At 68.8% G+C, this 56,512-nt stretch carries 55 protein-coding genes and 2 tRNA genes (2 of these 57 only partly in view); 37 read left to right on the plus strand and 20 right to left on the minus strand.

The annotated features are described in order from the left end of the window. The 3 genes in view from GV790_RS14520 to GV790_RS14530 are tightly spaced (at most 4 nt apart) and all read right to left on the minus strand, a layout consistent with a single transcriptional unit that may run on beyond the window. Positions 1-444 carry the 5' portion of a Type 1 glutamine amidotransferase-like domain-containing protein gene (locus GV790_RS14520; RefSeq protein ID WP_163813878.1) on the minus strand. 195 nt of this gene lie to the left of the window's left edge, so only the first 444 of its 639 coding nucleotides appear in the window; it begins with the start codon at positions 442-444; its stop codon lies off the left edge, out of view. Positions 445-448: 4 nt separating this feature from the next. Continuing rightward, complete coding sequence (locus GV790_RS14525) at positions 449-1,285, minus strand: maleylpyruvate isomerase family mycothiol-dependent enzyme (RefSeq protein WP_163813880.1); 837 nt, start codon at positions 1,283-1,285, stop codon at positions 449-451. Further along, entirely contained in the window at positions 1,282-1,785 is a 504-nt protein-coding gene (locus GV790_RS14530) for an HIT family protein (RefSeq protein WP_163813881.1), read from the minus strand. The genes GV790_RS14525 and GV790_RS14530 overlap by 4 nt, the downstream gene beginning before the upstream one ends. Positions 1,786-2,142: 357 nt before the next feature. Between GV790_RS14530 and GV790_RS14535 the strand changes: the two genes are divergently transcribed. The 5 genes from GV790_RS14535 (at position 2,143) to GV790_RS14555 (ending at position 6,913) form a co-directional block, all read left to right on the plus strand. Next, entirely contained in the window at positions 2,143-3,261 is a 1,119-nt protein-coding gene (locus GV790_RS14535) for a Re/Si-specific NAD(P)(+) transhydrogenase subunit alpha (protein WP_175585898.1), read from the plus strand. Beyond that, entirely contained in the window at positions 3,261-3,575 is a 315-nt protein-coding gene (locus GV790_RS14540) for an NAD(P) transhydrogenase subunit alpha (protein WP_014349354.1), read from the plus strand. Before GV790_RS14535 ends, GV790_RS14540 begins: the two co-directional genes overlap by 1 nt. 4 nt (positions 3,576-3,579) lie before the next feature. After that, positions 3,580-5,001, plus strand: a complete 1,422-nt coding sequence (locus tag GV790_RS14545) for an NAD(P)(+) transhydrogenase (Re/Si-specific) subunit beta (RefSeq protein WP_163813882.1) — start codon at positions 3,580-3,582, stop codon at positions 4,999-5,001. Between the two features lie 116 nt (positions 5,002-5,117). After that, a complete protein-coding gene (locus GV790_RS14550) occupies positions 5,118-6,263 on the plus strand; it encodes a DUF5925 domain-containing protein (protein ID WP_256673290.1) in 1,146 nt (381 codons plus the stop codon). 200 nt (positions 6,264-6,463) lie between these two features. Next, positions 6,464-6,913: a nitroreductase family deazaflavin-dependent oxidoreductase gene (locus tag GV790_RS14555; RefSeq protein ID WP_163813885.1), complete on the plus strand. Its 450-nt coding sequence runs from the start codon at positions 6,464-6,466 to the stop codon at positions 6,911-6,913. Positions 6,914-7,074: 161 nt separating this feature from the next. On the opposite strand, the gene GV790_RS14560 is transcribed toward GV790_RS14555, so the two are convergent. After that, positions 7,075-8,247, minus strand: coding sequence for an MFS transporter (locus GV790_RS14560; RefSeq protein ID WP_163813946.1), 1,173 nt, complete (start codon positions 8,245-8,247; stop codon positions 7,075-7,077). Positions 8,248-8,291: 44 nt separating this feature from the next. Further along, positions 8,292-8,903, minus strand: a complete 612-nt coding sequence (locus GV790_RS14565; RefSeq protein WP_163813887.1) for a hypothetical protein — start codon at positions 8,901-8,903, stop codon at positions 8,292-8,294. Between the two features lie 102 nt (positions 8,904-9,005). Here GV790_RS14565 and GV790_RS14570 point away from each other — a divergent pair, with 102 nt between their 5' ends. Together GV790_RS14570 and GV790_RS14575 are read left to right on the plus strand one after the other, a co-directional pair. Then, positions 9,006-9,962, plus strand: a complete 957-nt coding sequence (locus GV790_RS14570) for an AraC family transcriptional regulator (RefSeq protein ID WP_163813888.1) — start codon at positions 9,006-9,008, stop codon at positions 9,960-9,962. Beyond that, positions 9,959-10,384 (plus strand): acyl-CoA thioesterase, encoded by a 426-nt coding sequence (locus GV790_RS14575; protein WP_163813889.1) that lies wholly within the window; start codon positions 9,959-9,961, stop codon positions 10,382-10,384. The genes GV790_RS14570 and GV790_RS14575 overlap by 4 nt, the downstream gene beginning before the upstream one ends. A 24-nt stretch (positions 10,385-10,408) precedes the next feature. Here GV790_RS14575 and GV790_RS14580 read toward each other — a convergent pair whose 3' ends face one another. The 3 genes from GV790_RS14580 to GV790_RS14590 all read right to left on the minus strand — a co-directional run bounded on the left by GV790_RS14580 (position 10,409) and on the right by GV790_RS14590 (position 12,147). Beyond that, entirely contained in the window at positions 10,409-11,224 is an 816-nt protein-coding gene (locus GV790_RS14580; protein WP_163813890.1) for an SDR family oxidoreductase, read from the minus strand. Positions 11,225-11,305: 81 nt separating this feature from the next. Continuing rightward, positions 11,306-11,800, minus strand: a complete 495-nt coding sequence (locus GV790_RS14585; protein WP_163813892.1) for an Lrp/AsnC family transcriptional regulator — start codon at positions 11,798-11,800, stop codon at positions 11,306-11,308. Between the two features lie 128 nt (positions 11,801-11,928). Then, complete coding sequence (locus GV790_RS14590) at positions 11,929-12,147, minus strand: hypothetical protein (protein ID WP_163813894.1); 219 nt, start codon at positions 12,145-12,147, stop codon at positions 11,929-11,931. A gap of 518 nt (positions 12,148-12,665) precedes the next feature. Between GV790_RS14590 and pdhA the strand changes: the two genes are divergently transcribed. From pdhA to GV790_RS14605, 3 genes are all read left to right on the plus strand, one after another. Beyond that, positions 12,666-13,775, plus strand: coding sequence for a pyruvate dehydrogenase (acetyl-transferring) E1 component subunit alpha (gene pdhA / locus GV790_RS14595; protein ID WP_163813947.1), 1,110 nt, complete (start codon positions 12,666-12,668; stop codon positions 13,773-13,775). Beyond that, the gene (locus tag GV790_RS14600) at positions 13,772-14,746 is read left to right on the plus strand and encodes an alpha-ketoacid dehydrogenase subunit beta (protein ID WP_163813895.1); all 975 of its coding nucleotides are present in this window, start codon (positions 13,772-13,774) and stop codon (positions 14,744-14,746) included. The genes pdhA and GV790_RS14600 overlap by 4 nt, the downstream gene beginning before the upstream one ends. Before the next feature lie 102 nt (positions 14,747-14,848). Further along, entirely contained in the window at positions 14,849-16,249 is a 1,401-nt protein-coding gene (locus tag GV790_RS14605; RefSeq protein WP_163813896.1) for a dihydrolipoamide acetyltransferase family protein, read from the plus strand. Here the strand turns inward: GV790_RS14605 and GV790_RS14610 are convergent. Next, the gene (locus GV790_RS14610) at positions 16,227-17,510 is read right to left on the minus strand and encodes a benzoate/H(+) symporter BenE family transporter (RefSeq protein WP_178127911.1); all 1,284 of its coding nucleotides are present in this window, start codon (positions 17,508-17,510) and stop codon (positions 16,227-16,229) included. The genes GV790_RS14605 and GV790_RS14610 overlap by 23 nt on opposite strands. 179 nt (positions 17,511-17,689) lie before the next feature. Between GV790_RS14610 and GV790_RS14615 the strand changes: the two genes are divergently transcribed. After that, positions 17,690-18,505, plus strand: a complete 816-nt coding sequence (locus GV790_RS14615; RefSeq protein ID WP_163813898.1) for a sulfurtransferase — start codon at positions 17,690-17,692, stop codon at positions 18,503-18,505. Between the two features lie 170 nt (positions 18,506-18,675). Here the strand turns inward: GV790_RS14615 and GV790_RS14620 are convergent, their stop codons facing one another. Together GV790_RS14620 and GV790_RS14625 are read right to left on the minus strand one after the other, a co-directional pair. Continuing rightward, positions 18,676-19,347: an HNH endonuclease family protein gene (locus GV790_RS14620; RefSeq protein ID WP_163813949.1), complete on the minus strand. Its 672-nt coding sequence runs from the start codon at positions 19,345-19,347 to the stop codon at positions 18,676-18,678. A 261-nt stretch (positions 19,348-19,608) separates the two neighbouring features. Next, positions 19,609-19,971: a hypothetical protein gene (locus tag GV790_RS14625; protein WP_163813900.1), complete on the minus strand. Its 363-nt coding sequence runs from the start codon at positions 19,969-19,971 to the stop codon at positions 19,609-19,611. A gap of 236 nt (positions 19,972-20,207) precedes the next feature. Here GV790_RS14625 and GV790_RS14630 point away from each other — a divergent pair, with 236 nt between their 5' ends. After that, complete coding sequence (locus GV790_RS14630) at positions 20,208-23,021, plus strand: DEAD/DEAH box helicase (RefSeq protein ID WP_163813902.1); 2,814 nt, start codon at positions 20,208-20,210, stop codon at positions 23,019-23,021. Continuing rightward, positions 23,018-23,791, plus strand: coding sequence for an SWIM zinc finger family protein (locus GV790_RS14635; protein ID WP_163813903.1), 774 nt, complete (start codon positions 23,018-23,020; stop codon positions 23,789-23,791). The genes GV790_RS14630 and GV790_RS14635 overlap by 4 nt, the downstream gene beginning before the upstream one ends. A gap of 1 nt (position 23,792) precedes the next feature. On the opposite strand, the gene GV790_RS14640 is transcribed toward GV790_RS14635, so the two are convergent. After that, positions 23,793-24,869 carry an amidohydrolase family protein gene (locus tag GV790_RS14640; RefSeq protein ID WP_163813904.1) on the minus strand — a complete coding sequence of 359 codons (1,077 nt, stop codon included), beginning with the start codon at positions 24,867-24,869 and terminating at the stop codon, positions 23,793-23,795. 109 nt (positions 24,870-24,978) lie between these two features. Between GV790_RS14640 and GV790_RS14645 the strand changes: the two genes are divergently transcribed. Beyond that, the gene (locus GV790_RS14645; RefSeq protein ID WP_163813905.1) at positions 24,979-25,983 is read left to right on the plus strand and encodes a DUF2157 domain-containing protein; all 1,005 of its coding nucleotides are present in this window, start codon (positions 24,979-24,981) and stop codon (positions 25,981-25,983) included. Positions 25,984-25,996: 13 nt separating this feature from the next. On the opposite strand, the gene GV790_RS14650 is transcribed toward GV790_RS14645, so the two are convergent. Further along, complete coding sequence (locus tag GV790_RS14650) at positions 25,997-26,632, minus strand: TetR/AcrR family transcriptional regulator (RefSeq protein WP_309138998.1); 636 nt, start codon at positions 26,630-26,632, stop codon at positions 25,997-25,999. 106 nt (positions 26,633-26,738) lie between these two features. Here GV790_RS14650 and GV790_RS14655 point away from each other — a divergent pair, with 106 nt between their 5' ends. The 6 genes from GV790_RS14655 to GV790_RS14680 all read left to right on the plus strand — a co-directional run bounded on the left by GV790_RS14655 (position 26,739) and on the right by GV790_RS14680 (position 32,696). Continuing rightward, the gene (locus tag GV790_RS14655; protein ID WP_163813906.1) at positions 26,739-27,140 is read left to right on the plus strand and encodes a Dabb family protein; all 402 of its coding nucleotides are present in this window, start codon (positions 26,739-26,741) and stop codon (positions 27,138-27,140) included. A gap of 122 nt (positions 27,141-27,262) precedes the next feature. Then, on the plus strand, positions 27,263-28,765 hold the full coding sequence (locus GV790_RS14660; RefSeq protein ID WP_163813907.1) for a CoA-acylating methylmalonate-semialdehyde dehydrogenase: 1,503 nt from the start codon (positions 27,263-27,265) through the stop codon (positions 28,763-28,765). Between the two features lie 4 nt (positions 28,766-28,769). Continuing rightward, complete coding sequence (locus GV790_RS14665; protein WP_163813909.1) at positions 28,770-29,927, plus strand: acyl-CoA dehydrogenase family protein; 1,158 nt, start codon at positions 28,770-28,772, stop codon at positions 29,925-29,927. Then, the gene (locus GV790_RS14670) at positions 29,924-31,015 is read left to right on the plus strand and encodes an enoyl-CoA hydratase/isomerase family protein (protein WP_163813910.1); all 1,092 of its coding nucleotides are present in this window, start codon (positions 29,924-29,926) and stop codon (positions 31,013-31,015) included. The genes GV790_RS14665 and GV790_RS14670 overlap by 4 nt, the downstream gene beginning before the upstream one ends. Beyond that, the gene (gene mmsB, locus GV790_RS14675; RefSeq protein WP_163813912.1) at positions 31,012-31,923 is read left to right on the plus strand and encodes a 3-hydroxyisobutyrate dehydrogenase; all 912 of its coding nucleotides are present in this window, start codon (positions 31,012-31,014) and stop codon (positions 31,921-31,923) included. The genes GV790_RS14670 and mmsB overlap by 4 nt, the downstream gene beginning before the upstream one ends. Continuing rightward, positions 31,920-32,696: an enoyl-CoA hydratase gene (locus tag GV790_RS14680; protein ID WP_163813914.1), complete on the plus strand. Its 777-nt coding sequence runs from the start codon at positions 31,920-31,922 to the stop codon at positions 32,694-32,696. The genes mmsB and GV790_RS14680 overlap by 4 nt, the downstream gene beginning before the upstream one ends. Positions 32,697-32,711: 15 nt before the next feature. On the opposite strand, the gene GV790_RS14685 is transcribed toward GV790_RS14680, so the two are convergent. Further along, complete coding sequence (locus GV790_RS14685; protein WP_175585899.1) at positions 32,712-33,773, minus strand: Hsp70 family protein; 1,062 nt, start codon at positions 33,771-33,773, stop codon at positions 32,712-32,714. Positions 33,774-33,942: 169 nt separating this feature from the next. After that, on the minus strand, positions 33,943-34,491 hold the full coding sequence (locus tag GV790_RS14690) for a MarR family winged helix-turn-helix transcriptional regulator (RefSeq protein WP_175585900.1): 549 nt from the start codon (positions 34,489-34,491) through the stop codon (positions 33,943-33,945). 118 nt (positions 34,492-34,609) lie between these two features. Here GV790_RS14690 and GV790_RS14695 point away from each other — a divergent pair. Then, positions 34,610-34,684 (plus strand) — tRNA-Cys (locus tag GV790_RS14695). A 66-nt stretch (positions 34,685-34,750) separates the two neighbouring features. Here GV790_RS14695 and GV790_RS14700 read toward each other — a convergent pair. Together GV790_RS14700 and GV790_RS14705 are read right to left on the minus strand one after the other, a co-directional pair. Beyond that, positions 34,751-36,172 carry a metallophosphoesterase gene (locus GV790_RS14700; RefSeq protein ID WP_163813917.1) on the minus strand — a complete coding sequence of 474 codons (1,422 nt, stop codon included), beginning with the start codon at positions 36,170-36,172 and terminating at the stop codon, positions 34,751-34,753. Positions 36,173-36,182: 10 nt separating this feature from the next. Continuing rightward, on the minus strand, positions 36,183-36,836 hold the full coding sequence (locus tag GV790_RS14705) for an Rv0361 family membrane protein (RefSeq protein WP_163813918.1): 654 nt from the start codon (positions 36,834-36,836) through the stop codon (positions 36,183-36,185). 384 nt (positions 36,837-37,220) lie between these two features. On the opposite strand from GV790_RS14705, the gene GV790_RS14710 reads away from it, so the two are divergent. Continuing rightward, positions 37,221-38,072, plus strand: coding sequence for a hypothetical protein (locus tag GV790_RS14710; protein ID WP_218586418.1), 852 nt, complete (start codon positions 37,221-37,223; stop codon positions 38,070-38,072). Positions 38,073-38,158: 86 nt separating this feature from the next. On the opposite strand, the gene GV790_RS14715 is transcribed toward GV790_RS14710, so the two are convergent. The 3 genes from GV790_RS14715 to GV790_RS14725 form a co-directional block, all read right to left on the minus strand. After that, a tRNA-Arg gene (locus GV790_RS14715) sits at positions 38,159-38,231 on the minus strand. Positions 38,232-38,318: 87 nt separating this feature from the next. Next, positions 38,319-39,155 carry a DUF305 domain-containing protein gene (locus tag GV790_RS14720; protein WP_163813920.1) on the minus strand — a complete coding sequence of 279 codons (837 nt, stop codon included), beginning with the start codon at positions 39,153-39,155 and terminating at the stop codon, positions 38,319-38,321. Continuing rightward, positions 39,156-40,103, minus strand: a complete 948-nt coding sequence (locus GV790_RS14725; RefSeq protein ID WP_163813921.1) for a DUF3105 domain-containing protein — start codon at positions 40,101-40,103, stop codon at positions 39,156-39,158. Positions 40,104-40,218: 115 nt separating this feature from the next. Between GV790_RS14725 and argS the strand changes: the two genes are divergently transcribed. From argS to GV790_RS14800, 15 genes are all read left to right on the plus strand, one after another. Further along, a complete protein-coding gene (gene argS / locus GV790_RS14730) occupies positions 40,219-41,880 on the plus strand; it encodes an arginine--tRNA ligase (RefSeq protein ID WP_163813922.1) in 1,662 nt (553 codons plus the stop codon). A 46-nt stretch (positions 41,881-41,926) separates the two neighbouring features. Continuing rightward, on the plus strand, positions 41,927-43,342 hold the full coding sequence (gene lysA / locus GV790_RS14735; RefSeq protein ID WP_163813923.1) for a diaminopimelate decarboxylase: 1,416 nt from the start codon (positions 41,927-41,929) through the stop codon (positions 43,340-43,342). A gap of 67 nt (positions 43,343-43,409) precedes the next feature. Further along, positions 43,410-44,759 carry a homoserine dehydrogenase gene (locus tag GV790_RS14740; protein WP_280211048.1) on the plus strand — a complete coding sequence of 450 codons (1,350 nt, stop codon included), beginning with the start codon at positions 43,410-43,412 and terminating at the stop codon, positions 44,757-44,759. After that, positions 44,756-45,853, plus strand: coding sequence for a threonine synthase (gene thrC / locus GV790_RS14745; RefSeq protein WP_163813925.1), 1,098 nt, complete (start codon positions 44,756-44,758; stop codon positions 45,851-45,853). The genes GV790_RS14740 and thrC overlap by 4 nt, the downstream gene beginning before the upstream one ends. Before the next feature lie 25 nt (positions 45,854-45,878). Then, positions 45,879-46,841 (plus strand): homoserine kinase, encoded by a 963-nt coding sequence (gene thrB, locus GV790_RS14750; RefSeq protein WP_163813951.1) that lies wholly within the window; start codon positions 45,879-45,881, stop codon positions 46,839-46,841. Positions 46,842-47,156: 315 nt separating this feature from the next. After that, positions 47,157-49,205 carry a transcription termination factor Rho gene (rho, locus tag GV790_RS14755; RefSeq protein ID WP_309138999.1) on the plus strand — a complete coding sequence of 683 codons (2,049 nt, stop codon included), beginning with the start codon at positions 47,157-47,159 and terminating at the stop codon, positions 49,203-49,205. Between the two features lie 765 nt (positions 49,206-49,970). Beyond that, positions 49,971-50,201, plus strand: a complete 231-nt coding sequence (rpmE, locus tag GV790_RS14760; protein ID WP_036533791.1) for a 50S ribosomal protein L31 — start codon at positions 49,971-49,973, stop codon at positions 50,199-50,201. 97 nt (positions 50,202-50,298) lie between these two features. Then, positions 50,299-51,369 (plus strand): peptide chain release factor 1, encoded by a 1,071-nt coding sequence (gene prfA / locus GV790_RS14765; RefSeq protein WP_163813926.1) that lies wholly within the window; start codon positions 50,299-50,301, stop codon positions 51,367-51,369. A 78-nt stretch (positions 51,370-51,447) separates the two neighbouring features. Further along, complete coding sequence (prmC, locus tag GV790_RS14770) at positions 51,448-52,320, plus strand: peptide chain release factor N(5)-glutamine methyltransferase (protein ID WP_163813927.1); 873 nt, start codon at positions 51,448-51,450, stop codon at positions 52,318-52,320. A 139-nt stretch (positions 52,321-52,459) separates the two neighbouring features. Then, on the plus strand, positions 52,460-53,125 hold the full coding sequence (locus tag GV790_RS14775; protein WP_138445854.1) for an L-threonylcarbamoyladenylate synthase: 666 nt from the start codon (positions 52,460-52,462) through the stop codon (positions 53,123-53,125). Between the two features lie 54 nt (positions 53,126-53,179). Then, positions 53,180-54,361 carry an MraY family glycosyltransferase gene (locus GV790_RS14780; protein WP_178127914.1) on the plus strand — a complete coding sequence of 394 codons (1,182 nt, stop codon included), beginning with the start codon at positions 53,180-53,182 and terminating at the stop codon, positions 54,359-54,361. Positions 54,362-54,394: 33 nt separating this feature from the next. Further along, positions 54,395-54,859: a hypothetical protein gene (locus tag GV790_RS14785; RefSeq protein WP_163813929.1), complete on the plus strand. Its 465-nt coding sequence runs from the start codon at positions 54,395-54,397 to the stop codon at positions 54,857-54,859. A gap of 238 nt (positions 54,860-55,097) precedes the next feature. Next, the gene (gene atpB, locus GV790_RS14790; RefSeq protein ID WP_081505323.1) at positions 55,098-55,946 is read left to right on the plus strand and encodes a F0F1 ATP synthase subunit A; all 849 of its coding nucleotides are present in this window, start codon (positions 55,098-55,100) and stop codon (positions 55,944-55,946) included. Positions 55,947-56,022: 76 nt separating this feature from the next. Next, positions 56,023-56,268 (plus strand): ATP synthase F0 subunit C, encoded by a 246-nt coding sequence (locus tag GV790_RS14795; RefSeq protein WP_011207590.1) that lies wholly within the window; start codon positions 56,023-56,025, stop codon positions 56,266-56,268. A 5-nt stretch (positions 56,269-56,273) separates the two neighbouring features. Next, positions 56,274-56,512, plus strand: the start of a protein-coding gene (locus GV790_RS14800; protein WP_163813930.1) for a F0F1 ATP synthase subunit B. The gene runs 322 nt beyond the window's last position; only the first 239 of its 561 coding nucleotides appear in the window; the start codon lies at positions 56,274-56,276; the stop codon falls past the right edge of the window.

The following is a 56,512-nucleotide window of genomic DNA, read 5'->3' on the forward strand; positions in this document are numbered from 1 at the left end:
GCAGGCGGGCAGCACCTCGGCCGGGTCGTCGGCGGTTTCCAGACCGTGCAGATCGGGCGCGAGCACGCAGGCGCCCGCGCTGTATCCCGCGTACACCAGCGCGTCGGCGGCGAGCAACTCCGGGATGACGAGATCGGCCCCGCTGCGCGCGAACTGTGCCCGCAGCACGAAGGTATTGCCGCCGCGCACCCACACCATCGGGAACTCGGCCAGCCGCTGCGCCAAAGCCTTTGCGCGGCCGGCGTATTCCCGCAGATCCACTTCCTCCGGGCGATAGCCGAGCGTGCGCAACGGCACCAGATCGCTGGTCACCGCCGCGGCCCGGGCCCGCGGCCAGGCATCGCAGGCGTTGGCGATCACCGCGACCCGCCCCGGCGGCCCGGCGAGCGCGGCCAGCCGGTCGGCGTGCGCGCCGAAACGGTAGGACGCCAGGAACAGCCGCATCGGCTCAGATGGTGAAGGCGAGGGTGCGCACCAGCCGCCTGCCCAGTTCGTCGTCGCCGGAGAAGCCGATCTCGCCCATCCGCGAATCGGCGGTGACCCGGCCGCCGCCCAGCCGGACCATCAGGCCGGAATCCAGGGTGATGGTCGTGGTCGGCGGGCCGTCGAAGGCGTCGACATAGCGGGCCCGGCCCTCGACCGCGATATGCAGGGTGCGGGCCAGCGGTCCGGTCAATTCGAAAGCGATCCGCGAACCTTCGGGGGCCTTGCCCACCTTGGCGATCACCCGCGGCACGGTCTGGGCGAACTCCTGGAACGCCAGTTCGCCGCGCCGCCCGCCCTCGTCCACCCGGACGCCGAGCGCGTCGGCGATATCCAATTCGTGCATCCAGCAGTCGAACAGCCGCACCCGCATGAACCGGCCGTAGCTCACCGGCCCGATCGGCGACTGGGTCTGCGCCTGCCACTGCGCCTCGTCCATCGCCGCCAGCGCCTTGCGCCTGCGTTCGGTGACGTCGTGGAACCGTTGCAGCAGTGCGGATCCGGTGAGCGGGCGCAGCCGCTGGATCCAGATCTCGTTGAACACCGCGGTCTCGTTGCGTACATGCGGCAGCGAATGCACATCGACCTCGGGTTGCGAGCGATCGCGCGCGGGCGGCTTCTCCCCGAGCAGGAACGACTCCGTGCCGACCACATGGGCCACCACATCGAAGACGGTCCACCCCGGCAGTGGGCTCGGGCTGCGCCACACGCGCTCTTCCAGCCCGTCGACGAGGGTGGCGATGGCCTCCCACTGCTCCGGCAGCAGTGCGGTGAGCTCGGCCTGATTCGGCGTATCCGTCATCGTGGTGCGGGTCCTTCCCCCGTGCTGGTCTGGTCGGTATCGAGTTCGGTTGCGGCCGTGATGGTTCCGGCCGCGGAGTCGAGTGCTTCCAGGCCGGAGCGGATCGCGGCGGCGGTGGTGGCGGGCTCGTGCGGGCGGCGCAGCAGGAAACCGGCGGCGAAGCGGAGTTTGTCGCCGTGTCTGCGCGGTACCACGTGCAGGTGCACATGTGGCACGGTCTGGAAGGCGGCGGTGCCGTCGTTGAGAATGAGGTTGGCGCCGTCGGCGGCCAGTCCGCCGCGCCGGATCGCCAGCGCGAGTCGATGCCCGGCGCGGAACAGTTCGGCACCGGTATCGGGATCGAGGTCCTCGAGTTCGGTGGCATGGCGTTTCGGGACCACGAGGGTGTGGCCGCGAGCGATCGGGCGGATGTCGAGGAACGCGCACAGAGTGTCGTCCTCGTACACCTTGGTCGCCGGAGCAACACCTGCCACGATGCGGCAGAAGACGCAGTCGTTCACACGGCGACCATACGGCGTATGAGTGGCCTGGGACACCCTGCGTCCACTGAATGGCGTGATGCCTGTCACTGCGGCAGCCCTCCGCAGCTACCCGACCTCACGACCTACCTCGAGGTGGGTAACCCACCCGGACGTACGGTCTTGTGCCGTTTGCCCTGCTCAGTCACGATCTGAGTCCGAAAGGGCAACCTAACCCGGGGGTCCGCGTGTGACCGGACTCTCAGCTAAGCTCACCGCGGTCCGGGTACAGTTGCCAGGATTTGGTGGAACTTACTCTTCGGTAACTTCGTTCGCCGCCGCTCGGTGGCGCTGAGTCGTTCGGTAGAGCTAAGCCAGCACGAGAAGGAAGTCTGACAGGTGGAGACAACGCAAAACGTGGGCGAGGAGTCCCCGCGCGGAGCGCGTGTCGGAGTCGTTCGCGAAACCGGCGCGGGCGAACGACGTGTCGCATTGGTACCCAAGATCATTCCTGCCCTGGTGAAACAGGGCGTGCAGGTGGTCGTGGAATCCGGTGCCGGACTCGGCGCGCTCATTCCCGACGAGGCCTACATCGACGCGGGCGCGACCATCGGTGATCCGTGGTCGGCCGAGGTCGTGGTCAAGGTCGCCCCGCCCAACGACGCCGAGGTGGCCAAGCTGACGGCCGGGCAGACGCTGATCGGGTTCCTCGCTCCGCGCAACGCCGACAACCAGATCGCCGCCCTGAAATCGGCCGGCGTGCAGGCCTTCGCGGTCGAGGCGATCCCGCGCATCTCGCGCGCGCAGGTGATGGACGCGCTGTCCTCGCAGGCCAACGTGGCCGGCTACAAGGCAGTGCTGCTCGCGGCCTCGGAATCGACCCGCTTCTTCCCGATGCTCACCACCGCCGCGGGCACCGTGAAGCCCGCGACCGTGCTGGTGCTCGGTGTGGGTGTGGCCGGTCTGCAGGCGCTGGCCACGGCCAAGCGCCTCGGTGGCCGCACCACCGGTTACGACGTGCGCCCCGAGGTCGCCGATCAGGTGCGCTCGGTCGGCTCGCAGTGGCTGGATCTCGGCATCGACGCCGCCGGTGAGGGCGGCTACGCCCGCGAGCTCACCGAGGAGGAGAAGGCCAAGCAGCAGCAGGCCCTCGAAGACGCCATCAAGGGCTTCGACGTCGTCATCACCACCGCGCTGGTGCCGGGGCGCCCGGCGCCGCGCCTGGTCACCGCCGCGGCCGTGGAGGGCATGAAGCCCGGCAGCGTCATCGTCGACCTGGCCGGTGAGACCGGTGGTAACTGCGAGCTGACCGAACCCGGCCAGACCGTGGTCAAGCACGGGGTCACCATCTGCTCGCCGCTGAACCTGCCCGCGACCATGCCCGAGCACGCCAGCGAGCTGTACTCGAAGAACATCGCGGCGCTGCTGGAACTGATGCTGGTCGACGGCAAGCTCGCCCCCGATTTCGACGATCAGGTGCTCGCCGATTCCTGCGTCACCCGCGAGGTGGAGAACTGATGTACACCGAACTGCTTGCCAATATCGCGATCCTGGTGCTGTCCGGCTTCGTCGGATTCGCGGTCATTTCCAAGGTCCCCAACACCCTGCATACCCCGCTGATGTCGGGCACCAACGCCATTCACGGCATCGTGGTGCTCGGCGCGCTGGTGACGCTCGGCAAGGTCGAGGACCCGTCGGTGCTGATGCAGGTGATCCTGTTCGTCGCCGTGGTGTTCGGAACCCTGAACGTCATCGGTGGTTTCGTGGTCACCGACCGCATGCTCGGCATGTTCAAGGGCAAGAAGCCGGCCGCGCAGAAGGCGAGCGAGTAAACCGATGGACAACCTGGTCAACATTCTCTACATCGTCGCGTTCGCGCTGTTCATCTACGGTCTGATGGGCCTGACCGGCCCGAAGACGGCGGTGCGCGGTAACTGGATCGCCGCGGCCGGTATGGCCATCGCGGTGATCGCGACGCTGATCGCGGTGCGTGACACCGGCAACTGGATCCTGATCATCGCCGGCCTCGTGGTCGGTGTGGTGCTCGGCGTTCCGCCGGCCAAGTTCACCAAGATGACCGAGATGCCGCAGCTGGTGGCGGCGTTCAACGGTGTCGGCGGTGGCACGGTCGCGCTGATCGCGTGGGCGGAGTTCCTCGACACCACCGGGTTCTCGAACTTCAAGCACGGCGAGGAACCGACCGTGCACATCGTGATCGGTTCGCTGTTCGCGGCCGTCATCGGTTCGATCTCGTTCTGGGGTTCGCTGATCGCGTTCGGCAAGCTGCAGGAGATCCTGCCCGGCCGCCCGATCGGTCTCGGCAAGCTGCAGCAGCCGCTGAACCTGCTGTTGCTGGTCGGCGCGATCGCGGCAGCGGTCTACATCGGTGTGCAGGCCGCCGACGGTGGCGCCTCGCAGCTGTGGATGATCGCGGTGCTGGTGCTGGCGGGCATCCTCGGCCTGATGGTCGTGCTGCCCATCGGTGGCGCCGATATGCCCGTGGTGATCTCGCTGCTGAACGCCCTCACCGGTCTGTCCGCCGCGGCGGCAGGTCTGGCGCTGAACAACACCGCCATGATCGTGGCAGGCATGATCGTCGGTGCGTCCGGCACCATCCTCACCAACCTCATGGCCAAGGCGATGAACCGGTCCATCCCGGCCATCGTGGCCGGTGGGTTCGGCGGTGGCGGCGGCGCCGCGGCCGGCGCCGGCGGCGGTGAGGCCAAGCAGGCCAAGGCCACCTCGGCCGCCGACGCCGCGATCCAGATGGCCTACGCCAACCAGGTCATCGTGGTGCCCGGCTACGGTATGGCCGTCGCGCAGGCCCAGCACGCGGTCAAGGAGATGGCCGCGCTGCTCGAGGCCAAGGGCGTCGAGGTCAAGTACGCCATCCATCCGGTCGCCGGTCGTATGCCCGGCCACATGAACGTGCTGCTGGCCGAGGCCGAGGTGTCCTACGACGCCATGAAGGAAATGGACGACATCAACGGTGAGTTCAACCGCACCGATGTCGCCCTGGTGATCGGCGCCAACGACGTCACCAACCCGGCTGCCCGCGAGGACTCCTCCAGCCCGATCTACGGCATGCCGGTGCTCAACGTCGACCAGGCCAAGTCGGTCATCGTGCTCAAGCGCTCGATGAACTCCGGCTTCGCCGGCATCGACAACCCGCTGTTCTACGCCGACCACACCTCGATGCTGTTCGGCGACGCCAAGAAGTCCGTCGGTGAGGTCACCGAGGAACTGAAGGCGCTGTAATCCAGGCGGTTTCGCGCGAACACGGCCCGTCGTCCGGCATGGACGGCGGGCCGTCGCGTTGCCGGTGTACCGATAATCGCTGGACGTTCCCCGTTCCGGCGCGAAGCATGGTGGCGATGTTCGAACACAGTGAAGCTCTGCGGCTGGTCGGAACACCGGAGGCGTCCGCGGATGCCACCGGCGGGCTCGACTGGTCGGTCCGGCTCGATTCCTACTATTCCGCGCGCGATGTGCTCGACGTGCTCGCCTTGACGCCGTTCGCGCGCGGCGCGCTGCCCTGCTACCGGAAGGTGCATCTGGAGCGAGTGCGTCCGCAGGCTCTGCTGCGTCCGGCCGGGTCGACGGTGTCGCGGATGGTCAACGAGGGCGGCAGCGTCTCGGTGCTGGTGCACGGCGACGGCTGGACCTTGCGTTCGGATCGCTGGGAGGACCGCAGCGGCGTCGTCGAAGTGGTCGCGGTCGACGATGAGCTCGCCGAGCGCATCATGACCGAGGCGACCCACGAGGCAGTGGACGAAACCATCGCCGACGACGTGGTCAAGATGGGTTTCTGGCATCTGGACGAACACCAGGGCCCGCGTCGCCGGGTGCTCGACATCTCGACCCCGGCCTGGGCCGATATCCGCGGCAACTACTCGGCGCCGGTCGCGGCCACGCTGGATCGGTTGATGGCCTTGGCGGCGGCCGATATTCGCGGACGGCTGTTACTGCTGCACGGCGCGCCCGGCACCGGCAAGACCACCGCGCTGCGGGCCCTCGCGCGGGCTTGGGGACCGTGGTGTCAGGCCGATTGTGTGCTCGATCCCGAGGTCTTGTTCTCCCAGCCGGGTTATCTGATGTCGGCGGCGATGGGCGCCGACGGCGGCGAACAGGGGGCAGGGCGCTGGCGGCTGCTGGTGCTGGAGGACTGCGACGAGCTGATCCGTGCCGAGGCCAAAGAGTCCGCGGGCCAGGGCCTTTCCCGGCTGTTGAATCTGACCGACGGCATGCTCGGCCAGGGGCGGGATGTGCTGATCGCGATCACCACCAACGAGGATCTGTCCCGCCTGCATCCAGCGGTCACCCGGCCGGGACGGTGCCTGGCCCAGCTCGAAGTGGGACAGCTCAGCTATGCCGAATCGCGGGCCTGGCTCGGCGAACACGCTGAGCGAGTGGAGGTTCCGGCCAGGGGCGCGACGCTCGCGGAGCTGATCGCGCTGCGGGACGGTGCGGAGCAGATCGTGACGGCCGCGCCGTCGGCCGAATCGGGAATGTACCTGTAGGCCGACCGTTGCCGTCACGGGATCGCGAGAGCCGCCGGTGCCGCTGACCGGGCGGGAGCCGAAACCCGGCCGGAGCGTGGTGGTTACGGTTCGTCCCTGATCGGCGCGGTGTGGCGGGAGCCGTGCGGCGCACCGGTGCGCTGGCGTGTCGGGGCGCGCGGCACCGCGACCGCGCCGGTGGCGCTGTTACCGTCGTCGGCATGCCGAGTGTCGGAGCGAAGCTGTTACGGACGCGGTGGTTCGTGCGTGCGCCCATCGGGGTGTTCCGGGCGCGCCTCGGATTCCTGTTCGGTGGTCGGCTGCTGCTGCTGGAACATATCGGCCGCACGTCAGGACAGGTGCGCTACGTGGTGCTGGAGACGGTCGACCGGCCCGACGCCGACACCGTCGTCATCGCCTCCGGCTTCGGTAAGACCTCGCAGTGGTACCGCAATCTGCTGGCCGAACCGCACTGCCGGGTCAGCGTCGGATGGCGGCACCGTGTGTCCGCCGTGGCCCGCATGCTCGACATCGAAGAAACCGCCGCCGTGCTGGCCGGGTATCGGGTGCGGCATCCGAAGGCGTATCAGGAACTCAGCGGTGTCATCGAGGAGGCGACCGGGCAGGGCATCGACACGGTGCCGATGGTCGAGCTGTCGATGCGGGGCTGATCGGGAATGCGGTGTGGGGCCGGTCGGTGGCCGGTTGCGTGGGCCGATTCGACCGGCATGGCGTGCGGCGGGCGAGCCGGATCGGGCGTGGGTGAGCACGTTGTCGGCGGACAGGTGTGGGTCGACCGGGGTGGTGCAACGCGGATCGCCGACGTGCGTGATCACTCCGTGCAGGGCGGTGTCGATGCGGCCGGGGTTGTCTTCGCGGCAGGTGCGACGACGCCCGCGCACACGCAGCACAGGACGACTATCACCAATGGCACCACGAACGTGGCGGTGAGCGGGATCAGCGCCGTCAGCCAGCCGATCACCGCGGGGCCCGCGAGCAGGCCCACGTAACCGATGCTGAACACACGCGACATATCCGTCGCGGCATTGCCGGAACCGAGATTGCCCGCGGCGGTGAAGATCTGCGGGATGCCACCCGCCAACCCCAGTCCACACAGCGCCCAGCCGAACAGGGTGAGCGGCACCCACGGCGACACCAGGATGAGCACGAGACCGAGTGCCGCGAGCAGCGAACCGTAGCGCACCACCGCGACGCGGCCGAACGCGCCGCTGACCCGGTCGGCGGTGAAACGGCCGAGCGTCATGGTGACCGAGAACGCGCCGAAAGCCAATGCGGCCGTTGACTCGTCGGTCTCGAGATGCTCACGCATCTGCAATGTGCTCCAGTCGTTGGCGACGCCCTCGGTGAGCAGCAGGCCGAACGCCAGCGCGGCCAGCGCCCACACCTTGCGGGAACCGCCGCGGCCTTCGGCCTCGCCGGCCTCGTGCTGCGGTGGGGCATGCGGCAGCAGCCGGGGCAGGCAGGCCACCAGGATGAGCACCCCGGCAGCCGCGGCCAGCGACATCGTCAGCCACGGTGTCCAGCCCAACCTCAGAGTGAGCGCGCCGGCCAGCGCGCCGAGCAGACCGCCGCCGGAGAACAGCGCGTGGAACGCCGACATGATCGGGCGCCGATACTCCCGCTCCACATGCACCGCTTGGGTATTCATCGAAACGTCGAGGGCGCCGTTGCCGAATCCGAAGGCCGCCAGCGCGATCGCCAGCGTCACCGGTCCGGTCGCCAGCCCCGGCCCGATCACACAGACCGATGCCGTCGCCCCGGCGACGCCGACCAGCGCCCGGCTGCCGAACCGGTCCGCGAGCGGGCCGGCCAGCCGCATTCCCACGATGCCTGCGCCGGCCATCAACAGGATGAACATGCCGAGCGTGGAGTGCGCGATCCCGGTGCGTTCGGTGATCGCCGGAATGTGCACCACCCACATGGCGAGCAGGAATCCGTTGAGCCCGAAGACGGTGAAGACCGCCGCGCGGGCGGTCCGCACCATCGGATCGATCGTCGATGCGGCCACCGCGTCGACGGTACCGCCGCTCACCGGCTCGGACGAGCCGGATCCGCACCGGCTCCGTCGACCGGCCGCTCGGCGATGCGCATCGCCCAAGCCCGGAACTCGGCGAGATCGCCCAGTTCGGCGCGTATCTGCCGCGGTACGAAACGAGTGGTCGCCGCCTCGAGCAGGTCGCAGAGCCCGAGATGCACCCATTCCCAGACCTTGACGTTGTACGCGTGCACGACCGGCCCGACGCGGGCCCGGATGCTCGCCACCTCGGCGGCGGGGATCCCCGCGCGTGCCAACCGGGCGATGGTGGCGCGCTGATCCGCCTCGGAGAACTCGGTGTCCAGATACGGCTCGAGCAGATCGGCCCACACATCGACGCGATGCCCGATCGGAATGGCGTTCCTCGCGCAGAACTCGGCGAGCTCGTCGCGTTGGTTCGCCGACACGAACAGCGTGAGCCCCGAACACGTGCGGATCTCGGGCGGAAACGCCGCCGGGTCGGCATCGCGGATCGCGCCGGCGGGCACCTCACGCCCATCGGGTAGATCGGCGGCCGAAAGGTGTTCGCTGCCGAAGCACACCCGGTCGCCGGTGAACACGACCTCGATCCCCATCATGAGCGCCCCCTTCTCGATACGTTCCATACTCGCATCCGTCACCGACAGGTTTCGGCAATGGCGATCGGCGGGCCGATGGTCCGATTTCCTGGGATTCGCCGCAGGCCTGCCGCGTCGTACAGTGATGGCATGGACGCGCTGGCCGGCTTGCTCGAAGGTCCACGCGCACGCGGTGCCTTCCTGATGCGGTCGGTGCTGCAACCGCCGTGGTCGCTGCGTATCGAGGACGAGGCGCCGCTGACGGTGCTCGCGATGATCCGCGGCAGTGCGTGGATCACGACCGATGACGACTCCGGCGGTCGGCGCGCGAGCGCGGGCGACGTCGTGGTGTTCAGCGGCGGGCGGCCCTACACCGTCGCCGACGACCCGTCCACCGAACCGCAGATCATCATCAGACCCGGCCAGGTGACGATGACCCCCGCGGGCGACATCCTCTGTGAGACCTTGAGCCTGGGCGTGCGCGAATGGGGCACCGACCCGAACGGCGAGACCATGATGGTCACCGGCACCTATGAGTCGGCCGGCGCGGTGAGCCAGGGTCTGCTGCGCGCCCTGCCGCCCGTCATCGTGCTGCCACGCGGCGAATGCGATACCCGGCTGCTGGAACTGCTCGTCGACGAGATGTCCAAGGATCAGCCCGCGCAGGGCGCCGTGCTGGACCGCCTGCTCGACCTGCTGCTGATCGCGGCGCTGCGGGCCTGGTTCGCCCGTAACGACGCCCCCGCCTGGTATCACGCCTACGACGATCCGCTGGTCGGCAAGGCGCTGCGGCTGTTGCAGCACAATCCGGCGCACGGCTGGACGGTGGCGAGCCTGGCCGCCGCGGTCGGGGTGTCCAGGGCCGCGCTGGCGCGCCGGTTCACCGAATTGGTGGGGGAGCCGCCGATGGCGTTCCTCACCGAATGGCGGCTGGCGCTGGCCGCCGACCTGCTCCAGGACTCCGACGCCACCATCGAGTCCATCGCGCGGCAGGTGGGTTACGGCAGCGCGTTCGCGCTCAGCTCGGCGTTCAAGCGCCAGTTCGGTGTGAGCCCGCGCGACCACCGCAGGGGCGCGGCACCGGCGCCGGTATCGTCGGCCGGGTGACGCAGCAGCAGTATCCGGTGCTCTGGCCGGTGCCCACCCGGTGGGCCGACAACGACCACTACGGGCACGTCAACAACGTGACCTACTACTCGTACTTCGACACCGCGGTCAACGCCTGGCTGATGCACGCCACCGGCACCGATATCCGCGAGCTGCCCGCGCTCGGTGTGGTGGCGCAGACCTCGTGCCAGTACCTCGGCTCGATCAGCTTCCCGGACCAGCTCCAGGTCGGCCTGCGGATCTCGCGGCTCGGCAACTCCAGCATCACCTACGATCTGGCGATCTTCCGCGAGGCCGACGGTGCGCTGGAGTTGGCCGCCACCGGCACCTTCGTGCACGTCTACGTGGACTCCGAGACCCGCAAGCCGGTGGAGATCCCCGAGGTCATCCGCACCGCCGCGGCCCAGCTCGTCACGGACTGAGCCCCGGACGACGCGCCCGCCGGATCAGGCCATGGAGCTCTGCAACGCCGCCTGGAACCGGCGCATACCGTCGATCCACCGGTCGTAATCGCTGCCCTTGTACCGGTACATCTTCAGCACCTCCGGGTGCGGGAGGATGAGGAAGCTCTCGGACTCGATCCCGGCGATCACCGACTCGGCGACCTGCTCCGGGGTGAGCACCGCGCCTGCCGTGGTCACCGCCTTGATCGCCAGCTCCGCGGCGTCGGCGTTCTCCGGCGGCATCATCCCGCCGTGCAGCAGCTGGGTGTCCACCCCCATCGGGCACAGGCAGCTGACGCGAATGCCCTTGTCGCCGTAGGTCACCGACAACCATTCGGCGAAGCCGACGGCGGCGTGCTTGGACACCGAATACGGCGCCGACCCGATCTGGGTGAGCAGTCCGGCCGCCGACGCGGTCGTCACGAAGTATCCGCTGCCGCGTTCCAGCCAGCCGGGCACGAGTTGGCGTGCCGCGCGGACATGAGCGAGCACATTGACCTCGAGCGCGGCCGTCCACTGCGCGTCGGTGCTGTCGAGGCCGGGCCCGCCGCCGATGCCCGCGTTGGCGAAGAACAGGTCCACCGGACCGAATTCGGCCTCGGCTCGTGCGATGAGGGTGGCGATCACCGCGTCATCGGCGACGTCACCGCCCACCGCGATCGCCGCCGTGCCCAGCGAATCCGCGACCTGCTGCGCCGCCTCGGTGTCGAGATCCGCGACCACCACCTGCGCGCCGTCCGCCACCAGCCGTCGCGCCAGCGCCGCTCCGATTCCCGCACCGGCTCCGGTGACGATGGCGACCTTGCCCGAAATATCCATGCCCGCACGATAGCTCCCGCTTGCCCGCCGGTGTCGGGCCATCGGACAACGGGCGGTATCTCCGAGATCGTCGACGTCCGGTCAGCTCGATTCGGCGATCCGCTGCAGCAGCGGTGAGATCCGCGGCCCGACCAATTCGCGCATCACCAGAGCCATATTGGTGCGTTCCACGCCCGGGATCTTCAGGATGCGGCCGGTGATGCGGTAGAGATCATCGGCATCGCGGGCCACCACGCGCACGGTGAGGTCGGTGGCGCCGGTCATTCCGCATACCTCGGTGACCTCGGGGACTTCCGCGAGCTCGTCCACCACCGGATCGAGTTTGTGCTGGTCGACCACCACTGCGACGAACGCCGCCAGCGGATAGCCGAGCGCGCGTGCCTCCACTCGGCGCTCGAAACTGGCGAGCACTCCGTTGGCCTCCCAGCGCGCCAGCCGGGCCTGCACGGTATTGCGCGACAACCCCAGCCGAGCGGCCAGCTCCACGCCGGTCGCTCTCGGGTTGTCCACCAGCTCCAGCAGCAATCGCGCGTCGGTAGCGTCGACGGCGGGATCGGCGAGCTCTCGACCGGTCATATATCGCATGATGACACGCGCCGGGTGGCTCGGATGGATGTTCGGTGCGCACGAGCGCACCCGGGCGGTCGCCGATGGCAGGCACGGGCGCAGTGCTCCGCCCGTGCCTGCCGATTCGGGGGATATGCCTAGGTGCAGGTGATCGACGAGCCGCACATGAGGCGATCGATCAGCGATAGCACCGCGCTGCCCGAGGACGCCCCGCCCGGTGCGGGTTCACCCGGCGCGACCACGGGGGTGACCATCGGAGTGACGGGCAGCGGTGCGGCGGCAGCCGGACCCGCGGTGAGAACAGTGCCGAGAGCCAGTGCCGCGACGCCTGCGCCGAGCAGCTTGGGGAACGACATGAGGAATCCTTTGTTCGGTGCGATGAGATCGGCTCGGTCGCGGATCGGACCGAGCCGTACGGCATCGCCAGAGCCGGCATCTCGACAGCGATGCTGGGCGCGAGGATGGCCGAATATGCCCTTCTGCTAACAGGTTTGGTCCGGCCGCGCGGCCCACGGAGACTATCGGGACGCCTCCGCGGCCGTTACAGCCGCATTTCTGATTGCGATCGCCATGCGCGGGCCGGTCTCGTCGGGCGGCACGCGCGAACCAGCCTGATGAATCGGCGGACGGTCTGCGGATCATCGAGCCCGCCCGGCCGTCCGCTGGGCGGACTTTTCTGCGCTCTAGCAGGGGCGATGGTCGACACGTCGAGTAGTTGATCTGTCACAACGTGCAATATGACCGGCCGGTTACCACCGAAATCGCGCATTCTGCTCAGTTTCGTGTCGGTCACTTGCGCACATCGTCTGATCGTGGATGCTGTGTGATACAGGACACAATCCTGGCTCCGACTTCCCAGGAGGCGGTGAAGGAGATGCTCGGCAAACCCAGCTATCCGGTACAACTGATCCAGCCCGACGGCAGGCGCGTCCTCGACCGGGAACACGCCGCGGTGGTCGCCGACATCGGGCCCGACAGGCTGCGCGACCTCTACGAAGACCTGGTGGTGACCCGCCGTATCGACACCGAGGCGACGGCCTTGCAACGGCAGGGCCAGCTCGGGCTGTGGGCGCCGTTGCTCGGCCAGGAGGCCGCGCAGGTGGGTTCGGCGCGCGCCCTTCGCCCCGACGATTACGTGTTCTGTAGCTACCGAGAGGCCGCGGTCGCCTACTGTCGCGGCGTCGACCCGGCCCGATTGACCCGGATGTGGCGCGGCGTCGCGCATTCCTGCTGGGATCCCGACGCCATCAATATGACCAACCCGGCCATCGTGGTCGGCGCGCAGGGCTTGCACGCCACCGGTTACGCCTACGCCGCGCACCTGGAAGGCGCCGATATCGCCAGCATCGCCTACTTCGGTGATGGCGCCACCAGTCAGGGCGATATCGCCGAGGCGCTGGGTTTCGCGGCGAGCTGGAGCGCGCCGGTGGTGTTCTTCTGCCAGAACAATCACTGGGCGATCAGCGAACCGGTCCGGTTGCAGAGCGCGACGCCCATCGCCCAGCGCGCCCTCGGCTACGGCATCCCCTCGGTGCAGGTCGACGGCAACGATGTGCTGGCGGTGCTCGCCGTCACCCGGCAGGCGCTGGCCCGCGCCCATGCCGGAGGTGGCCCGTCGTTCATCGAGGCGATCACCTACCGGATGGGCCCGCACACCACCGCCGACGATCCGACCCGGTACCGTTCCGACGCCGAAACCGAGGAGTGGAAAAAGCGCGACCCGATCGACCGGGTGCGCCGGCTGCTCGAACGGGAAAACCTGCTGGACGCCCAGTTCGAGCAGCGAGTGCGCGCCAGGGCCGACGAGATCGCCGCCGTGGTACGCAGCGCGACCATCGACCTACCCGATCCCGAGCCGATGCAGCTGTTCGACCACGTCTACGCCACCGAGCATCCGCTGATCGCCGAACAACGGCGCGCCTACGCGCGGTACCTGGCCGACGCCGACGTGCACACCACGCACACGGAAGGAGTCCCGTCATGATCACCACCTTCGCCGCCGCACTCAATGCCGGTCTGCGCCGGGCGCTGGAGGACGACCCGAAGGTGCTGCTCATGGGCGAGGACATCGGCCGCCTCGGCGGGGTGTTCCGGGTGACCGACACCCTGCAGAAGGATTTCGGCAACAACCGCGTCATCGATGCGCCGCTGGCCGAATCCGGCATCATCGGCACCGCGTTCGGCATGGCGCTGCGCGGGTTCCGTCCGGTGTGCGAGATCCAATTCGACGGGTTCGTCTATCCCGCCTTCGACCAGATCGTGTCCCAGGTGGCCAAGATCCACTACCGCACCGAGGGAAAGGTGAAGGCGCCGATCACCATTCGCATTCCATTCGGTGGCGGCATCGGTTCGGTGGAGCACCATTCCGAATCGCCGGAGGCCTATTTCGCGCACACCGCGGGGCTGCGAGTGATGACGCCGAGCACCCCGGCCGACGCTTACGCGATGATCCGCCAGGCGATCGCGCTCGACGATCCGGTGATCTTCTTCGAACCCAAGCGCCGCTACTGGGATAAGGCCGACGTCGATTTCGATGCCCCCGCAGAGCTGCCGCCGGACCGGGCCCGGATCTGTCGCGAGGGCGCCGACGCCACCGTCGTCGCCTACGGTGGCACCGTCGCGACCGCGCTCGGCGCCGCGACAATCGCCGCCGAGGAAGGCCATTCGCTCGAGGTGATCGATCTGCGCAGCCTCTCGCCGATCGACTTCGACACCGTCGAAGAGTCGGTCGCCAAGACCGGCAGGCTGGTCGTGGTGCACGAGGCGCCGGTCTTCGCCGGGCTCGGTGCGGAAATCGCCGCCAGGATCACCGAACGCTGCTTCTATCACCTGGAGGCGCCGGTGCTGCGGGTCGGCGGCTTCGACATCCCCTATCCTCCGGCCAAACTCGAAAAGCACCACCTGCCCGACCCCGACCGTATTCTCGCCGCCGTGGATCGTTCGCTGGCCGCCTGACGTGATTGCGCCTCGACGGCCCGCCGCAGCACGCGGACCTCGTCGGGGCGGCACAATCGCAGACAACCGACGACCAGCTCGATCGAGACCGAGGTGCCTTTCGTGAACGAACCGCGTGCCGACGACCCGAACCAGGTGCTGGAATTCCGGCTGCCCGATCTGGGCGAGGGCCTCGCCGACGCCGAACTGCAATCCTGGTCGGTGGCCGTCGGCGACGACGTGGACCTGAATCAGACCATCGCCGAGGTGGAGACGGCCAAGGCGGTGGTGGCGCTGCCGTCGCCGTTCGCGGGCACGGTGGTGGAACTGCTGGCCGAGCCGGGCGAGACGGTGCCGGTCGGTGCACCGTTGATCCGGGTGCGCACCACCGCTCCCGCCACGCCGGAGGCGCCCGCCGTTGCGCCGGACGCCGCGCAGGGGCGGGCAGCGGAGCCGGAACGGACATCGGTGCTCGTCGGGTACGGCCCGGAAGGGGAGACGGCTTCCCGGCGACGTCGGCCGGCCGAGCCCGCCAATGGCGCGCAACAGCAGCCGGACGCCGCGGACTCGACCGCGCCGAACGGGAAACAAGGGATGGCCGCACGTGCGGCAGCGACTCCCGCGGCCAGGAAACTGGCCAAGGAGCTCGGCATCGACCTCTGGTACGTCGCGGGGTCCGGTCCGCAGGGCGCGGTCACCGTCGAGGACGTCCGCTCGGCGGTTCCGGTGTCCGCGCCACGGGTCCGCGCCGCAACCCCCGCCGCGGCGCCGGCCACGGCGGCGGCTGCGGCGGGCGCCGAATCCGGTGTCGTGCGCCCGCCCGCCCGCGAGGAACGCACCCCGATCAGCGGGGTCCGCAAACGCACCGCCGCCGCCATGGTCGCCAGCGCCCGCACCATCCCGCAGGCCGGCGCCTCGATCACGGTGGATTGCACGGCGTCCATGGAACTGCTCGATCACCTGCGCAGCACCGCGCCGTTCGCCGGCTTGACGCTGACCCCGCTCGCGCTGGTGGCGAAATCGGTACTGGCCGCGCTGGCAGAATTCCCCGGCCTGAACGCCTATTGGGATGAGGCGAATCAGGAGATCGTCACCAAGCACTACGTCAATCTGGGGATCGCGGTGGCCACCGACCGCGGACTGCTCGTGCCCACTATCAAGGACGCGCACGCACTGAGCCTGCGCGATCTGTGCCGCGAGATCGGCTGGCTGGTCGACGTCGCCCGTGCGGGCAATGCCGCGCCCACCGACCTGCGCGGCGGCACCTTCACCATCTCCAACGTCGGCGTCTTCGGTGTCGACGCCGGGATGCCGCTGGTCAACCCGGGCGAAGCGGCGATCCTGTGCCTCGGCGCGATCACCGAGCGGCCCTGGGTGGTGCGCGGTGAGCTCGCCATCCGCTGGGTCACCACGCTGACCCTCAGTTTCGACCACCGCATGATCGACGGCGAACAAGCCGCGAAGTTCCTGGCCACCACGGCCGGCTTGCTGGAGGATCCGCTCACTTTGCTGAGCCGTTTGTAGCGTGCTCAGGCCCTTCTTCCGTTGTCGCCGGCGGTGCGGGCCTGCGGCGCAAGGTCTGCCGCACGACGAGCCCCGCGATCACCGCCCAGAACGCCGATCCGATACCGAGGAAACCGATCCCGGACGCGGCGACCAGGAAGGTGACCACGCCCGCCTCCCGGTCCTGCTCCGCGGTCAGCGCGGCCGCCAGCGCCGCGGCGAGGGTCGGCAGCAAGGCCAGGCCCGCAACGGTTTCCAGCGTCCCCGCCGGCGCCGCGGCGATCACGGTGACCAGTGCGGCCGAGCCGAGCCCGAGCACCAGATAGCTCGCGCCCGCCGTGCAGCCGGCGATCCAGCGGCGTCGCGGATCCGGATGGGCGGACGGCGCCGCGGACAGTGCCGCGCTGATGGCGGCGAGGTTGATCGCGTGGCCACCGGCGGGCGCACCGGCAATGGTGCCGAGCCCGGTCGCCGTCATCGCGGCGCGCCAGGGCACGCGGTAGTCGAAGGAACGCAGCACCGCGGTGCCGGGAATGTTCTGCGACGCCATCGTGACGACATAGAGCGGCACCGCGATGCTGATCATGGCCTGCCAACTCCACTGCGGCACAACAAGTTCCACCGTCGGGGCGATCGCGGCGGTGTCGAGCTCCTTGTGTCCGGCCACGATGCCGACCCCCACCCCGATGGCGGCCGCGCCGAAGGCGGCGAGCACCGCCCAGCGCGCGGCGACGCGGCGCATGACCAGCCACACCAGGATCACCGGCAGCACCACCGCCGGACTGGTCTGCACCGCCCGCACCGGTGCCAGACACAGCGATAAGAGCACGCCGGCCAGCATGGCCTGGGCGATCTCCACCGGAATCGCGGCGACCAGGTCGGCGAGCCGCCGGGAGAGTCCGGTGCACACGATCAGCACGCCGGTCGCGATGAACGCGCCGACGGCCGCGCCCCAGCCCCCTGCCACCACTCCGGTGCCGGCGAGCAGGGCCGCACCCGGCGTGGACCAGGCCAAGGTGATCGGCATCCGGTACCGGCAGCTCAGCACCAGCATGCCGACGGCCTGGGTGAGACACAGCGCGAGCAGTCCCGACGCCGCCTGCGCGGGGGTGGCGCCGACCGCCGTCAGCCCGCTGAGCACCACGGCGAACGAACTGGTGAAGCCGACCAGTGCGGTGATCACGCCGGCACCGATCGGCTGGGTGATGTCGCGTGCGCCGGGGGAGTCCGTGGCCGGATCGGTGCTCGGCGGCGCGGCGGTGCTGGGAGATTTCTGCGACATTGTGGCGATACTGCGCTGGTCCAGGCCCCTTGTCCCGAGCCAGTCGAGCGGAACTGGCCTGAATTGCCGCCCGCGTCCGCGGCCGGGTCGGCTTTTCCGGGTCACGGTACGAAAGCACGGACCTGGCCGTACGCTGGAGGCGACGGGCTCGACGAGGCGGATCTGAACGAGGAGCTGGGGTGCGGCCGGTACTCATTTCGGCGGACGAACTGCGGGACGCGTTGTCGGACAATCGAGTACGGGTGCTCGATGTCCGCTGGGCGCTGGGCGATCCGGACGGCCCGCAACACTATCTGGAGGGGCATATCCCCGGGGCGGTCTTCGTCGACCTGGAGACCGAGCTCGCCGCACCGCCCTCCCCTGCCCGTGGCAGGCATCCGCTGCCGGATATCGGTCAGCTGGAGAAATGCGCGCGTAGCTGGGGCGTATGCAACGGCGACACCGTCGTCGTCTACGACGCGACCGGCGGTATGGCGGCCGCGCGCGCCTGGTGGTTGCTGCGCTGGGCCGGCTTGGCCGATGTGCGGATCCTCGACGGCGGCCTGCCCGCCTGGATCGCGACCGGCGCCGAGCAGGCCACCGGCGCCGAACCCGATCCCGCCGATGGCGACGTCGAATTGAGCCCCGGCCATCTGCCGGTCATCGATGCCGACGCCGCCGCGCGCTGGCCAGGGGCACTGCTCGACGCGCGTGCGGGCGAGCGCTTTCGCGGCGAACAGGAGCCGATCGACCCGCGCGCCGGCCATATCCCCGGCGCGATCAGCGCTCCGACCGCCGACAACCTCACCGCCGACGGCCACTTCCGCACCCCGGAGGAGCTGCGCAAACGCTTCGCCGACTGGGCGGGCCCGGTGGCGGTCTACTGCGGCTCCGGCGTCACCGCCGCCCACCAGATCGCGGCGCTCGCGGTCGCGGGCATCGACGCCGCCCTGTACCCGGGCTCGTGGTCGCAGTGGTCCAACGACCCGAAACGGGCGGTCGCCACCGGCGCCTGATAGTGATCCGCGCAGATCAGCCGGCCACCACGAGAATTGATCGGCGCGCGGCCCGCGCCGGCAGCCCGGCGATGCCGTACCACCAAGGGCATAGCCGAGCGCGATCTGCTTCGTGCGCAGACCTGCGAACTCGGTGGTGGGATAGCCGCAGACCCCGACGCGACGAGCCATTACGGGCAGCTGATCGCGATGGATTGCAGTGCCGTCCGGTCGTCGACGGTGATGGGCAGGTCGTAGTGGACGGCCACTGTCAGATACTTGGCCGCGTAGAAGCAGTGCCCCGGTCGCGAGGGTGGTAGCCATTCGCCGGGAGTGCTGTCGCCCTTGGCCTGATTCGCCGCGCGGGTGGTGGCCTGCAAGTTGTGGTCGATGTCGTTGGCGAACCGGACGCGGCGGTCCAACGGCCAGGCGGCGGCGCCGAAATCCCAGGCGGCGGCCAGTGGATAGACGTGGTCGATGGGGACATTCTCGGCGTCAGATTTGCTGAAGACCACCTCGGTGCCGGTGTAGGGATCGGCCAGGATGCCGGAGACGACCACGCATTCACGGGTGCCGGGCCGGAAACGGACCTCGGTGAGCTGACGGGCCAGGACGTTGTTGCGGGTATCGCAACCATCGTGCCCGCCGGTGCCTTCGTAGTCATCGGACCAAGCGGGGCCGAAAACGCAGGCCTCGTCCGGTCCGCAGCCGCGGTCGTATCCACCCGGATGCGGACGGCCCTCGACGACCCGGACCACCGCGAGCAGCCGTTCGACCTCGGCTCGTGGCGGACTGCCCGGTGCGGGCCCCACCGCCGGTGCACACCCGCTGAGCAGGAACAACGCGGCGAGGAGCGGGCCGATGACAGGCGGCGCGGCCTGCCGGATCGGTCCGTTGTCGCGGCCGGTCCAGCGCCGATGTGCGATGGACCGCCCGCGCCGGGTCGGTGCGTGTGCTGTGTTGACGATCGTGCGCCGCGCGGCCACTGCCCCCGCATGGGCGTTCTCCGCCCGTTGTGTGGCCGCTGATGCGATCGCCGTCGAATCCCGCCCTGTGCCCACCCGCATGCACAAGGTGTACCGGTACCCACCGACAGGTTCCGGTGTTTCGGGCGAACCCCGGATCTACAGCCAGGCGCGGGCCAGCAGCTCGTCGGCGGTGTCCTGGGCGCCGTGCGGTGGGAACCGGGTGGCGGCGATGGTGGCGCTGTGGGTGCCGTCGTGGCCGATCAACCAGGAGCCGCCGCGATCTTCGCATTCGGCGATCTTGGCGAAGGTGGTGAGCAGGAAGGTGATCGCATCGTGCGGGTCGGCGGTGTGCGCCAGCCGCTGCGATTCACCCGGCCGGGACAGATCCAGCCAGACGCCGGACTCGCCGTCCAGCCGCATCCCGACGATGCAGTGCGTGTTGACGAAGGTGAATTTGCGCCGTTCCCACGGTGTGGTCGGCGTGAAGCTCTGCTCGAGAACCTGGAGCAGAATCGTCATGGAGCTGCCCTCCGCTGTAGTACCGCCGTTGTGTGAATGACCGCGTTGTCATGCTGTCGGCGTCTGGCCGACACCTGCCTGCCTGTCGAACGACTCCGCTACCGCGCCTGCCGAGCATCTGAAACTCCGCGGTGACCAGCGGATATGCCAAGTATCGTCCGCGCGGGCGGATAAATCCAGAGCTGCGCGGCGCGACCGTGCGCCGCGGTGTCGGTGCCGGGTGCTTTGATGAGGCCATGCTGCACGGTCTGTGGTCGCCGGGATCCGGGCTGCTGCTGTGGCACCCTCCCGGCCACGGCGCGGGCCCCGATGCCGACGCCGCGAAGCCCGTGCCGGGTTTGCTGGGCGATGTCGTCCGCACCGCCAAATTCCGGCATCGCGCGCAGGTGTTGCTCGCCGGTGACGGCGGCTTCCGCAGTGAACGGGTGCCCGCGCACGCCTTGGCTCCCGATGCCGCCGCGGCCGCGCTGCGGCAACGTCTGCCCGCCGCGGCAGTGGCAGGTGACCTGCGGTTTCTCGCTCATGTCGCACTCGGTATCGAGCGTTGGGTGCGGGCCGGACGGGTGGTACCGGAGCTGCGCCGCGACGACGGGCAATGGTGGGCGCGCTGGCGGCTGGTGGGCGGCGCGGGCCAGCGGGCCTGGCTGGCCGAACTCGCCTCCGCGATGCCCGCGGCGCTGCGGGTGGCCGGTGAGCCGGCCGCCGTCCTCGACGATATGGTCACCGAACTCACCGATCCCATTGTCCGCGAACTGATCCCGGCGCGGGACTGCCCGCATCCGCTGGTCCATGGGCTCACCGCCGACGCCCCGGTGGAGGCAGGCAGTCACCAGGCCGCGCAGATGCTGGAACGCTGGCGCACCAGTCTCGCCGCCGACGAACCGGAACTGGTGCTGCGGCTGCTCGAACCCGACGCCGACGACACCGACGAGGTGGCGCTGTGGCGCCTGGAGGTTTGCCTGCGCGTCGACGGCCGGGCGCCCACTTCCGTTCCACTGCACGGTGATCCGCAGCTGGTGCGGGCCGCGGTGGAGCGGCTCGGCGAAGCGCAGCGCGCCTATCCGCGGCTGCGCGACCTGCCCGGCGATCCGCGCACCATGGATCTGCTGCTGCCCACCGAGGTGGTGGTCGATCTGGTCGCGCACGGTGTGCACGCGTTGCAGGAGGCGGGCATCCGGCTGCTGCTGCCGCGCGCCTGGACGGTGACAGCGCCGACGATGCGCTTGCGGGTGAACAGCGCCGTGCCCGCCGCCGAGAGCACCGTCGGCCTGCCCGGGCTGGTGTCCTACCGCTGGGAGCTCGCCCTCGGCGACACCGTGCTCAGCCGCGACGAGATGCAGCGGCTGATCCACGCGAAATCCGATCTGGTGCAGTTGCGTGGGGAGTGGGTGCAGGCCGATCACAAGGTGCTCGCCGCGGCCGCGAAGTACGTCGCGCTGCATGCCGAGGACGCCGAGGTCACGCTGGCCGACATGATCGGCGAGATCGCCGCGACCCGCGTCGATCAGGTGCCGGTCACCGAGGTCAGCGCCACCGGGTGGGCGGCCGAACTGTTCGACCCGTCCGGTTCCGAGGAACCGGTGCCCGCGCCGATCGGATTGAAGGCACAGCTGCGGCCGTATCAGGAGCGCGGCCTGTCCTGGCTGGCCACCATGAGCCGGATGGGTCTCGGCGCGATCCTCGCCGACGACATGGGGCTGGGCAAGACGATCCAGGTGCTCGCCTTGCTGCTGCACGAACGCGCGGGCGATCGGCCGGTCGGCCCGACTCTGTTGGTGTGCCCGATGTCGGTGGTCGGCAACTGGCAGCGCGAGGCCGAACGATTCGCGCCGGACCTGCGCGTGCTCGTCCATCACGGCGCCGGGCGCGCCAAGGGCGAGCAGCTGTGGGCCGCCATCGCCGACGCCGACCTGGTGCTCACCACCTACGCCCTGATGGCCCGCGACGTCGCGGATCTGGCCGCCCGCGACTGGGAACGCGTGGTGCTCGACGAGGCCCAGCACATCAAGAACTCGAGCACCAGGCAGGCCAGGGCCGCGCGCGCACTTCCGGCCCGGCACCGGCTGGCACTGACCGGAACGCCGGTGGAGAACCGGCTGGAGGAACTGCGCTCGATCCTGGATTTCACCATGCCGAAACTGCTCGGCAGCGCCCAGACCTTCCGCGCCAGGTTCGCCGTGCCGATCGAACGCGAACGCGACGAGAACGCCATCACCCGGCTGCGCACCCTCACCGCACCGTTCGTGCTGCGCCGGGTGAAGACCGATCCGAGCGTGATCTCCGATCTGCCCGACAAACTCGAGATGACGGTGCGCGCCAACCTGACCGTCGAACAGGCCGCGCTCTACCAGGCAGTCGTCGACGACATGCTGAACAAGCTCCGCGATGCCAAGGGCATGGCCCGTAAGGGCGCGGTCCTCGGTGCGCTGACCCGCCTCAAACAGGTCTGCAACCATCCGGCGCATTACCTCGGCGACGGATCGTCGGTGCTGCGCCGGGGTGGCCATCGCTCCGGCAAGCTCGCCCTGGTGGAGGACGTGCTCGACGCGGTGCTCGCCGATGGGGAAAAAGCGTTGCTGTTCACCCAGTTCCGCGAATTCGGCGAGCTGATCGAGCCGTATCTGGCCGAGCGGTTCGGTACCAGAATCCCGTTCCTGCACGGCGGAGTCGCCAAACGGCGTCGCGACACCATGGTGGCCGAATTCCAGTCACCGGAGGGACCGCCGCTGATGTTGCTGTCGCTCAAGGCCGGTGGCACCGGCCTCAATCTGACCGCCGCCAATCATGTCGTGCACCTGGACCGCTGGTGGAATCCGGCGGTGGAGAACCAGGCCACCGATCGGGCGTACCGGATCGGCCAGCAACGCGCGGTGCAGGTGCGCAAGCTGGTGTGCGTCGACACCATCGAGGAACGCATCGACGAAATGATCAGCGGCAAACGCCAACTCGCCGATCTCGCGGTCGGTTCGGGGGAGCAATGGATCACCGAGTTGAGCACCGACGAGCTGCGTGATCTGTTCACGCTCGGCGCGGAGGCGGTGGGCGAATGAGTCCACGCGTGGATTACCGCGAATTCGGTCCGCGACGGCCGGTGTCCGGTGGCGTCGAAGCGCGCAGCAGACGGGGGGCTTTCGCGCGCACGGCGTGGGGTCGGGCGTTCATCCAGGCGGTCGAGCGGATGGCCGAACCGGGGCGGCTCGCGCGTGGGCGCAGCTACGCGCGATCCGGGCAGGTCGTCAGTTACCGGATCGAACGTGGCGCGGTCGTCGGTGAAGTGCAGGGCAGCCAGCCGCGCCCGTTCACCGCCACCTGCACGGTGCGGCCGCTGCGCGCCGAGGAGATCGATCTGCTGGTCGAGGAGATTCGCTCGGCACCGGGCATGCTGGCCCAGATCGCATCCGGCGCGCTGCCCGCCGCGCTCGCACCGCATCTGCTGCCCGAGACCGCGGCGGATCTCGATTTCGGCTGCACCTGCCCCGACCCGGGCTGGCCGTGCAAGCATGTGGCGGCGCTGTGCTACCTGCTCGCCGAACGGCTCGACGAGTACCCGCGTGATCTGCTCACCCTGCGCGGGCTCTCATTGGACACGCTGATCGGGGGAGTCGAGCGTGGCGGCGGCGGCACCGGCGGTGACAGCGACCCCTACGGCGAAGGGCTCGAGCTGCCCGCCTTGCCGACACCCGAATTCCGGCCCGCGACAGCGGATCTCGACCCGACCCTGCTGCGCCGTGCGCTGCGCATGCTCGCCGAAGACGAGACCGTCGCCGCGAGTGGCCTGCGCACCCTGACCGCCTGGTACGAGGACTTGCGGCAGGCCTGACTCAGGCTTCGTCGATGCGGTACACGCGCTGTGCGTTCGCCCGGAACACCTGATCGAGGCACTCCGAATCGCCCACGTGTTCGGTGACGACCGCCGCCACGGCCTGCGCACTGCCGGCGATGGTGGTGATCGGCTTGTCCACCGGGAAATTCGAACCCCACACCAGCCGCTCGACCCCGAAGCAGTCCACCGCGTGCCGCAACATCGGGCCGATCCGTTCGATCAGCTGGGGAACCGGTGTCGCGCTGCCGCGCGGTGGAACCGGATGTCCGAGGATCGGCATCATCAGACCGCTGACCTTGGCCACCACATTCGGCTGGGCCGCTACGGCGGCGATGTCGTCGCGCCAGCGCACGAACAGCTCGCGCCGGTGCCCCGGGTTGAATCCGGTGTGCTTGCCGACCGCGCCGAAGATTCCGGCGGGTGTGCCGAGATGATTCAGCACGATGGTGACCTCGGGGTACCGCGCGGCCAGCGCGGCCACATCCGGCAGCTGATGCGAATACACCCACGCCTCGAACGACAGCTGCCGCCGCGCGAGTTCGGCGAAGCCTTCGAGGAAGGCGTTCGCGGTGAGGTCACCGGGCGTGCTGGTGAACGAGCGCACGTCCGGGTCGGGATGATGCGCGACCATGGTGCGGATGCCGCGCAGCAGCGGCGACGCCGAGGCGTGTGCCTCGAGCAATTCGGCGAAGCCCGGTGCCGCCGGATCGGCACTGGCGATGATCGCGCCGAGGCGCGGGGTGTCGATACCGAACGGCAGACTCGCCACCCAGCGCGTCTCGTCCGCCTTCGCCAGCGGTCCGGCCCCGGTCCATTCGACCTCGATATGGGCGATGGTGCGGACCTTCAGCCCGGCCGTATCGTTGCGGTAGTTCGCGGGCAGATACGGATGCATATACGGCGTCGGATCGCCGACGAATTCGCGGTCACGGCGCGGCGCCACCTTCATCGCGATACCGATCGGCAGCGGCAGATACCGGAACAACCGCGCCAGACCGCTGAAATCGCGTGGCGTCGACAGCGGATCCCACTGGTGGATATGCGCGTCGATGATCGGAATGTCGGTGAGATCCATGATGTCCGTTCCGTCCGCCGTTCACCCGGTCCGGGCGATTGTCACACGCGAGCCGCGCCCGCATCCGGAGTACGGCCGAAACCGCGGGCGGGTCGGACATACTGGCGGCGTGGACCACGACAACAGTGCGGGATCGGGGTCGGCGCACGCGGCCGCCTTGCGCCCCCTGGTCGATTCCGGGGTGCTCACCGAGCAGCAACTGGACCGCGTGCTCGCCGCGCTGGCCGAACCGGTCACTCGGCCCGCCCGCACCAAGGTGCTGGCCGAGGTCGCTGCCTATGCGGGCGCGGGATTGTTGCTCGCCGGGATCGCATTGGTGTTGGCCGCCTCATGGGAAGACCTGGCGCGCACCGGTCGTGTGGCGATTCTGATGCTGATCACCGTGGTGGTCGCGGTGATCGGGGTTGCGGTCGCGGGCGGCCCGGCCGGGCTGTTCCCGTCCTTCCGTGACCGTGCCTCCGCAGGCATCCGGGTGCCGGCGTCCCGCCTCCGGCTCGCCGCGGTCCTGTTCGCACTCACCGCCGCGCTGGTCGCCGGAACCGTCGGTAGCGCGATCGAGGACGGTGACACCGATTCCGCCTGGGTCTACGCCTGCATCGCGGGCCTGATCGCCGCCGCGATCGGATATCTCGCGCTGCCGTCGCCGGCCGGGATGATCGTGTGCGCGATATTCAGCGCTGCTGTGGTCTCCGGGGTGATCACCGATGTCGCCGGGCTCCGCGAGGGCTGGCCCGGGTTCGGCATCCTGCTGCTCGGTGTCGGCTGGGCCGTCCTCACCCGGTTCGGCGCCTTCGGCGAACGCTGGGCCGGCTACCTGATCGCGGTGCTCTTCGCGATCTTCGGCGCCCAGACCTGCGGCGAATACGAGTCCATGGTCCTGGCCTACTGGCTCACCGCGTTGATCGCCGTGCTCTGCTTCGCCCTCTACCTGACCGAACGTTCCTGGGTCCTCGTCCTCGGCGGCGGCGCTGCTCTCGCCCTGGCGGCGGCGGAAGCGGTCTGGGACTGGACCGATGGCTCCGTCGCCGCGGCCGGCGCGGTGCTCATCGTCGGCGCCCTGGTTCTCGGCGCCGGCGGCTACCTGCTCACCCGCGCCGGCCACGCTTCGCGATAGCGCGAACCAGCGGCTAGGAAGCCTCGGGTGCGTACGCCCGGAGGAAGGTCTCGACCGCCGCGTTCGCGATATCGCGGAGAGTCGCCTCCGGGACCTCACGGGTGCCGAGCCTGCTGTGCCGTTCGAGCGGCCCGGTGAGCAGGGCCAGTAGTTGCTCGGCCGCGCGTTCCGGATCGGCATGGCGCAGCCGCCCGTCGAGCATGTAGCGAGCCAGCCGGTCGGACAGCGCCTCGGCCAGCCGCTGCGGCACCCGCTCCAGGACCTCGGCGGCCAGCTCGGGGAAGGTGACCAGCTGTGCGTAGGTCAGCCGATGTAATGCCGTGGCTCGGGCGCCGGCGCACACCGTTGCCAGGCGATAGGCGGCCTCCCCGAGCGCGGCGCGCGGATCGGGACTCGAGCCGCGCAGTGGTTCCAGCGCGGCCGAACACTGCGCCGCGACCGAATCGGCCGCCGCGCGCATCGCCTCCCGGAGCAGGGTCGGCTTATCGGTGAGGTGGTTGTACACGGTCGGCTTGGCCACCCCGGCCTCATCCGCGATCTCCTGGACGCACGCCTGGTCATAGCCGCGGCGTGCGAAGACCTCGAATGCCACATCGAGGATCGCCTGCCGTTTGTCGATGCGTCCCCGGCCGGTCGTCGGTGAAGTCACGGGGGGAGCTTATCGGGAACGAACAGATTTTGAACTTGCGGGTTCATTCTTCTGACTGTACTAGTAGGTACGGCATTTTGAACCAGCAAGTTCAACTGGAGGCTTGATGATCGTGCACGTACTACGTTTCGGTTTCCGCGAGGAGGTCACCGAGCAGCAGAAGGAGCTGGTCTTGGCGACAATGCGCCGCACCGCCGCGGTGGAATCGGTCGAATTCGCCTGCGTCGGACAGGATCTCGGCGATCCCGCGTCGGGATACACACACTCGTACTGCGTGGGTATCGCGGACCTGGCCGCGCTGGAGCGCTACATGCACGATCCGGTGCACCTGGCCGGGGATCCGGTGATCATCCCGTATCTGGCCAAGGTGGCGATCGGCCCGGATATCTCCGATGACCCAGATCCGGAGCTCGGTGCCCGGATCATGGCGCTGCATCAGCGCAAGGTGCGGATGTATCCGGAGTGGGATCGGCTCATGTCGACGATTCCCGAGGTGCTCATCGCCTGAGTCTGGTGTGACGAAGTGGGTGGGTGTAGCATTTTGCTTGGACGTCCAACTATTGGACGACCGTAAACCTGCGCATGCGCCGCATGTTGCCACTGTTCAACCACCCTGAGGACAGGATTCGCATGGTTCGTGAACTCACCCACTTCATCGGCGGACAGCAGGTCCCCGGCACCTCCGGCCGCTTCGGTGACGTGTTCGATCCCAATGTCGGGCAGGTGCAGGCCAGGGTTCCGCTGGCCAGTACCTCCGAGGTGCAGGCGGCCATCGCGAACGCCGCCGCCGCGCAGCCGGAATGGGCCGCGTTCAACCCGCAGAAGCGGGCGCGGGTCCTGATGAAATTCCTGACCCTGGTCCAGGACGAGATGGACAGCCTGGCCGCGCTGCTGTCGAGCGAGCACGGCAAGACCCTCGCCGACGCCAAGGGCGATATCCAGCGTGGCCTCGAGGTGATCGAATTCGCGACCGGCATCCCGCACCTGCTCAAGGGCGAATACACCGAGAGCGCGGGCACCGGCATCGACGTCTACTCGATGCGTCAGCCGCTCGGCGTGGTCGCGGGCATCACCCCGTTCAACTTCCCGGCCATGATCCCGCTGTGGAAGGCCGGACCGGCCCTGGCCTGCGGTAACGCCTTCGTGCTCAAGCCCTCCGAGCGCGATCCCTCGGTGCCGCTGCGACTGGCCGAGCTGTTCCTCGAGGCCGGGCTGCCCGCCGGGGTGTTCAACGTCGTCAACGGCGACAAGGAGGCCGTCGACGCGATCCTGCACGATCCGCGCATCCAGGCGGTGGGCTTCGTCGGTTCCACTCCGATCGCTCAGTACATCTACGAGACCGCCACCGCCAACGGCAAGCGCGCCCAGTGCTTCGGCGGTGCGAAGAACCACGCCATCGTGATGCCCGACGCCGACCTCGACGACGTCGCCGATCAGCTCATCGGCGCGGGTTACGGCTCGGCGGGCGAGCGCTGCATGGCCATCTCGGTGGCCGTGCCCGTCGGTGAGGAGACCGCCGACCGGCTGGTCGCCAAGCTCACCGAGCGGGTGCACAAGCTCAATGTCGGCCGTTCCGACGATCCGGGCGTCGACTTCGGCCCGCTGGTCGGCGCCGACGGCCTGGACCGGGTGAAAAATTACATCCAGATCGGCATCGACGAAGGCGCCGAACTGGTCGTCGACGGTCGCGGCCTGACCGTCGACGGCGCCGAGGACGGCTACTTCGTCGGCGCGACCCTGTTCGACAAGGTCACCCCCGAGATGCGGATCTACACCGAGGAGATCTTCGGGCCGGTGCTCAGCGTGGTGCGCGCGCACGATTACGAAGAAGGCCTGCGCCTGGCCAGCGAGCACGAGTTCGGCAACGGTGTCGCGATCTTCACCCGCGACGGCGATACCGCGCGTGATTTCGCCGCCCGTGTCCAGGTGGGCATGGTCGGCATCAATGTGCCGATCCCGGTGCCCATCGCCTACCACACCTTCGGCGGCTGGAAGCGCTCCGGTTTCGGCGATCTGAACCAGCACGGCCCGGATTCGATCCGCTTCTACACCAAGACCAAGACCGTCACCCAGCGCTGGCCGAAGGGTCTGAAGGAGAACGCGGACCACTTCGTCATCCCCACGATGGACTGATGCGATGTTCACACTGAACGACGACGAACGCGCCATCCGCGAGACCGCACGCGATTTCGCCGACGAGTTCCTCGCCCCGCACGCACTCGAATGGGATGAGCACATGCACTTCCCGATCGAGGTGCTGCGCAAATCCGGATCGGTCGGCCTCGGCGGCATCTATGTCGCCGAGGACGTGGGCGGATCCGCGCTGCGCAGGCTGGACGCGGTGCGCATCTTCGAGGAGCTGGCCACCGGCTGCCCGGCGGTCGCCGCCTATATCTCGATCCACAATATGGCGGCGTGGATGATCGACGCCTACGGTGACGACGCCCAGCGTTTCCGCTGGCTGCCGGGCATGACGTCGATGGAGATCCTCGGCAGCTACGCCCTCACCGAACCTGGCGTCGGCTCGGACGCGGCGGCGTTGACCACCAAGGCGGTCCGCGACGGCGACGATTACATCCTCAACGGCGCCAAACAGTTCATCTCCGGCGCGGGTGCCAATGACGTCTACGTGATGATGGTGCGCACCGGAGACGAAGGCGCACGCGGCATTTCGGCGCTGATCGTGCCCGCCGACACGCCCGGCCTCACCGTCGGCCCGAACGAGAAGAAGATGGGCTGGAAGGCGCAGCCGACCAGGCAGGTGATCCTCACCGACGCCCGCGTCCCGGTCGCCAATCGGCTCGGCGCCGAGGGTGACGGCTTCCGCATCGCCATGAACGGGCTCAACGGCGGCAGACTCAATATCGCGGCTTGCTCGATCGGCGGCGCGCAGGCGGCACTGGACAAGACCGTGCCGTACCTGGCGCAGCGGCAGGCGTTCGGGGCGCCGCTGTTGAAGAATCAGGCCTTGCAGTTCGACCTGGCCGATATGCGCACGCAGCTGGAGGCCGCGCGCACCCTGCTGTGGCGGGCCGCCGACGCCCTCGACGCCGATGCCGACGACAAGGTCGAGTTGTGCGCGATGGCCAAGCGTTTCGCCACCGATGCCGGGTTCGAGGTCGCCAACAAGGCCCTGCAACTGCACGGCGGCTACGGTTACCTCGCCGAGTACGGTCTGGAGAAAATCGTCCGGGATCTGCGCGTGCATCAGATCCTCGAGGGCACCAACGAGATCATGCGGGTGGTCGTCGCCAGGTCGATGACCTCGGCCGCCCGTGGGGCAGGAGCAGCATGAGTGAACCCGAAGTCCTGATCGAGACCCGTGACGGGCTCGGCGTCATCACCCTGAACCGGCCAAAGGCCATCAACGCGCTCAACCACGCGATGGTGCTCACCGTCACCGAGGCGCTGCGGGCCTGGGCCGAAGACCCGCAGGTGCGGACCGTGGTGCTCACCGGCGCCGGCGAGCGCGGTTTGTGCGCGGGCGGCGATATCGTCGCCATCCACAACGATGCCAAGAGCGCACAGCAGGATTCGGCGTCCCAGGCCACCGGCGCCGAATCGGCGTCCGGCCGGTTCTGGCGTGACGAGTACATCCTCAACGCGCTGATCGGCCGGTATCCGAAGCCGTACGTCGCGGTGATGGACGGCATCGTGATGGGTGGCGGCGTCGGGTTGTCCGGCCATGCCGGGCACCGCATCGTCACCGAGCGGTCCATGATCGGGATGCCCGAGGTGGGGATCGGGTTCGTTCCCGATGTGGGCGGTACCTATCTGCTGGCAAGGACTCCGGGCGAGCTCGGCACCCATGTCGCGCTCACCACCGCCCGGATGCGCGCCGGTGACGCCATCGCCGCCGGTTTCGCCGACTATTACATCCCGTCCGAGCACATCCCGGCGCTGCTGGACACGCTGCGCACCGAGACCGCCGATATCGCCATCGCCAAATTCGCCACGGCCGCACCGGAATCGGAGCTACTGGCCCAGCGTTCCTGGATCGACGCCTGCTACAGCGCCGACACGGTCGAGGAAATCGTCGAGCGGTTGCGCGCCAACGGGCCCGAGGCGGAAGCGGCGGCCACCGAACTGCTGTCGAAATCGCCTGTCTCGCTGAAGGTCACGCTGCGCTCGCTGCGTTCGGCCCGGCGCGCGGATTCGCTGGAGGCGGTGCTGAACGAGGAGTATCGCGTCTCGATCGCCACGCTCGGTTCCCACGACCTGGTCGAGGGCATCCGCGCGCAGGTGATCGACAAGGACCGCAACCCGCAATGGTCTCCGTCCACCCTGGACGCGGTGTCCGACGAGCAGGTCGCGGCCTATTTCACCGAATTGGGTGGCCATGAACTGGGTTTGACCGCCCCGAGCCCGGAGGGACAGCAGTGAACGAGCCTGCCCGCAAGACCATCGGTTTCCTCGGCCTCGGCCATATGGGTGCGCCGATGGCCGCCAATCTGGTGCGCGCCGGATACGACGTGCACGCCTTCGACCCGATGCCCGCCGCCCAGGAGGCCGCCCGCGAGGCCGGGATCCGGCTGGTCGAATCCGGCGTCGCCGCCGCCGTCGACCGCGACATCGTGATCACCATGCTGACCAACGGCAAACTGGTCCGCGACGTCTACGGCGAACTGGTGCCGGCCGCGCGGCCCGGCGCGCTGTTCATCGATTGTTCGACCATCGACGTCGCCGACGCCAAGGCGGCCGCCGAGATGGCGATCGCCGCAGGTCATCGCGCACTGGACGCGCCAGTGTCGGGTGGGGTCGCCGGTGCTGCCGCAGGCACGCTGACCTTCATGGTCGGCGGCGCGGAGGCCGATTTCGCCGAGGCGCTTCCGGTGCTGGAGGTCATGGGCGCCAAGGTCGTGCACTGCGGCCCGAACGGCGTGGGCCAGGTCGCCAAGATCTGCAACAACATGCTGCTCGGTATCTCGATGATCGGCCTGTCCGAGGCGCTGGTGCTGGGGGAGAAGCTGGGGCTGAGCCATCAATCGTTCTTCGATGTGGTGTCCAAGGCCTCCGGCCAGAGCTGGGCGCTGACCAACTACTGCCCGGTCCCCGGTCCGGTGCCGACCAGCCCGGCCAATAACGATTACGAGCCCGGTTTCGCCACCGCGCTGATGAACAAGGACCTCGGCCTGGCCGCGAATGCGCTGCGTAACAACGGTGTCGATGGTCAGCTCGGCCTGCTGGCGGCGCAGATCTACGAGCGGTTCAACCAGTCGGCTGCTGGTAAAGACTTCTCCGCTATCGTCACCGACATCCGTAACCGCAGCGAGCAAGAGGGTGCACAGTGAACGAATTCGAGACCATTCTGCTGGAGCGCAAGGGCCGGGTCGGCCTGATCACGCTGAACCGGCCGAAGGCGCTGAACGCGCTGAACGCGCAGGTCCTCGATGACGTTATCGCCGCACTCGACGAACTGGAGCATGACGACGAGATCGGCGCCGTCGTCATCACCGGCTCCGAGAAGGCCTTCGCCGCGGGCGCCGACATCAAGGAAATGCAGCCCAAGTCGTACATGGACATGTTCATGAACGACTACTTCGCCCGCTGGGACCGGCTCGCGCAGTTCCGCAAGCCGACCATCGCCGCCGTCGCCGGGTACGCGCTCGGCGGTGGCTGTGAGCTGGCGATGATCTGCGATCTGCTGATCGCCGCCGATACCGCCAAGTTCGGTCAGCCCGAGATCAAGCTCGGCGTCATCCCCGGTATCGGCGGTTCGCAGCGGCTGACCCGCGCCATCGGCAAGGCCAAGGCCATGGACCTGGTGCTCACCGGCCGCAATATGGACGTCGAGGAGGCCGAACGCGCCGGGCTCGTCTCCCGGATCGTGCCTGCCGCCGAACTGCTCGACACCGCGCTGGAGGTGGCCGACACCATCGCCTCCATGTCGCTGCCGGTCGCGATGATCGCCAAGGAAGCGGTGAACCGGTCCTTCGAGACCACCCTGTCCGAGGGGCTGCGATTCGAGCGCCGGGTCTTCCACTCGCTGTTCGCCATCGAGGATCAGAAGGAAGGCATGGCGGCCTTCGTGGAGAAGCGGCAGGCGAAGTTCACCAACCGCTGATCGGCGCGGGCTCGGTCAGCGCTCGGAGCCGGACGGAATTCCGGCGATCTCCATCGGTGTCGGCGCGGTACCCCCCTCGGGGTGCCGCCCCGATTCGCCGTTGACGGTGAGCAGTCCCGCGATGGTGGCGCCGAGCCCCGCGGTCACCGCGAGGGCCGCGACGAGCTTGCGGCGCCCGACCGGACCGCCACCGGCAAGGCTCGCCGACAGCCCGCGGTGGCGCAGGCGCGGCATCTTGATCTCGGCCGCGCGCCGTTCGGCCGCGAGCAGCACCGCCCCGCGCGCCGAGACGTATTCGGGCTCGGGATCGTAGACGATCGGCATCCCGACCAGCCGTTCCAGTTCGGCCCGGAGGGTCGGGTTGCGGGTACAACCACCCAGCAGCACCATCGCGTCCGCGCGCACCCCCGTCTCCTCCGCGAGCTGGCGGACGAACGAGGCCGAATGATGGATGCCTGCCGCGCACAGTTCGGCGAGATCGCTGCGGGTGACCACCGCACGCTCGTCGGTGCCGGGGTTCATCGCGGTCACCACCCGCGCACTGCTGAGCGCTTCGCGATGTTTGCGGATGGTCGGTTTGTCGGTCAGCACGCCGCCGCGGGCCAGCTGCCAGCGCAGCAGGGCGTCGTAGCCGTCACCGCCGAGCACCGTGCTGCGGCGCGAGGCCAGCACGGCGTCGGTGCGGCAGTCGATATGGGTGATGGTGAGCCCGGAACTGCCCAGGTCGTAGAGGATGACGGTGTCGGCATCGGGCAGCGCCCCGGTGAAGCGCAGGTAGCGCAGCTGGGCCAGCGGCTCGTCGACGATGGTGAGCTCGTGCCCACCGGCTGCGGCCCTGATGCTGTCGGCGTGCAGCGAGCAACGACAGGTCACCGCGATGCGGGTGATCAGTTCGTCGCGCCGCGCGGCGGCGACCCGCATCCTGCGGATCGCCTCGAACACTGCCTCTTCGATCCCCGCCCCGGCACGCCGTGGAACCTGGCATCGGTCGATGGGATCCAGATGGGGTTGGTCGGAGTGGGTGAGCACAGCGCGCGCACCACAGGCACCCGCCGACACCCCGAGGACCAGCACCATGCGCTCCATGGTGGACCACCGGCGCAGCGTTGCCAAGACGAACGGGCGCGAAATTCGCTACTTGGATGCCGGAACGTTACCCAGCGGAAGTCTCGGAGGAGTAATGGACGGTACGGTTTTCGCCGTTTGTGCTACTTGGGCGTTTCGCACGGTTTGTCGTTGTGCTGGTTCACGAATCGGTGGCGCTCCAGCGGGCCGGTTCCTCACCGGTGTCGAAGTCGCCCGCGGTGTGCCGGAATTCCGCCAGGATCTGCAGCAGTGTGCGCAGCCGGTCGGGCTCGAGTCCCGGGTGCGCGAAGACTTCGGCGTTGAGACGTTCAGTGGCCTTGGCAACCACTTCCCTTCCCGGATCCGTGATTTCGATGAGCGTGGCGCGCCGATCGCTCGGATGCGGTACCCGCACCACCAATCCGGCCGCTTCCAGGCGGTCGACGGTATTGGTGACGCTGGTCGGATGCACCTGCAACCTGGCGCTGGCCTTGGCCATCGGTAGTGCCCCGGTCTTGCTGAAACTCAGCAGCATGAGCAGTTCGTAGCGGGAGAAGGTCAGCCCGGTGGGCTTCAACGCCTCGTCCACCCGTGACATCACGATCTGCTGGGCCCGCACCAGCGAGGTCACCGCCGCCATCCCGTCGGCCACCGCGCCCCAGCCGTGGCCCACCCATTGCCGGTGGGCCTCCTGGATCGGGTCGAGCGGTAGCGGACGTGACCTGGACATGGATCCGATCATTCCATGTGTCCACCGCCGGGCCGTCGCGCCGCGACCCGTGCCTTGCGATCACGGTGATCGCAACCCTGGGCGTCTGGCGGCGGACCCGGCAGTATGCAGAGGCGAGGCGGGCGTGGCTGAGTGGTTCAGGCAACGGTCTGCAAAGCCGTTCACGCGGGTTCGATTCCCGCCGCTCGCTCCACGCATGGGTGCGCCGCCGCGGTGCCTCGCCCGGTTCCGTCACTGCCGGGCGAGGTGCCGGGTGGTCTCAGTGCAGGCCCGAGAAATCCCGTGGCACAACATGATTACGGTCGGCGAACGTGCCGAGGGTGTAATCGGGGAACAGGCCGAAGTACTCACCGCGGGTCAGTGTGCTCCAGCGGCGCGCCTGCTCGGTGCGGGTCTTGTAGAAATTCAGCATGTACCCGCCCTCGTAGATCCGCAGCAGACTGTAGCCGCCCGGATATTCCTTCACCGCCGCCACCTCGAGGAATTCGACGGCGCAGGCCGTGTCGGGGCGGGTGCGCCGGTTGCGGTGGGTATGACCGCTGTGGTGCAGGAATACCCCGGGTGCGCGCTCGTACAGGGCCTGCAGTTGGGCACTGTCGTGGCGGTTGAGCACGAACCCGGGGCCCGCGGTGTTGGTCAGGCCGGATTCGACGGTGACCGGATGATGCCCGAAGACCAGGGTGGGACGCTCGGGCTCCGCGCGCAGGAGCTCACGGAGCCGCGCCAGCTGCGGCGCCTCGATCGTGCCGCCCGCGCCGTCCAGCTCGCTGGTGTCGAGGCCGATCAGCCGTAACCCGCCGAGATCATGCTCCACCGGCTGCTGACGCGCCCCGAATTCCGCTGCCCAGCAATCGGAATGAGAATCGTTTCCGGGGACTGCGGGGCAGCCGCGGTATTCGGCGCCGGTGTGCGGGCGGTCGTGGTTGCCGCGCACGGCCAGATAGTCGGTGCCTGCCGCACCCCAGTCGTCGAGCCGGGCGCGCACGCCACGGGTCTCGGCCGGAGTGGCCTCGCTGGTGAGATCACCGGCCAGGAGCAGGATCCCGGCGTCGCGATCCGGGCGGCACAGGTCGTCGAGCAAGGCCGCGAGCATCACCTCCGGGTACGGCGGCAGCCCCGGTTCCTGGCGGAAACCGGGTGGCAGCTCCCCGGTGACGAGTCCGCTGACCTCCTCGCCGAAATGCACGTCATTGGCCAGCGCTACCGTGCGCAGCAGCCGGCCAGGGGGCGGGACCAGCGTGGTGAACTCGCCGAGCAGTTCGGGGCTGCCGGGCAGACGCGTGGTGAGCGATACCGCGGGCGCGGCCCGCACCCCATGGGACCAGGCTTCGAAACGGTAGCGCCGACCCGGCTCCAGTCCATCGAACTGCGCGTAGTGGAAGGGGGTTCGCGCATCCGAGGCCCAGACCTGGATCGGCGCACGCGAACTGTCCGCGGGAACCAGCCGGACTTCGCCGTCGGTGGGCACCGGCAGCAAGCGTCCGCCGGCATCCGGTGCACGTGTGGTCCAGGTGAGCACGGCCGACCGATCGGTGACGGTGACGAGCTCCAGATCGCCCGCGACGATCGGATTCGACTGGGCCAGAACCGAACCCGGCCGCACTACGCCCATAGCGGGCAGCAGCGCGGCCAGGCCGATGGCGCCGAGGAAGCTCCGGCGCGAGGGTCCGCAGCAGGTCACCGGCGGCGGATCAGTTGTTGTCGTCGGAGTCCGAGCAGATCTTCCACTTGCCGTCTTCCTTGGCAAGCGTCTCGTCCGAGGTGTTCTCCGGGTCGGTGCTGTCCTCACCGGGCATGGAAATGCTGAACGTGCCGGTGACCTTCGCGGTGGCCTTGTCGCCGGTGATCACCACGTTGTCGACCTTGTCGATCTCGATCGAGAAGGACGCCTTGTCCATCATGTCCTTCTCGCTCTGCGAGGCCTTGTCGAACTCGGCCCGGTCGGCCGCGCACGACAGCTCGGCCGCGGCGATGATGCCCTCGTTCTCCATGGTGTCGTAGAACTCGCGGATCGAGTTCTCGATCTGCTTCTCGTCCGAGGCCAGCGGCGTCTTGCCCTGCATGGTGAGCACGATGCCGGTGGTGATGCCGCCCACCACCACGAGTGCGAGCACCACGAGGCCGACGATCAGGCCGGTCTTCTTCTTGGGCGGCTGCTGCGGCGGGTACCCGCCGGGCTGCGGGAACCCGCCCTGCGGCGGATACTGGCCCGGCTGCGGCCCGTACTGCGGCTGCTGCCCGTACGGCGGCGGCTGCTGCCCGTACGGCTGCTGACCATACGGCGGCTGCTGCCCGTACGGGGGCTGCTGCCCGTGCGGCGGCTGTCCTGCTGGTGGGTACGTCATGTGGGTTCGTCCTCCCTATCCCCGGGGTGTGCGTGGAACATTACGACACCCGGTGCCCGCTGTCCGCGTCCGGCTCGATGACCGCAGGCACGCCACAGGGCGAGCGTCACCAGCACTGGGAAACGTGGATCCCGGTCCGGTGTCAGGCTGTTCGGGCGCCTGCGCCGGTGCCGGGCGTGCACGCCGGGAAAGCTGGAGGTAGTCATGGTCGGACGCGGAATTCACTTGTGCGGCAGCGTGCCGATGGATGGCCCCGAAGCCGTGTTCCGCCAGGTGTCCGCTCGCCTCGGTAGGCGAGTTGCCCGGATACCCGACGGTGAAACCGGCATTCGCGACAACTGGGTCGTCTGGCAGCTGGCCTGCCTTCAGGCTCATCCTGATCTGATGACGGTGCCGCCGCCGAGCCCGGAGTACGGGCCGAGCGAGCGGGTGCGACCGCGGCCTGGTGTCGATCCGCTCTCGATCGACCTCGGCCCGCTCGGCTACGCCGAGGCCGCGGTGGAATCGTGGAAGGTCTTCGAACGGTTGCGCGCCGACGGGGTGATCGACGGCGGTATCCGGTTCCAGGTGAGCTTGCCCTCGCCGATCGCGGTGATCGGTGCTTTCACGGCCGGTCCGCAGGCGGAATTGGAGCGGCGCTACGAGGCCGCGCTGCTCGCTGAGCTGGAGATGATCGTGGCCGAGGTCCCGGCGCGCGATCTGGCGATCCAGTGGGATGCCGCGGTCGAGTTCGCTCTCTTCGAAGGGGTGTTCCCGTCCTGGTTCGGGTCCGGCTACGACCAGTTGCTGGCGGGCGTCACCGAGCGGCTGGTCCGGTTGGGCGCCGCCGTTCCCGAGGGCGTGGAGCTCGGATATCACCTGTGCTACGGCGATTTCGGCCATCGCCATTTCGTCGAACCCGCCGACACGTCGACGCTGGTGGCGGTCGCCAACGGCATCGCATCGGCTGCGAACCGGCCGGTGGAGTGGATTCATCTGCCGGTGCCGCGCGATCGTGCCGACGCCGCGTACTTCGCGCCGCTGGCCGATCTCCGCCTCGCACCCAGCACCACGCTGTACCTCGGTGTGGTGCACGCCGGTGACGGGTTCGCCGGCGGACGGCGGCGGATCGAGGCGGCCGCGGCCGTCGTCCCCGATTTCGGTATCGCCACCGAATGCGGTTTCGGTAGGCGCCCGGCCGAGCAGATCCCGCAGTTGTTGGATCTGCACGCTCGACTGGCGGATTCGCTGGGGTGACCCATCTGGGGCGGGGATCGGCCACCTGAGAGCCTGAACGAGAAAGACCCCGACCGGCGAAACGCTGGTCGGGGTCTTTCGTGCTGTGCCCTCGGCAGGAATCGAACCTGCGGCCTTCTGCTCCGGAGGCAGACGCTCTATCCCCTGAGCTACGAGGGCGGGGATCGGGCCGGTCGGGGCCGGGAGGGCCGTCCGATCGGGCGGCCCAAAGCGTATCGCATCCGTCGGCCGTGTGCCAAAAGCGGCTCAGTTCAGCGGCAGGGGAGCGGCGCCGCGGGCGGTGAGCATGCCGGTCATCAGCTGGGATTCGCCCTGCTGGGTCTGGTCCATGTTGCTCGCCAGGGTCCGCACCGCCGCTGTCTCGGCGTAGGTGGCGGCGTACTGGATCATCGGCAGCCCGCCCTGGTGGTGGCGCAGCATCAGTTGCAGGAACAGCACATCCAGCTCGGTGCCTTCGGCCCGGCGCAGCGCCGACAGCTCCTCGGGGCTCGCCATTCCCGGCATCTCGCGCATCGGTCCCTCGGTGGCGTGCGGCGAGGTCTGGCCGGTGCCCGTGTGGTCGTGGCCGCCGGCGTGCTCGGTCATCCAGCCCATGTAGCCGTCGACCGCGCGGGCGGGTTCGCCCCACAGTTGCAACCAGCCCTGCATCCGGCCGACCTGGTTCTGCTGGGTGGTGAGGATGTCGTAGGCCAGCCGCCGCACATCCTGATCGCCGGACCGGATCAGCGCCACCCCCGCCATCTCCACCGCTTGGGCGTGATGAGCCGACATGTCCTGGCTGAACCCGACGTCGACGGCGCTGGGGGAGGGCCCGGAATCACGGTCCAGCGGCTGACGGGCCAGCACCCCGATGGCGAAGCCGAGCACCATCGCCCCGATGACGCCGATCACCAGCAGGGCCGTGCGCTGGCGCCGGACCTGCCCGGCGAAGCCGGAGTCGTCCTCTGCCGATTCCTCGTCGTTACCGGTCTCGGGAACATCACCTCGGGCGGCGACATCGGAGTCGGCCGCGCTGTCGGTATCCGTACCGGAAGCCCGGGCCGCGGTCTCCTCGGAGTCCTTCGGCAGCTCCGTCGATCCCATCTACTGGCCCGCGCCCGGCTGGGCGCCCTGCGGAGCCTGCGGAACGGGCGCACCACCCGGCACCGGCGCACCGCCGGGCATACCGGGCAGACCACCCGGCAGACCGGGGATGCCGGGAACGCCGGGGACACCGGGCACCCCGCCCGGCATGCCGCCCAGTTCGGTCGGATCTGGCGTGATGCCGCCACCGTCCATCGGCACCGCGTCGGGGCCGGGGGGAGTGGGGTCGAACGGCGGCGGGTTCTCGGTGTCGAAGACGATTGTCGAGCAGTCCGCGCCGACCTCGGGGTAGGCATAGGAGTTCAGCCGCAGCGCGGTGATGAACTGGCCGACGCGCTTGTCGTCGGCGCTGTCGAGCTTGAGCTGATGCCCCCACGATTGCAGTGCGACGGCCGAATCCTGGCCGGGGTAGGGCGACATCATCGTGTACTGCTCGCCCTTGACCTTGCTCGCCAGCGTCTCGATCCCCGCGGCGTCGACCTTGTCCGGGTTGTAGGTGATCCACACCGCGCCGTGCTCGAGCGAGTGCACGGCGTTCTCCACCCGGATCGGCTTGTCGTAGACGATGCCGGTGCAGGTGGCCCAGGAACTGTCGTGCGGGCCGCCGAAGGGCGGGCTCTGGTCGTAGGCCACCCGCTGATTCGGCTGGATGTGCAGGCCGGCCGGGTATTCCTTCTTCACCACGCCGTCGATGGCGAGCGATGGGTCCTGGTTGTCCTCGCTGGGGGTGAACTTCTCCAGTTCCGCCGCTTCCTGGTACTTCGGTACCAGGTTGTAGGCCAGGGCGCCGATCAGCGCGATGATCACGGCGGCGGCCCCGATGGCCAGCCAGGGAATCTGGCGCTGACGTGTACCTTTACCCTTGCCGCTGCCCTTTTTCCGGCCGGGCGCCGCCTTTCCCGCGGCCTTCACGGCCTTGGCCGACGTGGCGCTGGTCTTGCTCGGCATCGCTGATCGTGCTCTTTCGACGTGGTGGACGGTCGTGTGCGCGGTGCCCGCGTGAGGACGAACACCTGGTGCCCACTCGTGGTGCACACCTGCCCAGACCATAGGATAGAGACTCGTGACTCCAGCTGACCTTGCAGATCTCCTTCACGCGACCGCGGCGAAGGTGCTTGTCGAACGTGGACTGGACCCGGCGGTCCTGCCCGACGAGGTCACCGTGGAGCGTCCCCGTAATCCGGAACACGGCGACTATGCCACGAATCTGGCCATGCGTGTCGCCAAGAAGGCCGGTACCAATCCGCGTGAGCTGGCCACCTGGCTGGCCGAAGCGCTGGACGCCACCGACGCCGTCGCCGCGGCCGAGGTCGCCGGCCCCGGATTCCTGAACATCCGCCTGGCCGCTTCCGCGCAGGGCGCGATTCTCGAGCAGGTCCGCACGGCAGGCGCGGCCTACGGCACCGCCGACACCCTCGCCGGCACCAAGATCAACCTCGAGTTCGTCTCCGCCAACCCCACCGGTCCCGTGCACCTCGGCGGCACCCGCTGGGCCGCCGTCGGTGACGCGCTCGGCCGCATTCTCGCCGCCCAGGGCGCCGAGGTGGTGCGCGAGTACTACTTCAACGATCACGGCGCGCAGATCGACCGCTTCGCCGAATCGCTGGTCGCGGCCGCCACCGGCGCTCCGACCCCGGAGAAGGGTTACGCGGGCGCCTACATCAGGGAGATCGCGGACAAGATCGTCGCCGAGCATCCCGGTGTGCTCGATATCGAGCCCGAACTGCGCCTGGAGCGGTTCCGCGCCGAGGGCGTGGAGCTGATGTTCGCCCACATCAAGAAGACGCTGCACGATTTCGGCACCGACTTCGACGTGTACTTCAACGAGAGCTCGCTGTTCGCCTCCGGTGCGGTCGAGGAGGCGGTGAACACCCTCAAGAACTCCGGCGACCTGTACGAAAAGGATGGCGCCTGGTGGATCGCCAGCTCCGAATATGGCGACGATCAGGACCGCGTCGTCATCAAGAGCGACGGCAATGCCGCCTACATCGCCGGTGACATCGCCTATTTCCAGAACAAGCGGGCCCGCGGCTTCGACCTGTGCATCTACATGCTCGGTGCCGACCACCACGGCTACATCGGCCGGTTGAAGGCCGCCGCCGCCGCGTTCGGCGACGATCCGGCCACCGTCGAGGTGCTCATCGGTCAGATGGTGAACCTGCTGCGCGACGGCGTCGCGGTGCGGATGAGTAAGCGTGCCGGCACCGTCGTCACCCTCGACGACCTGGTCGAGGCCATCGGCGTGGACGCCGCACGCTATTCGCTGGTGCGCAGCTCGGTGAATTCGAGCCTGGACATCGACCTGGATCTGTGGACCAAACAGGACAGCGTCAACCCGGTCTACTACGTGCAGTACGCGCACGCCCGCGCCGCTTCCATCGGCCGCAATGCCGCCGAATTCCCCGAGTACGGCACCGTCGAGCCCGATTTCTCGCTGCTCACCGCCGACGAGGAGGGCGCGCTCATCCGCACCATCGGCGAATTCCCGCGGGTGGTCGCCAGCGCCGCGAGCCTGCGCGAGCCGCATCGCATCGCCCGCTACCTGGAGGAACTGGCCGGGGCCTATCACCCGTTCCAGACCAACAAGTCCCTGCGCGTGCTGCCGCTGGGCGACGAACCGGTCTCGCCGACCAACGTCGCCCGCCTCGCGCTGGTGAACGCCACCAAGCAGGTGCTGGCCAACGGCCTGGCCCTGCTCGGCGTCTCCGCACCGGAGCGCATGTGAGCACCCTGCACCAGGCATCGAACGCACCGGCAACGGAGGAGAACTAGTGAGCGCCCATCCTGCCGGACCCCGGCACGCCGAAATCCCGCACGCCCCCAACCTGCCGCAGCGCCCGGCCGACCCGAAGCAGCTCATCGAGCTGCCCGCGCACGTGTGGCCGCGCAACGCCACCCGCGGCGAGGACGGCGTGGTCCGGCTGGCCGGCATCCCGGTCACCGAACTGGCCGCCGAATTCGGCACGCCGCTGTTCGTCATCGACGAGGACGATTTCCGTTCCCGCTGCCGCGATATGGTGCGCGCGTTCGGCCCCAACGCCAAGGTGCACTACGCCTCCAAGGCGTTCCTGTGCGGTGAGGTCGCGCGCTGGATCCGCGACGAGGGCCTGTCGCTGGACGTGTGTTCCGGCGGTGAGCTCGCCGTCGCGCTCAACGGCGGCTTCCCCGCCGAGCGAATCGCCCTGCACGGCAATAACAAATCCGTCGCCGAGCTGGAGGCCGCGGTCGCGGCCGGAGTCGGGCATGTGGTGGTCGACTCGCTGATCGAGATCGAACGGCTCGAGGCCGTCGCCGGGCGCGCCGGTGTGGTGCAGGACGTGCTGGTGCGCGTCACCGTCGGCGTGGAAGCCCATACCCACGAATACATTTCGACCGCGCACGAGGACCAGAAGTTCGGCTTCTCCATCGCGGGCGGCGACGCCATGCAGGCGCTGGCCCGGGTCTTCGAGGCCGACAATCTGCGTCTGGTCGGTCTGCACAGCCATATCGGCTCGCAGATCTTCGAGATCGACGGTTTCGAGATCGCCGCGCGCCGCATGCTCGGACTGCTGCGCGACGCGGTCGACACATTCGGCGCCGAGCGCACCGCGCAGATCGCGATCCTGGATCTCGGTGGCGGGCTTGGTATTTCGTATCTCGAGGCGGACGATCCGCCGCCGCTGGACGAGTTCGCCGCCAACCTCCGCAAGCTCGTCGCCCAGGAGGCCGAGCGCGCCGGGCTGCCGGAGCCGGTCATCGCGGTGGAGCCGGGACGTGCCATCGCAGGCCCCGGCACCGTCACCCTGTACGAGGTCGGCACCATCAAGGACGTCTCGCTCGACGGCGGCCTGCGGCGGCGCTACGTCAGCGTGGACGGCGGGATGAGCGACAACATCCGCCCCGCGCTGTACCAGGCCGACTACGACTGCCGCCTGGTCTCGCGCGCCTCCGATGCCGAGCCGGTGGTCGCTCGCGTCGTCGGAAAGCATTGTGAGAGTGGGGATATCGTCATCAGGGACACCTGGATGCAGGCCGATGCCGGTCCGGGTGATCTGGTCGCGGTGGCCGCGACCGGTGCGTACTGCTACTCGATGTCGAGCCGGTACAACATGCTGACCCGGCCCGCGGTGGTCGCCGTCCGCGACGGACAGGCACGACTGCTGCTGCGCCGCGAGACCGTCGCGGACCTGATCGGACTCGAGGTCTGATGTACGACGTGATGAGCAAGGTGGAGGTGCAATCAACGTGACCGAGGCGAATGATGCCGGCGCGGCTGTGGCCGCGAAGAACGGCACCTGGGGAAACGAACGGCCGATCGGCGTGGCGGTGCTCGGTATGGGCAACGTCGGCACCGAGGTCGTGCGCATTCTCCGGGACCACGCCGATGATCTGCGGTCGCGGGTCGGTGCTCCGGTCGTGTTGCGCGGTGTCGCCGTGCGCGACCTGGACCGCGATCGCGGGATCCCGGCCGAACTGCTGACCACCGATGCCGAAGCACTCGTCGCGCGCGCCGATGTCGACCTGGTCGTCGAGGTCATGGGCGGCATCGACCCCGCCCGCGGCCTGATCCTGGCCGCCCTGAACGCGGGCAAGTCCGTGATCTCCGCGAACAAGGCGCTGCTGGCCGATTACACCGGTGAACTCGCGGCCGCCGCCGAACGCAGCCGGGCCGACCTCTACTTCGAGGCCGCCGTCGCCGGCGCCATCCCGGTGGTGCGTCCGCTGATCCAGTCGCTGTCCGGCGACCGGGTGAACAAGGTGGTCGGCATCGTCAACGGCACCACCAACTTCATCCTCTCCGCGATGGATGAGACCGGCGCCGATTACCACGACACCCTCGCCGAGGCGACCCGCCTCGGCTACGCGGAGGCCGACCCGACCGCCGACGTCGAGGGCTTCGACGCCGCCGCCAAGGCCGCGATCCTGGCCTCGCTGGCCTTCCACACCCGGGTCACCGCCGCCGACGTCTACCGCGAGGGCATCTCCAAGATCACCTCCGAGGACCTGGAGACCGCCTCCGCGGTCGGCTGCACGGTGAAGCTGCTCGCCATCTGTGAGCGCGTGCCCGCGGGCCCCGGCGAACCCGGACCCGACGAGGGCGGTAAGGAGCGGGTCTCGGTGCGCGTCTACCCGGCGCTCATCCCGCGCGAACACCCCCTGGCCGCCGTCAACGGCGCGTTCAACGCCGTCGTCGTGGAGGCCGAGAACGCGGGCCGCCTGATGTTCTACGGCCAGGGCGCCGGTGGCGCTCCCACCGCGTCCGCGGTGCTGGGTGATCTGGTGATGGCCGCGCGCAACAAGTTCTACGGTGGCCGCGCGCCCGGTGAATCGGTTTATGCTGAGCTGCCGATCGCGCCGATCGGCGATACACCCACCCGCTACCACGTGAACCTCCAGGTCGCCGACCGCGCCGGCGTCCTACAGGCGGTCGCCGGTGAGTTCGCCGATCACGGGGTGAGCATCTCGACCGTGCGTCAGGAAGGCCATGGCGCGGGTGCGCGCCTGGTCGTCGTCACCCACCATGCGACGGAGTCGGCGCTCGCGGATACTGTGTCCGCGCTGGCGGAACTGCCGTCCGTCACCTCCGTGACCAGCGTTTTGAGATTGGAAGGCACCGAAGAATGAGTTCGACAGCGGGAGTGGCCCACCAGACCGGAGTGCACTCCCGGTGGCCGGGTCTGATCACGGCCTACCGCGATCGGCTCGCGGTCGGTGCCGATTGGGAGCCGGTCACCCTCTTCGAGGGCGGTACTCCGCTGGTGCCCGCGACGCATCTGTCCGAGCTGACCGGCTGCGAGGTCTACCTGAAGGTCGAGGGCCTCAACCCGACCGGTTCGTTCAAGGACCGCGGCATGACCATGGCCATCACCGATGCCAAGTACCGCGGCCAGAAGGCCGTGCTGTGCGCCTCCACCGGCAACACCTCGGCCTCGGCGGCGGCCTACGCCACCCGCGCTGGCATGAGCTGTGCGGTGCTGATCCCCGAGGGCAAGATCGCGATGGGCAAGCTGGCCCAGGCCGTCATGCTCGGCGCGAAGGTCATCCAGGTACAGGGCAACTTCGACGACTGCCTCGAGCTGGCCCGCAAGGTGACCTCGGAGTTCCCCGAGGTCGGACTGGTCAACTCGGTGAACCCGGCGCGCATCGAAGGCCAGAAGACGGCGTCGTTCGAGATCTGCGATGTGCTCGGCAAGGCGCCCGATGTACATGTGCTCCCGGTCGGCAATGCCGGCAACATCACCGCCTACTGGCGCGGCTACCGCGAATACCGGGCCGACGGCATCACCGACTCGCTGCCGCGCATGCTCGGCGTGCAGGCCGCCGGTGCGGCCCCGCTGGTCAACGGCGCGCCGGTGAAGGACCCCGAGACCATCGCCACCGCCATCCGGATCGGCGCCCCGGCCTCGTGGAACAGCGCGGTCGAGGCCAAGGACGAGTCGGGTGGCGCCTTCCGCGCGGCCACCGACGAGGAGATCCTCGAGGCTTACCGGCTCGTCGCCGCGACCGAGGGCGTGTTCGTCGAGCCCGCGTCGGCGGCCAGCGTTGCGGGGCTGCTCGCGGCGCGCAAGGAGGGCTGGCTCGATTCCGGGCTGACCGTGGTGTGCACGGTGACCGGCAACGGTCTCAAGGACCCCGATACCGCGCTGCTGGGCATGCCCCAGGTCCAGGCGATCCCGGTCGACCCGGTCGCGGTCGCCGCCGAACTCGAGCTGGCCTGAGTTGACCGCGCGCGAGAGCCAGGTGATGACCAGGACGCTGCCCGCCGGATTGTCGGTGACCGCGCGGGTGCCCGCGTCCAGCGCCAACCTCGGTCCCGGATTCGATTCGCTCGGTATGGCATTGGGCATCTACGACGAGATCGAGGTGCGCACCACGAGCACCGGTCTCACCATCCGGGTGGAGGGTGAGGGCGCCGACGACGTGCCTTGGGGCCCTTCGCATCTGGTGGTCCGCGCGATCGAGCGCGGACTGGAAGCGGCCGGGGTGTGGGCCGACGGTCTCGATGTGGTGTGCCGCAACGTGATTCCGCATTCCCGTGGTCTCGGCTCGTCGGCCTCCGCGGTCGTCGGCGGTTTGGCCGCGGGCTGTGGGCTCGCGGCGAAATTCGATCCAGCGTCGACCGTCGACACCGACCGGCTGGTGCAGCTGGCCTCGGAGTTCGAGGGCCATCCCGACAACGCGGCGGCCAGCGTGCTCGGCGGCATCGTGGTGTCCTGGTCGGAAACCGATCGCGCCGCCGACGCCGGCCTGGACGGTGCCACGGTGGAACACCACAACCGCGCCTACCGCGCGGTGCGGGTGACCCCGCATCCGGCGCTGCGCCCGGTGGTGCTGATCCCGGAGGACCGGTCATCGACCGCGCACACCCGTGGCCTGCTGCCCGAGGTGGTCCCACACGGTGACGCCGCGTTCAACGTCAGCCGGGCCGCGCTGGCCGTGGTGGCGCTGACCGAGCGCCCGGATCTGCTCATGCCCGCCACCGCCGACCGCCTGCACCAGGCCCAGCGTGCGCCCGCGCTGCCGCTGACCACCGCCTGGATCGCCCGGTTGCGGGCTGCCGGAATCGCCGCGACCGTCTCCGGTGCCGGCCCGACGATCCTGGCCCTTACCACCTCGGATTTCCCCGCCGAGCTGCGCGAACAGGCCGTGGCCGACGGTCTGCGGGTGGTCGAGCCCGGACTCGCCGAGGGCGTCGGCATCCACTGACGGCGAGTCCACCTTGCCGAGGCTCACAGTTGCCAGCTATCCTGGGCAAGTCCGTACATCGTGCGCGTCAGACGCCGGTGCTTCATCAGGGCAATCGCTCCAGCAGGCTCCAGGCTCGAGCCTCCAGGCCATGGGGGTGTTGCGGAGCTGCGCAACTGGAATGATCTCTCCCACCTTTTTCATGATCGGTGGCGAAGCCTCCGACTCCGACGGAGCAGGCGATACGGCTACACATCCGAGCCCGGCACAGCGACCGGACTGCGGAACGAACCCTCGACACAGCACACGGCCCATCGAGGGAAGGAAAGGATCTCCGTGACAGATACGGACCTGCTCGCGACACCCGGGGTGGATTCCAACCCGCAGGCCTCGGGAGACCGCGATAGTGACTCCGGACAGATTTCGAAGATGAGCGAACACACCGACGTCGCACGATCGGGGCTGACTGGAATGTTGTTGCCGCAGTTGCGCGCACTCGCGGGGGAGCTCGGTATCCGAGGGACCTCCGGTATGCGCAAGGGCGATCTGATCGCCGCCATCAAGGAAAATCAGGCCGGGAAGGCGGCGGCCGCGGACAAGCCCGCGCGCGGTTCCGCCAAGTCCGCCACCAAGACCGAGGCGAAGAACGCGGCCGCGGCCCGCGCCGAGCAGCCGACGCTGGACGTCGCGCCCGCGAAGGAACCCGCCGCGCAGAACACCGCGCCCGCTCAGGACTCGCAGCCCGCCGCGGCCACGGCCACCCAGGCACCGCCCGCCGACGCGGCCAAGGACGCGCGCGCCAAGACTTCCGAGAAGAATTCCGCCGACAACGCTGCCGAGAGCGCAGCGCCCGCCGCCGAGAACTCCGACGAGTCCGGTCGTGAGCAGGGCCAGCGTGGCCGTGGCAGGCAGCGTCGCGGCCGCGACCAAGCGCGCGGCAACGCCGATCAGGCCCGCGGCAACGCCGGCGGCGGTGACACCGCCACCGAGACCCGCACCGAAGAGGCCAAACCGGAAAGCGACGGCGGCGAACGTCGTCGCGACCGTGGCCAGCAGCAGGGCCAGTCCGGTGACCGCGGCCAGAACGCCGGTGGGCGCGACGGCCGCGGCGACAACCGTGGCGGTGACGACGAGGAAGGCGGCCGCGGCAGGCGCGGACGCCGGTTCCGCGAGCGCAGGCGCAGCCGCGACCGTGAGGGTGGCGGCGGCGAGGCTCGCGAGCTCGAGATCCGCGAGGACGACGTGCTGCAGCCGGTCGCGGGCATCCTCGACGTGCTCGACAACTACGCGTTCGTGCGCACCTCCGGCTACCTGGCCGGCCCGAACGACGTGTACGTCTCGATGAACCTGGTCCGCAAGAACGGACTGCGCCGCGGTGACGCGATCACCGGTGCGGTGCGCGCCCCGCGCGACGGTGAGCAGTCGAATCAGCGGCAGAAGTTCGATCCGCTGGTCCGTTTGGACACCGTCAACGGCGGTGACGTCGAGGCGGCCAAGCGCAGGCCCGACTTCAACAAGCTCACCCCGCTGTACCCGAACCAGCGGCTGCGGCTCGAGACCACCCCGAACAAGCTGACCACCCGCGTCATCGACCTGATCATGCCGATCGGTAAGGGCCAGCGCGCGCTGATCGTGTCCCCGCCCAAGGCCGGTAAGACCACGATCATGCAGGACATCGCCAATGCGATCGCGGTCAACAACCCCGAGTGCTACCTGATGGTGGTGCTGGTCGACGAGCGGCCCGAAGAGGTCACCGATATGCAGCGCTCGGTCAAGGGTGAGGTCATCGCCTCCACCTTCGACCGTCCGCCCGCCGACCACACCTCGGTCGCCGAGCTCGCGATCGAGCGGGCCAAGCGTCTGGTGGAGATGGGCAAGGACGTCGTCGTGCTGCTCGACTCGATCACCCGATTGGGTCGCGCCTACAACAACTCCTCGCCTGCCTCGGGCCGAATCCTTTCCGGTGGTGTGGATTCCACCGCGCTGTACCCGCCCAAGCGGTTCCTCGGCGCGGCCCGCAACATCGAGAACGGCGGCTCGCTGACGATCATCGCCACCGCCATGGTGGAGACCGGCTCGACCGGCGACACGGTGATCTTCGAGGAGTTCAAGGGCACCGGTAACGCCGAACTCAAGCTGGACCGCAAGATCGCGGAGCGGCGGGTGTTCCCGGCGGTGGACGTCGCACCGTCCGGTACCCGTAAGGACGAACTACTGCTGAGCCCAGACGAGGCCGCGGTGCTGCACAAGTTGCGGCGCGTACTGTCCGGCCTGGACTCGCATCAGGCGATCGACCTGCTGATCGACCGTCTGAAGAAGAGCAAGAACAACCTGGAGTTCCTGATGCAGGTCTCCAAGACCGCGCCGGGCGCGCTCGACGAGTGATGCGCCGAACCGCCGCGCGGCGGTGAGCACGGCCTCGAGGGCTCCACCGCAGTGGAGCCCTCGAGCCGTTTCCGGGGCCGCGCGCGAACTGCGCGGCCCTCGGATCGCGGCGGGGGAGAAGAACACGACGCCGATCGCGGCGGCTCCCGCGATCAGAAAGGCGAGAATGAGCGCGGCGCCGTCGAACGAGGTGCGCCGCGAGGCGGCCGTCAGGGCGGTGTCGGATGCTGGTGCGTGCTGTCGTTGCTGGTCCACCGGGTGGGCCGGGGTCTGGATCTCCGCTGGGAAACCCGATGCCGAGGGCAGGCCGGAGCCCGCCGACGACGGAGAGTCCGTGCCACCCGGCGCGGCGAACCATCCCGCCGCGACAGCCACGACCAGTGCGACCAGCACCGCGAAGGCCACACGGTTGTTCATCCGGCTGTTCACAGGATCTCCTTTCCATGTCTCGGCACGCCGACGTGCATCGGATTCCAACACTATGAACGGAGCTGTTCGTATTCTTGAGTAGCCGACTACCCGACTTCAGGGTTCCTCGAGTGCTGCCGGTGCGCGTCCCCCCACTTCCTGGGGCGATAGCGAAGGGGGATTACTCGCCGGGGAACAATCGGGTCTGCGGGGGCGTTCGATAGACGTGTCGGTGAATCTGGCATACTGGATCGCCGTGCGTCCGCGCTGTTCGCGGACAATCCCGCCTAGTCGGCTCCGGTTCACGTTCGACGCCATCCGCGCGAGCGACCCGGCGCCATTTTCGAGAGGACACCCATGAAGGCAGGAATCCACCCGACCTACGTCGACACCACCGTCGTCTGCGGTTGCGGCAATACGTTCCAGACCCGTTCCACCAAGGAATCCGGTCACATCACCGTCGAGGTCTGCTCGCAGTGCCACCCGTTCTACACCGGCAAGCAGAAGATCCTGGACACCGGTGGCCGCGTGGCCCGCTTCGAGGCCCGCTACGGCAAGCGCGCCGAGAAGAAGGCCGACGCCAAGTAGCTTCCTCGCCGACGCCCGGTCCTGCCAAGCAGGTCCGGGCGTCGGTGTTTTCTCGGCCCGACCACCGATATCGAACACGCACGAGAGGAAGCCGACCGTGACCCAGCCGTCCGCGATCGACGACATCCTGGCCGAGTACGCGGGCTTGGAGACCCAGCTCGCCGATCCGGCGCTGCACAACGACGCGGGCGCGGCCCGCCGCGTCGGTAAGCGGTTCGCCGAACTCGCGCCCGTGATGTCCACCTACCGCAAGCTCAGCGCCGCCCGCGACGATCTGGCCGCCGCCCGTGAGCTCGCCGCCGACGACGCGGCCTTCGCCGCCGAGGTCCCCGAGCTGGAGCAGCAGGTGAGCGAGCTGGAGCAGGCCCTGACCGACCTGCTGGCCCCGCGCGACCCGCACGACGGCGACGATGTGGTGCTCGAGGTGAAGTCCGGTGAGGGTGGCGAGGAGTCCGCGCTGTTCGCCGCGGATCTGGCGCGGATGTACGTGCGCTATGCCGAACGGCACGGCTGGAAGGTCGAGATCCTCAACGCCACCTATTCCGATCTGGGTGGATACAAGGAAGCGACGCTGTCGATCAAGAGCCGCGACGCCGCCCGCGACGGTGTCTGGTCGCGGTTCAAGTTCGAGGGCGGGGTGCACCGGGTGCAGCGGGTGCCGGTGACCGAATCGCAGGGCCGGGTGCACACCTCCGCGGCCGGCGTGCTCATCTACCCCGAGCCCGATGAGGTCGAGCAGGTCCAGATCGACGAGACCGATCTGCGCATCGACGTCTACCGCTCCTCTGGCAAGGGCGGCCAGGGCGTCAACACCACCGACTCCGCCGTGCGCATCACCCACCTGCCCTCCGGCATCGTGGTGACCTGCCAGAACGAGCGGTCCCAGTTGCAGAACAAGGCGCGCGCCATGCAGGTGCTGGCCGCGCGGCTGCAAGCGCTGGCCGAGGAACAGGCCGAACAGGAGGCCGCGGCCGGGCGGGCCAGCCAGATCCGCACCGTTGACCGCTCCGAACGCATCCGCACCTACAACTTCCCGGAGAACCGCATCGCCGATCACCGCATCGGCTTCAAGGCGCACAACCTGGACGCGGTGCTCGACGGCGATATGGACGCCCTGCTCGACGCACTCGGCAAGGCCGACCGCGAAGCCCGCATGGCCGCGGAGTGACGGCCATGTGCCGCCGGGCATGACCGGTCGGGACCGAAGAGTTCCCGCCATGCCCCGCCATCGGGCAGAGTCGAGGCCATGACCCGCACACCGTTGCGGCCCGCGCTCGTCGAGGCCGTCGAAACACTTCAGGCCGCGGGCGTCCCGAGCCCACGCGCCGACGCCGAACAGCTGGCCGCCCACGTCCTCGGTGTGCCGCGTGCCCGGCTGCTGCTCGCGCCGCTGCTCACCCCCGAGCAGCGCGCCGAACTGCACGAGCTGGTGCGTCGGCGCGCACAGCGAATCCCGTTGCAACACTTGATCGGCCGCGCGGCCATGGGACGGATCGATCTGGAGGTCGGGCCGGGGGTGTTCATCCCGCGTCCGGAGACCGAGCTGGTGTTCGCCTGGGCGCTGGCGCACCTGGAGGCCGTGCGCCACGATCACACGCCGGTCGTGGTGGATCTGTGTACCGGCTCCGGCGCGCTCGCCCTCGCCATCGCACACGCCCGGCCGGACGCCGAGGTGCACGCGGTCGAAATCGACCCGGCGGCCCTGAAATGGGCCAGGCACAACGCTGACCTGCGGATCGCGGCCGGCGACACCCCGATCACCCTGTACGCCGACGACGCGACAGACCCCGCGCTGCTCACCGAGCTGAACGGCCGGGTCGATATCGTGGTGTCGAATCCGCCGTACATCCCCGTCGGCGCCGAACTCGACCCCGAGGTCGCCGACCACGATCCGCACCGGGCGCTGTTCGGCGGCCCGGACGGCCTCGACGTCATCCGCGGGCTGGTGCCGACCATCGCCCGTCTGCTGCGCCCCGGCGGTGGTACCGCCATCGAGCACGACGATTCCAACGGCTCCGCGCTGGCCGCCCTGCTCGCCGGGACCGGCGCGTTCACCGAGATCACCGAGCATCCCGATCTCGCGGGCAAGCCGCGCTTCGTGGCGGCGGTGCGTAGCTGAACCGGCAACCCGCCCCGAGGGCCGCGAGCAGGGGTTTGCGGTCCGCCGCCCTGGCATGGTTTGTCCGTGGCGCGTGGCGAATTCGCGTTCTACCCGGGGGCCGACGGCGCCGCGGCGCCCGCGTGACAGGATGGGTGCCGTGAGTACCGTCTACGACTGCGCGGATCCCGACTCGCGCGCCGCCGGACTGTCCGCCGCGACCAGCGCCCTGAAATCCGGGCGGCTCGTCGTCATGCCCACCGACACGCTCTACGGCATAGCCGCGGACGCGTTCGACAGCCAGGCGGTCGCCGAGCTGCTCGCCGCCAAGCGGCGCGGGCGCGATATGCCGGTGCCGGTGCTCGTCGGTTCCTGGCACACCATCGACGGGCTGGTGTTCTCGGTGCGTCCGCAGGCCAGAGACCTGATCCAGGCGTTCTGGCCGGGCGGGCTGAGTCTGGTTGTGCAGCAGGCACCTTCGCTGGCCTGGGATCTCGGCGACACCAGAGGCACGGTGATGCTGCGGATGCCGCTGCACCCGGTCGCGCTGGAATTGCTGCGCGCCGTCGGCCCCCTGGCGGTGTCGAGCGCCAACGTCTCCGGGCAACCGCCCGCAACCACCGCCGCGGAAGCACGCGCCCAGCTGGGCGAGCACGTCGGGGTGTACCTCGACGGGGGCCCCGCCGAGCACGCGATCGCCTCGACCATCGTCGACCTGACCGCCGATCAGCCGCGCATCCTGCGCGAGGGCGCGGTTTCGGTCGCCGATATCGCCGAGGTGCTCGGTATGGCGCCAGAGGCGCTGTCCGGGCCTGCTGCCCGGTGACCGAATGGCCGATCGGATGAGCGGGCGGTATCGCGAGTGATCGCGGTGCACGCATTGGGAAGTTCCGGTGCCGTCGTCCCGCTGCGCGAGCTGCTGCTGGTGCTGCTGGTGTCCACGGTGGTGACCTTTCTCGCCACCGGCGGGATCCGGGTGCTCGCGATCGGGTTCGGCGCTGTCGCGGTGCCGCGCGAACGCGATGTGCACGTCAAGCCGATTCCGCGGATGGGCGGGGTCGGCATGTATCTGGGCGTGGTGGCGGCCGTGCTGTTCGCCCACCAGCTGCCCGCGCTGCGCCGCGGCTTCGACTACCGGCCCGATATCGCGGCGGTATTGGTCGCGGCGACGATCATCGTCGCGGTCGGCATCGTCGACGACCGCTGGGGCCTGGACGCGCTCACCAAATTCGCCGGTCAGGTCACCGCCGCGGGTGTGATGGCGGTGATGGGGCTGAGCTGGTACGTCATCTACAACCCGTTCAACAACGAGACCGTGGTGCTGGACGGCTTGCAGAGCGCCCTGGTGACGGTCGCGGTCGCGGTGACGCTGATCAACGCGATGAATTTCGTCGACGGCCTCGACGGCTTGGCCGCGGGCCTCGGCCTGATCTCCTCGATCGCGGTGTTCGCGTTCTCGGTGGGCCTGCTCACCGAACAGGGCGGTTCGGTCGACACCTACCCGCCCGCGCTGCTCGCCGCCGCGCTGGCCGGAGCGTGCCTCGGCTTCCTGCCGCACAATTTCTCGCCGGCCCGGATCTTCATGGGCGATTCCGGCTCGATGCTGATCGGGTTGGTGCTGGCCGCGGTGTCGACCAGCGCGTCAGGGCGTATCCCGCTCACCGGCTACGGTCCGCGCGACATCGTCGGCCTGCTCTCGCCGCTGCTGCTGGTCGGCGCGGTGATGTTCATTCCGGTGCTCGACCTGCTGCTGGCCATCGTGCGCCGGGTGCGGGCCGGGGTCAGCTTCTCCACCCCGGACAAGATGCACCTGCACCACCGGCTGCTGCAGATCGGCCACTCGCAGCGGCGTGTGGTGCTGCTCATCTATTTGTGGGTCGGTGTGCTGGCCTTCGGCGCGGTCGGCACCTCGCTGATGGACCGGCGCGTCGTCGTCCTGCTGATGGCGGGCGGACTGGTATTCGCCCTGGTCGCGACGGCGGTTCCGGGGTTGCGGCGAGAGCGCGCGGCCGCCGCCGAACACGCCGAGCATCCCGGTGAGCAGCAGGAGCCCGCGGGATGACGGCATCGGCGCAGGACAAACGGCACGGGTAGAGTGCGGCTCGTGAGTTCGACACCGTACACAGACCCAGGCCCCGACGCTCCGCTGCGCGCCGCGCTGCGCTACGGCCTGGTCGGGCTGGTCGTGCTGACGGTGCTCGCGGTGGCGATCGCGGGTGCGGTTTCCGGCCTCGCCGGCGTCTGGGGCGCGCTGCTGGGCGCGGCCATCGGTGGTGGCTTCATCCTGACCACCGCCGCCGTGGTGCTCTTCGGCGCGAAACTGCCGCCGACCACGGCCGGATTGGTGATGCTGGTCAGCTGGGCGGGCAAGCTGCTGGTGGCCATGGTGGTTATCGCGATCTTGAATCAATTCGATTTCTACGACCGCGTCGCGCTGTTCCTGACCGTCATCGGAGCGCTGGTCATCGTGCTCGGTGCCGAGACGTACGGCGTTCTGCGGCAAAAGGTTCCGTACGTGACGGTGCCCGATCGCGAGGCCGGTCAAGGTACCGATCGGTAACAAATCGCACCCAGCTACACGCTGTCGTAGATAACTTGGTAAAGTCTTGGTAAGCAAGCGACCATAGGGGGGATCACCACGATCCCGCCGGGTGACGCTATGCTACTGCCGTGCCGGGCTCCGTTCCGGTTCTGCATGTCGACGATGTCGCCGACACACGTACAGACGCCCGAGCGGGTATGCCGCGCAGCTGCTGACGAACTTCGAGCCGACCTGAGTCGACCCACATTGATCGTCAATGTCCGATCGAACCGCGGGAACGACCGAACCCGCGGCCCGAACACGGGAGAGAACGCTGAGCGTCACCACTTTGGCCGCGGAATTTCACGCGCCATCGCTAACCGACTTTTTCCCTCCGGCGGTGCTGTTCGAGGGAACGCCGTTCGAACTCGATCGCTTGATGCTCATTCGCATCCTGATGTCGGCGGTCCTGATCGGCCTCATGGCGCTGGCCTTCCGTTCGCCCCGCATCGTTCCGCGCGGGCTGCAGAACGTCGCCGAGATCGGCCTGGTCTTCGTCAAAGAGCAGATCTGCGAAGAGGTCCTCGGCAAGGAAACCGGGCGCAAGTATTTCCCGCTGATCGCGACGATCTTCTTCACGGTTCTTTTCCTGAATTTCTCCAGCATCGTCCCGTTCTTGAATATCTCCTCGAACGCGCGGATCGGAATGCCGCTGGTGCTGGCCGTCATCGCCTACATCGCGTTCAACTACGTCGGTATCAAGAAGTACGGCTTCTTCAAGTACATGCGTAGCAGCATCGTGGTGCCGAACGTGCCGCCCGCGCTGCACGTACTGCTGATTCCGATCGAATTCGTCTCGACCTTCATCCTGCGTCCGTTCACGCTGACCGTCCGACTCATGGCCAACATGCTGGCCGGTCACATCATGCTGGTGCTGTTCTTCAGCTCCACCTGGTTCTTCCTGTTCGACGCCGCCAACTGGATGAAGGTGTTCTCGCCGTTCTCGCTGCTGGCGGGAATCGGGTTCACGATGTTCGAGATGTTGGTCATCTTCCTGCAGGCCTACGTGTTTGCACTGCTGACCGCCGTGTACATCGGCCTGGCCGAGCACGCAGATTCCCACTGACCGCACTAACAAATCACTGGAGACCTGCTACACCACGCCGACCGGCGGGTGAGCAACAGAAAGGGAAAGAAGACTCATGAGCCTCTCGTACCTGGCCCAGGAAGCTGCCAACGAGTCGACGCTGAAGGGCCTCGGCGCCGTCGGCTACGGCCTGGCCGCCATCGGCCCGGGCATCGGCGTCGGCATCGTCGTCGGTAAGGCGATCGAGGGTATCGCCCGCCAGCCCGAGCTGCAGGGCACCATCCGTACCAACATGTTCCTCGGTATCGCGTTCACCGAGGCGCTGGCCCTGATCGGCCTCGTCGCCGGCTTCATCTTCTGATTCCGATGAACGCGATTTCTTTGCTCGCAGAGGAGAGTTCGGAGGAGATCAATCCTCTGATCCCCGAAACGTACGACATCGTCTGGTCGATCGTCTGTGTCGCGGTTATCGCGGTGCTGTTCTACAAGTTCGTCGTGCCGCGCCTGACCAAGGTGCTCGACGAGCGCAGCGAGAAGATCGAAGGCGGTATCGCCAAGGCCGAGGCCGCGCAGGCAGAGGCTCAGCAGACGCTGCAGCAGTACCA

It is taken from the genome of Nocardia cyriacigeorgica (assembly GCF_010858045.1).
GTDB classification, from domain to species: Bacteria; Actinomycetota; Actinomycetes; order Mycobacteriales; family Mycobacteriaceae; genus Nocardia; species Nocardia cyriacigeorgica_E.

Excerpts from the sequence above, each read along its gene's own strand:
- atpB (WP_081505323.1), top strand. The coding sequence starts at position 55,098 with ATGTCCGATCGAACCGCGGGAACGACCGAACCCGCGGCCCGAACACGG.
- GV790_RS14540 (WP_014349354.1), top strand. The coding sequence starts at position 3,261 with ATGTACACCGAACTGCTTGCCAATATCGCGATCCTGGTGCTGTCCGGC.
- GV790_RS14685 (WP_175585899.1), bottom strand. The coding sequence starts at position 33,773 with ATGGTGCTGGTCCTCGGGGTGTCGGCGGGTGCCTGTGGTGCGCGCGCT.
- GV790_RS14635 (WP_163813903.1), top strand. The coding sequence starts at position 23,018 with ATGAGTCCACGCGTGGATTACCGCGAATTCGGTCCGCGACGGCCGGTG.
- GV790_RS14580 (WP_163813890.1), bottom strand. The coding sequence starts at position 11,224 with ATGGATATTTCGGGCAAGGTCGCCATCGTCACCGGAGCCGGTGCGGGA.
- GV790_RS14655 (WP_163813906.1), top strand. The coding sequence starts at position 26,739 with ATGATCGTGCACGTACTACGTTTCGGTTTCCGCGAGGAGGTCACCGAG.
- GV790_RS14600 (WP_163813895.1), top strand. The coding sequence starts at position 13,772 with ATGATCACCACCTTCGCCGCCGCACTCAATGCCGGTCTGCGCCGGGCG.
- GV790_RS14550 (WP_256673290.1), top strand. The coding sequence starts at position 5,118 with ATGTTCGAACACAGTGAAGCTCTGCGGCTGGTCGGAACACCGGAGGCG.
- thrB (WP_163813951.1), top strand. The coding sequence starts at position 45,879 with ATGACCAGGACGCTGCCCGCCGGATTGTCGGTGACCGCGCGGGTGCCC.
- GV790_RS14560 (WP_163813946.1), bottom strand. The coding sequence starts at position 8,247 with ATGGTGCGGACCGCCCGCGCGGCGGTCTTCACCGTCTTCGGGCTCAAC.
- GV790_RS14725 (WP_163813921.1), bottom strand. The coding sequence starts at position 40,103 with ATGCCGAGCAAGACCAGCGCCACGTCGGCCAAGGCCGTGAAGGCCGCG.
- prmC (WP_163813927.1), top strand. The coding sequence starts at position 51,448 with ATGACCCGCACACCGTTGCGGCCCGCGCTCGTCGAGGCCGTCGAAACA.
- GV790_RS14570 (WP_163813888.1), top strand. The coding sequence starts at position 9,006 with ATGGACGCGCTGGCCGGCTTGCTCGAAGGTCCACGCGCACGCGGTGCC.
- GV790_RS14545 (WP_163813882.1), top strand. The coding sequence starts at position 3,580 with ATGGACAACCTGGTCAACATTCTCTACATCGTCGCGTTCGCGCTGTTC.
- pdhA (WP_163813947.1), top strand. The coding sequence starts at position 12,666 with ATGCTCGGCAAACCCAGCTATCCGGTACAACTGATCCAGCCCGACGGC.
- GV790_RS14640 (WP_163813904.1), bottom strand. The coding sequence starts at position 24,869 with ATGGATCTCACCGACATTCCGATCATCGACGCGCATATCCACCAGTGG.
- GV790_RS14610 (WP_178127911.1), bottom strand. The coding sequence starts at position 17,510 with ATGTCGCAGAAATCTCCCAGCACCGCCGCGCCGCCGAGCACCGATCCG.
- GV790_RS14690 (WP_175585900.1), bottom strand. The coding sequence starts at position 34,491 with ATGTCCAGGTCACGTCCGCTACCGCTCGACCCGATCCAGGAGGCCCAC.
- GV790_RS14565 (WP_163813887.1), bottom strand. The coding sequence starts at position 8,903 with ATGGAACGTATCGAGAAGGGGGCGCTCATGATGGGGATCGAGGTCGTG.
- GV790_RS14630 (WP_163813902.1), top strand. The coding sequence starts at position 20,208 with ATGCTGCACGGTCTGTGGTCGCCGGGATCCGGGCTGCTGCTGTGGCAC.
- GV790_RS14590 (WP_163813894.1), bottom strand. The coding sequence starts at position 12,147 with ATGTCGTTCCCCAAGCTGCTCGGCGCAGGCGTCGCGGCACTGGCTCTC.
- GV790_RS14525 (WP_163813880.1), bottom strand. The coding sequence starts at position 1,285 with ATGACGGATACGCCGAATCAGGCCGAGCTCACCGCACTGCTGCCGGAG.
- GV790_RS14720 (WP_163813920.1), bottom strand. The coding sequence starts at position 39,155 with ATGGGATCGACGGAGCTGCCGAAGGACTCCGAGGAGACCGCGGCCCGG.
- GV790_RS14705 (WP_163813918.1), bottom strand. The coding sequence starts at position 36,836 with ATGACGTACCCACCAGCAGGACAGCCGCCGCACGGGCAGCAGCCCCCG.
- GV790_RS14555 (WP_163813885.1), top strand. The coding sequence starts at position 6,464 with ATGCCGAGTGTCGGAGCGAAGCTGTTACGGACGCGGTGGTTCGTGCGT.
- GV790_RS14625 (WP_163813900.1), bottom strand. The coding sequence starts at position 19,971 with ATGACGATTCTGCTCCAGGTTCTCGAGCAGAGCTTCACGCCGACCACA.
- GV790_RS14670 (WP_163813910.1), top strand. The coding sequence starts at position 29,924 with ATGAGTGAACCCGAAGTCCTGATCGAGACCCGTGACGGGCTCGGCGTC.
- GV790_RS14795 (WP_011207590.1), top strand. The coding sequence starts at position 56,023 with ATGAGCCTCTCGTACCTGGCCCAGGAAGCTGCCAACGAGTCGACGCTG.
- GV790_RS14665 (WP_163813909.1), top strand. The coding sequence starts at position 28,770 with ATGTTCACACTGAACGACGACGAACGCGCCATCCGCGAGACCGCACGC.
- rpmE (WP_036533791.1), top strand. The coding sequence starts at position 49,971 with ATGAAGGCAGGAATCCACCCGACCTACGTCGACACCACCGTCGTCTGC.
- GV790_RS14710 (WP_218586418.1), top strand. The coding sequence starts at position 37,221 with ATGACGGTGCCGCCGCCGAGCCCGGAGTACGGGCCGAGCGAGCGGGTG.
- GV790_RS14660 (WP_163813907.1), top strand. The coding sequence starts at position 27,263 with ATGGTTCGTGAACTCACCCACTTCATCGGCGGACAGCAGGTCCCCGGC.
- thrC (WP_163813925.1), top strand. The coding sequence starts at position 44,756 with ATGAGTTCGACAGCGGGAGTGGCCCACCAGACCGGAGTGCACTCCCGG.
- GV790_RS14585 (WP_163813892.1), bottom strand. The coding sequence starts at position 11,800 with ATGACCGGTCGAGAGCTCGCCGATCCCGCCGTCGACGCTACCGACGCG.